A 52,341-nucleotide genomic window follows, 5' to 3' on the forward strand; every position below is an offset into this window, starting at 1 on the left:
ACCGGGGTCGCCGGGGGCACCGGGGCCGCTGCCCGTCCTGCCACCGCGCCGTCCGCACCGTCCGCTGAAGTCCCGCAGGCCGACGGTGAGCTGCCGCGCCGGCGGCGCCGCAGGCCGACGTCCGAGGAGCAGCCCGACCCGCACGACGACAGCACGATCAACCTGCGCTCCCCGGAGGAGACGGCGTCCCGCTGGGCAGCGCTCCAGCAAGGCACCGAGTCCGGTCGGGCCGCAGCCCAGTCAGACCCCCCTCGCCGTCCCGAAGGGAACACCGAGTCATGAACAGCCCCACCCGCCGCCGTGTCGCCGAGGACAAGTCCTGGGTGCTGGCTCCTCTGTTGGAGCTGCCGCACGTGGTCCACGCCGCCGTCATCTCCGGCGACGGCTTCATCGAGGGCGCCTCGCCGGGCCTTTCGCGGGAGGCCGCGGAGGGCGTGGCCGCGATGATGTCCGCGCTCCAGGGCGCGGGGCGCGCGGTGACCGCGGCGTTCGCCGAGAAGACCGACACCCGGCTGCGGCAGACGGTCATCGAGTCGGAGGAAGGTTTCGTCTTCGCGATTCCGGCGGGGGAGAACACCTGCCTCGCCGTGTTCGCCGGTCCGGAGGTGAACATGGGCGTCGTCGCGCACCACATGCAGATCCAGGTGACGACCCTGGGCAGCAAGGTCATGAACAGCCGCGCCCGGGACACCGGTACACCGGCATGACGCCCCGCCAGAGCGGCGGACGGCGCCTCGTACCGGCCTATCTGGCGACCGGCGGACGCGCCCAGCCGAGCCGCAACACGTTGGACCGGCTGACCGTGCTGCACGGCGTGGACATGCCGATCACCAGTGAGGTACGCCCCGAAGAGCACCGGATCCTGGAGCTGCTCCAGCCCGGGGCGCTGACTCTGGCCGAGGTGGCCGCCCATCTCCACCTGCCCGTCAGCGTGGTGAAGGTGCTGGTGGCCGACCTCGTCGATGCCGGGCGCCTGCACGCCCGAGTCCCCATACCCGAAGCCGAGCAATTCGACCGGCAGATCCTGGAGAGGGTTCTCGATGGACTCCGCTCTCTCAAGTCCTAGCACCGGTCCCGGAACCGGCGGCATGTACCTCGACGGCGACCGCCAGACGCTGGTGAAGCTGCTGGTCGCGGGCCCGTTCGGGGTCGGCAAGACCACGCTGATCCGTGCGCTCTCGGAAATCCAACCGCTGCACACCGAAGAGGTCATGACGCAGTCCGGCGCGATGGTCGACGACCTCGCCGGTGTCCGGGACAAGACCACCACCACGGTCGCCATCGACTTCGGGCGGCTGACGCTGCCCGGGGACCTGGTGCTGTACCTGTTCGGCACACCCGGGCAGAAACGCTTCCGCCCGCTGTGGCAGGACATCGCACGCGGCGCGCTGGGCGCCCTGGTCCTCGCGGACACCCGCCGGCTGGCGGACTCGTTCGAGGTGATGGACATCGTCGAGGAGGCCGGGCTGCGGTACGCGGTCGCGGTCAACACCTTCCCGGACGCCCCGCAGTACGACGTGGAAAAGCTCCGCGACGCACTCGATCTGCACCCGGACACACCGCTGGTGCTGTGCGACGCCCGCGACAAGGAGCAGTCCGTCGACGCGCTGATCGCACTCGTCCGCCATGTCCTGGACAACCTCCCCGAGGAGAACCCGAACCCGTGACTTCCCCGTACCAGCCGGGCGCCGCACCATCGCCGTCCTGCCCCGCGCAGGCCGTCCCCCCGCCGCAGGAGCAGGCGCCGCCGCCGGGCTGCCCGGCGCACGGGGCGCCGCAGCACCAGGCGCCGGCCCAGCCGGACGCGCACGCACCGGTGAAGCTGTACGGACCGGACTTCGCCGCCGACCCGCACCGCTTCTACCGGCATCTGCGCCAGTACGGGGCGTTGGCGCCGGTGGAGATCGCGCCCGATGTGACCGCGATGCTGGTGACCGACTACCGGGCCGCGCTCGACCTGCTGAACGACGACGCCACCTGGTCGAAGGACTCCCGGGAGTGGATGACCACCGTCCCGCAGGACACCCCGGTCATGCCGATGCTGATGTGGCGCCCCAACGTCTTCTACAGCGACGGGCCGGCGCACGTCCGCTACCGGGACGTCATCGTCGACAGCTTCAAGCTCGTCGAGCCGCATGAACTGCGCGCCCGCGTGCAGCATGCCGCGGACACCCTGATCCAGCGCTTCGGGGCCCGGGGCGAGGCCGACCTGATCGCCGACTACGCGCGGCTGATCCCGCTCCTGATGTTCAACAGCCTCTTCGGGCTGCCGGACTCCTACAGCGAACGGCTCATCGCGGCCATCGGGGGAATGCTGGAGGGCAATTCCCCCGAGGAGGCCGCCGCCGCCAACGAGGCGTTCACCACGTACATCATGGAGCTGGTCGGTTCGAAGAAGGGGCAGCGGGGGCCGGACCTGACGTCGTGGTTCATGGACCACCCCAACGCGCTCAACGACGAGGAACTGATCCACAACATCATCCTCGTGATGGGCGCCGGCAACGAGCCGCTCGCCAACCTCATCGGCAACGCCCTGTCGCGGATGCTGTCCGACGACCGCTACTACAACACCCTGTCCGGCGGCGCGCTGACCGTGCACGACGCGATCAACGAGGTGCTGTGGAACGACCCGCCGCTGACCAACTACTCCGCCCACTTCCCGGTCCGCGACGTCTTCTTCCACGGCACCTGGGTGCGCGCCGGGCAGCTGGTGATGGTCTCGTACGCGGCGGCCAACAGCCAGTTCGACACCACCGAGGCGCTGGCGCCCGGCTCGGGCAGCGGCTCGCACCTGTCGTGGGCGGCGGGCCCGCACGCCTGCCCCGTGAAGCGGCACGCGCTGCTGATCGCCACCACCGCGATCGAGCGGCTGACCGCCTGGCTCTCGGACATCGAACTTGCCGTCGACCACAGTGAGTTGGAGTGGCGGAACGGCGCCTTCCACCGGGCGCTGGCCGCCCTCCCGGCCCGCTTCACCCCCATCTCCCCGGACCAGGCAGGAGCTACGCCATGGCACAACAGCGATCGCAGCCCTATGTCATCGACCCGGCCGGAACCGACATCCACGGCGAGGCAGCCCGCCTCCGCGCACTAGGCCCGGCGGCCCGGATCGAGCTGCCCGGCGGCATAGCCGCCTGGGCGATCACCGGCCACGGCCTGCTGAAGGAGCTGCTGACCGACGACCGGGTGTCCAAGAACCCCCGGGACCACTGGCCGGAGTGGCAGCGCGAGGAGATCCGCGGCAGCTGGCTCCAGTCGTGGATCGGCGTGACGAACATGTTCACCGCGTACGGCGCCGACCACCGACGGCTGCGCAAGCTGATCGCCCCGGCGTTCACCGCCCGCCGCACCGACGCGATGGTGCCCCGGGTGGAGCAGATCACCCGCGCCTTACTGGACGGCCTCGCGGCGCGCCCCGCCGGCGAGGCCGTCGATCTGCGCGAGTCCTTCAACCACCCGCTGCCGATGCAGGTGATCTGCGAGCTGTTCGGCTACCCCGAGGGGCAGCCGCGGGTCGAACTGGCCCGTATCGTCGCGGAGATCATGGACACCACGGCCACGCCCGAGCAGGCGACGGCGACCTGGGTGTCGGTCGACGCGCTGCTCGGCGACCTGGTCGCCGCCAAGCGCGCACAGCCGGCCGACGACCTGACGAGCCTGCTGGTCGCCGCGCGGGACGACGAGGGCCAGGGAATGACGGAGCGGGAGCTGCTGGACACCCTGATCCTGGTCATCGGCGCCGGCCACGAGACCACCGTCGACCTGCTCGGCAACGCGGTGTACGCGCTGCTGACCCACCCCGAACAGCTCAGGCTGGTCCTCGACGGCACCGTCTCCTGGAACGACGTCATCGAGGAGACGCTCCGCTGGTCCCCCAGCATCGCCAGCCTCCCGCTGCGCTTCGCCGTGGAGGACATCGAGCTGCCGCACGGCGAGGTGATCCGCAAGGGCGAGGCGCTGCTCCCGATGTACGCGTCGGCGGGCCGCGACGCGGCGCAGCACGGCCCGGACGCGGCGGTCTTCGACGTCCGGAGGGCGAGCCAGGAGCATCTGGCGTTCGGGCACGGTGTCCACCGCTGCATCGGGGCGCCGCTGGCCCGTCTGGAGGCCCGGACCGCGCTCCCGGCCCTCTTCGACCGCTTCCCGGACATCCAACTGGCCGTGAAGCCCGGCGAGTTGGAGCCCGCGGGCGGTTTCATCGCGGGCGGGCTGCGCAGCCTGCCGGTACGGCTGACGGCCGGCTGACCCACCGCCGTTCCCGGAAGAGAGCCGACGGCCCCGCCACCTTCCCGGTGGCGGGGCCGTCGGCGTCGTCCCGGGGCTACCTCGGAGTGCGGGCCGCGGCGGCGAGGAGCCGGTCCACATCGGCCGGGCGGAGCGTCAGGGCGGCGCCGACCGTGCCGAGCACCTCGCGTTCGGCGGGGGTGTAGGAGCCGTCGGCGAGGGCGATCCGGGCGCCCTGGAGGAGCAGCGCCTCCCGCCCGGCCGGGGCCAGGTGGGGCGCCAGCGGCTCCAGCGCCTCGTGGAGCTCTATGGCCAGCGCCGTACCGCACGGGTCGAGGCCCTGCTGTCCGCAGTGCCCGCCGGTGACCGCGTCGTACGTGCCGGTGAGCCCGCCGGTGTCGGCGGCGAGTGCGGCGAGCAGGGTGAGCAGCTGGTCCTCGGAGCAGTCGGCGGACCCGGCCGCGCGGACCGTGTCGACGGCGGTGTCGCGGACCGTGCGGGAGGACGTGCCGCCGGCCGCCAGCAGCGCCAGGGTCAGGGTGTGCACGGCGTCCCGGAGCATCGCCGAGAAGCGGACGGTGGTGGGGTGGTCGAGGGCGTCCGGGCCGAAGTGGCCCTGGCAGGCGGAGCATTCGAGGACGGGTCCGGCGGCCCCCCGGGGCAGGACCGGGACCCCGAGGACGGCCAGGCGGCGGCGGCCGGTGCGGCGGAGGTAGTTGCGGTCGCCGCCGCAGTCGGGACAGAAGAACTCGCCGTCGGCGACGGTACGCCAGGACGTGCGCACTCCCATCACACACCAGTTGCGCATCACGTCTGCCTCCGTAACTCCCCCGCTGCCTCGACGACACGGGGAGGTACCCCACGGCCCCGTCGCCGTTCGGTACGTGATGTTAGCCACATACGTGATGCGCCGTCAGTACCCCGTATCGGACAACGCCCGGACACCTGGCCGGAATGCAGGGGCCCCGCCCCCTCCGCGAAGGAAGGAGCGGGGCCCGCCGGACGTGCCGGGGCGGGTGGTCAGCGGCCCGCGCGGTTGACGGCGGAGACGACCGCCTTGAGCGAGGCCCGGGTGGTGTTCGCGTCGATGCCGATGCCCCACAGCACCCGGCCGTCGATCGCGCACTCGATGTACGAGGCGGCCTGCGCGGAGGCGCCCTCGCTCATGGTGTGCTCCTGGTAGTCCAGCAGCCGCGCGTCCACGCCGACGCCCTGGAGCGCCTCGAAGAACGCGGAGATCGGGCCGTTGCCCGAGCCGACCAGCACCGTCTCGGCACCGTCCACCTCGGCCTCGACGGTGAGGGTGTCGACGCCGTCCTTGTCGGTGGTGGTCTGCCCGGTCTTGACCTGGATACGGCCCCACGGGTCGTGCGGGTTGGGCAGGTACTCGTCCTGGAAGACGGACCAGATGGCGGCCGGGGTGACCTCGCCACCCTCGGCGTCGGTCTTCTCCTGGATGATCCGGGAGAACTCGATCTGCATCCGGCGCGGCAGGTCCAGCTTGTGGTCGTTCTTCAGGACGTAGGCGATACCGCCCTTGCCGGACTGCGAGTTGACGCGGATGACCGCCTCGTAGGAGCGGCCGACGTCCTTGGGGTCGATGGGCAGGTACGGCACCGCCCACTCGATGTCGTCGACGGTCCCGCCCTGGGCCGCGGCGTCGGCCTCCATGGCGTCGAAGCCCTTCTTGATGGCGTCCTGGTGGGAGCCGGAGAAGGCGGTGTAGACCAGGTCGCCCGCGTAGGGGTGGCGCGGGTGGATCTCCATCTGGTTGCAGTACTCGCTGGTGCGGCGGATCTCGTCGATCTGCGAGAAGTCGATCTGCGGGTCGACGCCCTGGGAGAAGAGGTTCATGCCCAGGGTGACCAGGTCGACGTTGCCGGTGCGCTCGCCCTGCCCGAACAGGCAGCCCTCGATGCGGTCCGCGCCCGCCATGATCGCCAGCTCGGCGGCGGCGACGGCGGTGCCGCGGTCGTTGTGCGGGTGCACCGACAGGCATACGTGCGCGCGGCGGGAGAGGTTGCGGCTCATCCACTCGAAGCGGTCGGCGTGCGTGGACGGCGTCGAACGCTCCACGGTGGCGGGCAGGTTGAGGATGATCTCGCGGCCCTCCTCGGGCTGCCAGACGTCCATCACCCCCTCGCAGACCTCCAGCGCGAAGTCCAGCTCGGTGTCGGTGAAGATCTCCGGGCTGTACTGGTAGCCGAAGACCGTCTCGTCGCCGAGCAGCTTGTCGGCGTACTCCATCACCAGCCGGGTGCCGTCCACGGCGATCTGCTTGACCTGCTCCTTCGAGCCGCGGAAGACGACCCGGCGGAAGGTGGGCGCGGTGGCGTTGTAGAGGTGGACGGTGGCGCGCCGCGCACCGATCAGCGATTCGACGGTGCGCTCGATCAGTTCCTCGCGCGCCTGGGTCAGGACGGAGATGGTCACGTCCTCGGGGATCGCGCCCTCTTCGATGATGGAGCGGACGAAGGCGAAGTCGGTCTCACCGGACGACGGGAAGCCGACCTCGATCTCCTTGTAGCCCATGCGCACCAGCAGGTCGAACATCTCGCGCTTGCGGGCCGGCGACATCGGGTCGATCAGCGCCTGGTTGCCGTCGCGCAGGTCGGTGGAGAGCCAGCGGGGGGCCTCGGTGATACGCCGGTCCGGCCAGGTGCGGTCGGGGATGTCCACGGCCTCGTAGGGGCGGTACTTGTGGATCGGCATCCCGGACGGCTGCTGCGTCCGGGTGGCGTTGGTGATCGGGGTGGGGCGGCCGACAGGCTGCGACATTGCGTAGGGCTCCTCGGGAGATCCGTAAGGACGGCCGACGGTCGAACGCAGCACCAGATCCCGCGGGGAGGGGGTCGGCCTACGACTACAGGCCCTCGCCGCGGCAGCTAAGGAGAAGCAGCCCGAAACGCATGATGTGCAGCACCTTAGCCGAGGTCGGTGGGATCCGACGGACGCGTATCAGTATGCGGGACGGGATGGACGGAGCAGAGAAAATGCGACCAACCACACGTTTTCGGGAATTTCACCCAACGGCAGTGACAGGCGGATTACACAGTGCCACCGTTTGTCCATGGACCACAACGTGACCCGGAAGCGCACCGCCCCCACTGCCCCTGTCTTCTGCACGATCGTGCCGCCGCACATCCTCGGCAAGCTCGCCGAGTCCGACGACCCGGAGCGGCACGAACCCGCCCGCAGCACCCTGGAGCACGACGCCCTCCACCGCACCCGGCGCACCGACCTGGCCGGCCGCACGGTCACCCCCAAGGAGGCCCGCGCCGCCGCCGACAAGCCCGACCGCACCGTCTACGACGCCGGCCACCAGCAGAACCTCCCCGGCACCAAAGTCCACTCCGAGTCCGACGGCCCCTCCAAGGACGCCTCCGTCAACCGCGCCCAGTCGGGCCTCGGCGCCACCTTCGCGTTCTATCTGAAGGCCTACGGCCGCAAGTCCATCGACGGCAAGGGCCTGCCGCTGGACGCCACCGTCCACTACGGCGTGAAGTACGACAACGCCTTCTGGGACGGCGAGCGGATGGTCTTCGGCGACGGCGACGGACAGCTCTTCCGCGACTTCACCATCCCCGTCGACGTCATCGGCCACGAGCTGACCCACGGCGTCACCCAGTACACCGCCGCCCTCGACTACCAGGGCCAGTCCGGCGCCCTCAACGAGTCGATCTCCGATGTCTTCGGCTCGCTGATCAAGCAGTACGCGCTCGGCCAGACCGCCGAGCAGGCCGACTGGCTGATCGGCGCCGACCTGCTCGGCCCCGGCATCCACGGCAAGGGCCTGCGCTCCATGAAGGCGCCCGGGACCGCGTACGACGACCCGCACCTGGGCAAGGACCCGCAGCCCGCGACGATGGCCGGGTACGTCACGACCACCGACGACAACGGCGGGGTGCACCTCAATTCGGGCATCCCCAACCACGCCTTCTACATCGCCGCCAGCACCCTCGGCGGCAAGGCGTGGGAGCGGGCGGGCCAGGTCTGGTACGACGTGCTCACCGGCGGCCACCTGGCCAAGAACGCCCAGTTCGCGGACTTCGCCGCACTCACCGTGCAGGCCGCCCAGGCACGCTACGGCGCGGGCGCGGAGCACGACGCGATGGTCAAGGCGTGGTCGGAGGTCGGGGTGACCGGGAAGAAGTAGCCCGGCGCCCGCGGGGTGGGGCGGCCGAGTGCCGTTCCCGCCCCTCGGCACGTCTACACCCGCCCCGCGGGGTAGGAGCCCGGTATGCGTATCCACATCCGGCGCACCGGCGGCTTCGCGGGCATCGAGCGCCGCGCCGAGGTCGACACCGACGGCCGCCCCGACGCCGCCGACTGGCAGGCCCTCGCCCACCGGGCCGTCGCCGACGCCCACCCCGCTCCCCCGGCCGGGGTGCCGGACGGCTTCGGCTACGAGATCACCGTCGACGGGAAGACGGTGTACTGCGCCGACCCGCGGCTCACGGAGGACCAGCGGGAGCTGGTCACGAGAGTCCTGAAGGAAGGGGCGTAGCCATGGGCGGCCCCCGGGTGGAGCGGCCAACTCCCGTGCACTGCACAGACCTTGACAGGTGTTACCGGCGGTTACGAGGATCCCGCCCATGACCACCGTGCCGGCGTCGTCGCCCCTCCCCCGCTTCCCCGACGGCTTCCTCTGGGGAGTCTCCACCTCCGCCCCGCAGATCGAGGGCGCGGTGGACGAGGACGGGCGGGGGAGGTCCACCTGGGACGTGTTCGCGGCACAGGCCGGGCGCATCAAGGACGGCTCCGACGCCCGGGTGGCGACCGACCACTACCACCGCTTCCGCGAGGACGTGGCGCTGATCCAGGAGCTGGGCGTCGGCGCGTACCGCTTCTCGGTGGCCTGGCCGCGGGTGGTGCCGGACGGCGCCGGGGCGGTCAACGGGGCCGGGCTGGACTTCTACGACCGGCTGGTGGACGCGCTGCTGGAGGCCGGCGTCGCGCCGGTGCCGACGCTGTTCCACTGGGACACCCCGCAGGCCCTGGAGGAGGGCGGCGGCTGGCTCCGCCGGGACACCGCCGAGCACTTCGCGGCGTACGCGGACGCGGTGGCGGCCCGGCTCGGCGACCGCGTGGAGTGCTGGATCACCCTCAACGAACCGGCCGAACTGACCCTGCTGGGCTACGGGCTCGGACAGCACGCGCCCGGCCGCGCACTGCTCTTCGACGCGCTGCCGGCCGCCCATCACCTGCTGCTCGGCCACGGCCTGGCCGTCCAGGCGCTGCGCGCCCGCGGCGCCACCGGCATCGGCATCGCCAACTCGCACGGCCCGACCTGGCCGGCGTCCGACTCCGCCGCCGACACGGCCGCCGCCGACCTCTACGACCTGCTCCTCAACCGGCTCTTCGCGGACCCGCTGCTGCTCGGCCACTACCCGGACGACGGGCTCGCGGCCCTGCTGCCGGGCCCGGTCGCCGACGACCTGGCGACCATCTCCGCGCCCCTGGACTGGTACGGGATCAACTACTACCAGCCGACCCGGATCGGCGCCCCGCGCCCGGACGCGGCCGGCCCCACCGACTTCGCCGGGATCGCGCTGCCGCCCGAACTCCCCTTCGCCCCGCAGAAGATCGAGGGCTATCCGCGGACCGCCTTCGACTGGCCGGTGGTCCCCGAGGCGCTCACCGAACTGCTGCTGTCCTTCCGCGCACGGTACGGGGCGAGCCTGCCACCGGTGCTGATCACCGAGAACGGCTGCTCCTACGACGGCATCGACGACACCGAGCGGATCGCCTTCCTGGACGGACACCTGCGGGCACTGCACCGCGCCATCGAGGCCGGCGCCGACGTCCGCGGCTACTTCGTCTGGTCACTGCTGGACAACTTCGAATGGGCCGAGGGCTACGCCCAGCCGTTCGGCCTCGTACACGTCGACCGCACAACACTGGCCCGCACGCGGAAGGCGTCGTTCCACTGGTTGCGGGGGGCGCTTCGCCTTTAGCCTTCCCACGTTGTCGGCCGTCCCGCCGGTCCGCTGCGCTTTGCCTGCTTCCCACGTTGTTGGCTTTCCCGCCGTGCGCCTGCGGCGGGGCGGCTTCCCACGTTGCCGGGTGCGGCACCGTTGCGCCTGCGGCGGGCGGTGCCGCTGCGCGGGGCTGTTGGGGTGCGGTGACGGTCCTGCGGGGCTGGGTGTCCGGACTGCTTCGCTTTACGTCCGGACACCCTGCCCCTCCGGCCCGTCCCCTCCCGTGGGTGGGTGGAAAAACCAGTAGGGGTGCACGTAAGTGGGTCCGTGCGGGCTCATAGGTCGATGGAGACCGTCACCGGACCACTCTGCCCAGCCCCCACCCACCGCTTCTCCCCTCCCACCCACGGGAGGGGACGGGCCGGAGGGGGCGGTGTGCAGGACGTAAAGCGCAGCAGTCCTGCACACCGCCCCCGCAGGACCGTCACCGCACCCCGAAAGCCCCGCGCAGCGGACAACACCCCGCGCCGAAGGCGCAAAAGACAGCAACCCCCACGGCGGGAAAGCCGACAACGTGGGAAGCCTAAAAGCCCAGCTTGCGCAACTGCTTCGGGTCGCGCTGCCAGTCCTTGGCGACCTTGACGTGCAGGTCCAGGAAGACCGGCGTGCCCAGCAGCGCTTCGATGTGCTTGCGGGACTTCGTGCCGACCTCCTTCAGGCGCCGGCCCTTCGGGCCGATGATGATGCCCTTCTGGCTGGGGCGCTCGATGTAGATGTTGGCGTGGACGTCGAGCAGCGGCTTGTCGGCGGGGCGGTCCTCGCGCGGGATCATCTCCTCGACGACGACGGCGATGGAGTGTGGCAGCTCGTCGCGTACGCCTTCCAGGGCGGCCTCGCGGATCAGCTCGGCGACCATGACCTGCTCTGGCTCGTCGGTGAGATCGCCCTCGGGGTAGAGCGCCGGCCCTTCGGGGAGCAGCGGCACGAGCAGATCCGCCAGCAGCGAGACCTGGGTGTCGCCGACGGCGGAGACCGGGATGATCTCGGCCCACTCGATGCCCAGTTCCTTGCCGAGCTGGTCGACGGCGATCAGCTGGGCGGCGAGCGCCTTGGAGTCGACGAGGTCGGTCTTGGTGACGATGGCGACCTTGGGGGTCTTCTTGATGTCGGCCAGCTCACCGGCGATATAGCGGTCGCCGGGGCCGATCTTCTGGTCGGCGGGCAGGCAGAAGCCGATGACGTCGACCTCGGACCAGGTGGTGCGGACGACGTCGTTCAGGCGCTCGCCGAGCAGGGTGCGCGGCTTGTGCAGGCCCGGGGTGTCGACGAGGACCAGCTGGGCGTCGGGGCGGTGCACGATGCCGCGGACGGTGTGGCGGGTGGTCTGCGGCCGGTTGGAGGTGATGGCCACCTTCGTACCCACGAGAGCGTTCGTGAGGGTCGACTTGCCCGCGTTGGGGCGGCCGACGAAGCAGGCGAACCCGGCGCGGTGCGGGGTGGCGGAGTCTGTACGAGCGCTCATGGCGCCCATTCTCCCCGATCCCCACACCCGCTCCGACCATCCGCCGCTCCGGGACCGCCGGGGCTCAGTCGACGACGGCCGCCTTGCCCTCGAAGGCGGTGGCCTTCAGTGCGGTGTCGACCCGGGCGAGGGTGTCGGCGGAGAGGGCGATGCGGGCGGCGGCCAGGTTCTCCGCGATATGGGCGGGGGTGCGGCTGCCGGGGATGGGCACCACGTGCGCGTACTGGTGCAGCAGCCAGGAGAGGGCGAGCTGGCCGGAGGAGATGCCGAGGTCGTCGGCGATGGCCCGGACGGGGGCGAAGCGGTCCCGGTTGGCCTTGAGGTTGGCCGCGTCGAAGCGCGGCAGGTGGCGCCGGAGGTCGTTCTCGGCGACCTCTGCGACGGTGCCGGTGAGGAAGCCGGTGCCCAGCGGGCCCCAGGCGACGATGCCGACGCCCAGCTCACGGGCGACCGCGAGCAGCTCGGCGTCGACCGGCTGCCACATCGACCACTGCACCTGGACGGCGGCGACCGGGTGCACGGCGTGGGCGCGGCGCAGCTGGTCGGCGGTGACGTTGGAGAGGCCGAGGTGGCGCACCAGCCCGGGGCCGATCAGGTCGGCGACCGCGCCGACGGTGTCCTCGAAGGGGATCTGCGGGTCGGGGTAGTGGGGGTAGTAGAGGTCGATGCGGTCGGTGCGGAGGGTGCGCAGCGAGGCTTCGGCGTAGCCGCGGACGTGGCGGGGGTCGGCGTTGACGGCGAGTTCACCGAAGCCGTAGTTGACCGGGAAGGGGTGCGGCTCGACGCCGTCGGGGAGCCGGAAGCCGAACTTGGTGGCGATCACCACCTCGTCGCGGCGGCCCTTGAGTGCCGCGCCGATCAGCCGCTCGTTGTGGCCGTCGGGGCCGTAGCCGTCGGCGGTGTCGATATGGGTGGCGCCCTCGTCGAGGGCGGCGCGCAGGGCGGCGGTGGCGCGCCGCTCGTCGGTCTCGCCGTAGACGCCGGGTGAGAGGACCATGGCGCCGAAGGCGACGGCGGAGCTGGTCAGCGGTCCCAGGGTGCGGGTGGGCAGAGCGGTCACGGCGGCTCCTCGGGCGGATGCGGGCGGGGCCGGGGTCGGCGGGCCCCGGTTGCCACGATCATGGCCGGAACTGCCGGTGGGCGTCCAAGAGTTGCGGTGATAGCCGTTGGTTATGGGAGTGGGTGCGGGCGGGGCGCCGAGGGGCGCCCCGCCGGTGCCGGTCAGGCCGTCGGGCCGGCGGCCGGGACGGTGGTGCGCAGGGTGCCGTCGGGGGCGGCGACGAGCACGGGGGTGTCGGGGCCGCCGAGGTCGCGGACGGCCGCGCGGTCCGCGTCGGCGGCCTGTTCGGCGTCGGTGACCACGGCCGCGGCCTCCAGGGACGTGGCGCCGCTGGCGACGGCCATCGCGACCGCCGTCTGCAAGGCGCTGAGTTGCAGGGAGTCCAGGGCGACGGTGCCGGCGACATAGGTGCGGCCGGTCTCGTCGCGGACGGCGGCGCCCTCGGGCACGCCGTTACGGGCCCGCGCCGAGCGCGCGAGCGTGATGATCTTGCGGTCTTCGGGGTCCAGCGGTGCGGCTTCGGTCATACGGGCGAGCATATGCGGGACCGGTCCGGCGCGGTCGGCCGCTCCGGCTGCGCCGTGGGTGCCACACACCATGGCTGAAGAGTGCGGTTGCCCCGCTCCCCTGTGCCGGGGCACCCGACTCTCCAGCCAAGACTCTTCGCCGTGCGCGCATCGGGCGTCTGCCACGCGGATGCGGATCAGGGCGCGTCAGGCGTGCATCCGGGGATGCCGCCGCGGGAGCAGCACCGCCGGCAGCGGTGCCGCGGCGGCGCACTCCGCCGCGGCTTTCCGTGCACGCATTTCGCTTCAACTTCCCTGTACGGCAAATGAATCCGGCGCCTTTCCGGCACCGGCTCGACGATCTTTCCACGGCTTTGCCGGGGGAATCCAGATCTGCCGGAAATGGCATTCAGGAAATTTCCGGTGCACTGGAGATCAGTAGCCGGGTGCGCCGGAACAGCGGGAAGAGAGGGGAAGAGACGGGAGCGCGGTCAGCTTGCGGCCGGGCCGCCGCCCGCTTCGGAGCGGACCGGCTCGCACAGCACCGTGACGATCTTGTTGCGGCGACCGGCCGGCGACTCGGCGATCAGCCGCAGCGCCTTGAGGTCCGGGTCGGAGGCGTCACCGGAGAGGTCGACCTCGGCGGTCGCCCCGGCGATCGGAACCCGGCCCAGCAGCTTGGCGAGCAGCCCGCCGACCGTCTCCACGTCCTCGTCGTCCAGCTCCAGGCCGTAGAGCTCGCCCAGTGCGCCGATGTCCAGCCGGGCGGTGACCCGGTAGCGGCCGGCGCCCAGGTCCTGGACGGGCGGCAGCTCGCGGTCGTACTCGTCGGTGATCTCCCCGACGATCTCCTCCAGGATGTCCTCGATGGTGACGATGCCGGCCGTGCCGCCGTACTCGTCGATCACCACCGCGACGTGATTGCGGTCCCGCTGCATCTCGCGCAGCAGATCGCCGGCGTTCTTGGTGTCCGGTACGAACACCGCCGGACGCATCGCCGACGACACCAGCTCGCTCTCCGCGTCCCGGCTGATGTGCACCTTGCGGGCGAGGTCCTTGAGATAGACGACGCCCACGATGTCGTCCTCGTTCTCCCCCGTCACCGGAATCCGGGAGAACCCGGAGCGCAGTGCCAGGGTCAGCGCCTGCCGGATGGTCTTGAACCGCTCCACGGAGATCAGGTCCGTGCGCGGCACCATCACCTCGCGGACGAGGGTGTCGCCGAGCTGGAAGACGGAGTGCACCATCCGGCGCTCCTCGTCCTCGATCAGCGACTCCTTCTCCGCGAGGTCCACCAGCGACCGGAGTTCGGCCTCGGACGCGAACGGGCCCTTGCGGAAGCCCTTGCCGGGCGTCAGCGCGTTGCCGAGCAGGATCAGCAGCTGGGGCACCGGGCCCATCACACGGGCCAGCGGCAGCAGCACATACGCCGCGGCGGTGGCGGTGTTCAGCGGGTGCTGCCGGCCGATCGTGCGCGGCGACACCCCGACGGCGACGTACGACACCAGCACCATCACGGCGATGGCGACGGTCAGCGCCTGCCAGGTCTCGTCGAACGACCGCAGGCAGGCGTAGGTGACCAGCACCCCGGCCGCCATCTCGCAGCCGACCCGCACCAGCAGCGCGACGTTCAGATAGCGGGTGGGGTCGGCTGCCACCGCGGCGAGCCTGGCGCTGCCGCGGCGTCCGGAGCGGACGGCCTCCTCGGCGCGGAAGCTGGTGGTCCGCGCCAGCCCGGCCTCCGCGCACGCGGCGAGCCAGGCGATCACGACGAGGAGTACCGCGACGGCGATCAGCTGGGTGGTCATCGCGTGCCCCGTCAGGTCACGGTCGGCGCCGGCGAGGGCCCGGTGAGCCCGCGCTCGGCGCGCCAGCCGTCGATGATCGCCGCCTGGAGCCCGAACATCTCGGCCTTCTCGTCCGGCTCCTCGTGGTCGTAGCCGAGCAGGTGCAGCACGCCGTGGACGGTCAGCAGCTGGAGCTCCTCGTCCATGCTGTGCCCCGTCGGGGCCTCCGCACCCTGCTTCGCGGCGACCTCCGGGCACAGCACGATGTCACCGAGGAGCCCCTGCGGGGGCTCCTCGTCGTCCTTGGCCGGCGGGCGCAGCTCGTCCATCGGGAAGGACATGACATCGGTCGGGCCCGGGAGGTCCATCCACTGGATGTGGAGCTGCTCCATGGCCTCGGCGTCCACGACGATGACGGACAGCTCGGAGAGCGGATGGATGCGCATCCGGGCCACGGCATAGCGGGCGACGTCCAGGATCGCCTGCTCGTCGATGTCCGTACCGGACTCGTTGTTGACGTCGATCGACATGGGGAAGGTGCGTCTCACTTCTTGATCGCGCAGCGCGGCCTACCGGCCGTTGCGGCTGTCGTACTTCTCGTATGCGTCGACGATACGGCCGACCAGCTTGTGCCGGACGACGTCCTGGCTGGTGAGCAGGGAGAAGTGCACGTCGTCGACGCCGTCCAGGATCTCCCGGACCTGGCGCAGACCGCTCTTCGTGCCGCCCGGGAGGTCGACCTGGGTCACGTCACCGGTGATGACTATCTTCGAGTCGAACCCGAGCCGGGTCAGGAACATCTTCATCTGCTCGGGATTGGTGTTCTGCGCCTCGTCGAGAATGATGAAGGCGTCGTTCAGCGTCCGGCCGCGCATGTACGCCAGCGGCGCCACCTCGATCGTGCCCGCGGCCATCAGGCGCGGGATGGAGTCGGGGTCGAGCATGTCGTGCAGCGCGTCGTAGAGCGGGCGCAGATACGGGTCGATCTTCTCGTAGAGGGTGCCGGGCAGGAAGCCCAGCCGCTCGCCGGCCTCGACCGCGGGGCGGGTCAGGATGATCCGGTTGACCTGCTTGGCCTGGAGCGCCTGGACGGCCTTGGCCATGGCGAGATAGGTCTTGCCGGTGCCGGCCGGGCCGATGCCGAAGACGATGGTGTGCTTGTCGATGGCGTCGACGTAGCGCTTCTGGTTGAGCGTCTTGGGGCGGATCGTGCGCCCGCGGTTGGAGAGGATGTTCTGGGTGAGCACCTCGGCGGGCGTCTCGCTCACCGCTCCGTTGCCGTCCTCCGCCGCGCGCAGCATGGCGATCGAGCGTTCCACCGCGTCCTCCGTCATCGGTTGTCCGGTGCGGAGCACCAGCATCATCTCGTCGAACAGGCGCTGGACGAGGGCGACTTCACGGGCGTCGCCGACCGCGCTGATCTCGTTGCCCCGGACGTGGATGTCGGTGGCGGGGAAGGCTTCTTCGATCACGCGCAGCAGCGCGTCTCCGGATCCCAGGACCATGACCATGGGGTGCTTGGCCGGGACCGTGAACTGAGCGCTCGCCTGCGCTTGTGTCGGTGTCTGCGTCATGGGTAGGCCGTGCGGCCTGCTCAACCCCCATCCTTTGCTCATCGCGGGTACGGCCCTCGGCAGAGCTGCCCGCACCGGGCTCCTTGCGCTACCAGAGTACGACGGGGCACCGACAAGCCCCGCGGGATTTCCCGGCGGGGGGCCGGGCGGGCCGGACCGGCGGGCCCGCCGCCGCTCAGGCCGGGCGGCGGAAGCCGATCGTGGGGACCGCGCGGGCCAGCGGCGCCGGCCGGTACGCGGCGGGCAGCACGGCGTCCAGGAACCCGTACTGGCGGCTCAGCCCGGCCGCGGCCGGTGTCCCGCAGGCACGCACCCCGCGCCACCAGGCCGCGATCTCCGCCCAGCCGGGCGCGGACAGCGAGCCGCCGAATTCCTGCACGGACAGGGCGGCGCTAAGCCCCGCGAAGGCCAGCCGGTCGGCCAGCGGCCACTCGGCGAGGGTGCCGGTGACGAACCCGGCCACGAAGACGTCCCCGGCGCCGGTCGGGTCCAGTGCCTCGACCGCGATGCCGGCCACCTCGGCGCTCTCGCCGGTCCGCCCGTCCACCGCGTACGCGCCCTCCGGCCCGAGGGTGACCACCGCGAGCGGCACGAGGTCGGCGAGCTTGCGGGCGGCGGCCCGCGGGCAGCTGGTGCGGGTGTAGCGCATCGCCTCCTCGGCATTGGGGAGGAACGCCTCGCAGTGCTCCAGGTCGGCGAGGTCGGCCGGGTCCCAGCGACCGCTGTCGTCCCAGCCGACGTCCGCGAAGATCCGGCTGCCGCGGCCCGCCGCGCAGCCCAGCCAGCCCTCCCGGCGGCCCGGGACGAGCGAGGCGACGCAGGCGCGGGACGGCGGCGGGCAGCCCGGGGCGTGCTTGCCGTCGAAGGCGTGCTCCGGCGGCGGCGCCTCGTGGCCGTGCGAGACCATCGTGCGCTCGCCCTCGTAGGCCATGGAGACGGTGACCGGGGAGTGCCAGCCGGGGACCTTGCGGGACAGCTCCAGGTCGATGCCCTCGCCCTGTTCGAGCGCCTCCCAGCAGTACTCGCCGTACATGTCGTCGCCGAACGCGGCGGCAAGGGAGGTGCGCAGGCCGAGCCGGGCCAGGGCGGTGGCCATGTTGGCGACGCCGCCGGGGCTGGAGCCCATGCCGCGGGCCCAGGACTCGGTGCCGCGCACCGGGGCGGAGTCCAGGCCGGTGAAGATGATGTCGAGGAAGACCGTGCCGGTGAGATAGACGTCGGTGCGCGGATCGCCGTCCGCGCGCACCGCGGCCAGCGGATCGAGGCCCGGCGGCACGGCGGCCGGCCCCGCAGGCGGTTGGACATCGCGTCGGCCAGTGCTCACCGCGCTCGCCCCTCTCGTACTCAACTCGTGCCGCCAGTGTGCCTGATGCTGCGGTACGTTCCGCCCCATGAGGCTCTCCATTCTCGGCGGGGGCGGCTTCCGGGTGCCGCTGGTCTACCGTGCGCTGCTGGACGACCCGGCACGCTCCGTCTCCGGGCTGACGCTGTACGACACCGATCCGCGCCGGGTCGCGGTGATCTCCGAGGTGCTGGCGCGGCTGGCCGCGGGCCGCCGCGGAGCGGTACCCGTACGAGTGGCGGACTCCCTGGACGCCGCGCTGACCGGAGCCGACTTCGTCTTCTCCGCGATACGGGTCGGCGGCACGGCCGGCCGGATCCGCGACGAGCGGATCCCGCTGTCGGAGGGCGTGCTCGGACAGGAGACGGTCGGCGCGGGCGGGGTGCTCTACGGCCTGCGGACGATCCCGGCGGCGCTGCACATCGCCGAGCGGGTGGCGGCGCTCGCCCCGGACGCGTGGGTCATCAACTTCACCAACCCCGCGGGCATGGTCACCGAGGCGATGTCCCAGGTGCTGGGTGACCGGGTCATCGGGATCTGCGACTCCCCCGTGGGGCTGGTGCGGCGCGCGGCCCGCGCAGCCGGCGCGGACCCGGCGGCGCTGACGGATCCGGCGCGGTCCGGCTTCGACTACGTGGGGCTCAACCACCTCGGCTGGCTGCGGTCGTTGACCCTCGACGGCACCGATCTGCTGCCCGGCCTGCTGGCCGACGACGCGGCCCTGGGCTCCTTCGAGGAGGGCAGGCTGTTCGGCACCGACTGGCTGCGCACCCTGGGGTCGCTGCCCAACGAGTACCTGCACTACTACTACTTCCGCCGCGAGACCCTGCACTCCCTGCGGGACACCGCCGAGACCCGCGGCGAATTCCTCGACCAGCAGCAGGGCGGCTTCTTCGAGCGGGCCGCGGCGGCCGACTCCCCGGACGCGGTCTACGAGCTGTGGGAGCGGACCCGGCTGGAGCGCGAGGAGACGTACATGGCGCACAGCCGGGAGGCGAGCGGCGGCTGGCAGCGCGACAGCCACGACCTGGAGGGCGGCGGCTACGACCGGGTGGCGCTGGACCTGATGCACGCCATCGCCCACGACACCGGCCGGCGGCTGATCCTCAACGTCCGCAACCGCACGACGGTGCCGCAGCTGGCGCCGGACGCGGTCGTGGAGACGGTGTGCGAGGTGGACGCCCGAGGGGCCCGTCCGCTGCCCTGCGCGCCGCTGCGCGAGGACCAATTGGGGCTGATGCTCCAGGTCAAGGGGGTGGAGCGGGCGACGGTGGAGGCCGCGGTGTTCAAGGATCGCTCGGCGGCGCTGCGAGCGCTGGCGCTGCACCCGCTGGTGGACTCGCCGGCGGTGGCCGCCCGCATCCTGGAGCGGGCGGCCGAGGAGGCGTGGCACCGCGGAGGCGTGACACCACAGCGGTAGGGCACGCGGGGGCGTGACGCCGCGGACGCCCCCGCGTGCCGCACCCCCGGGAATCCCCGCCGCCTCCGCCGCGTTGTGGCCCAGCAGGGGGTGCCCGTTCCCCCTAGGGGATCTGTTCGCCCGCCCCCTGGTGGCCCCGGGCCCGCGGCGCAGCCGCTAGCGGCTCAGCCACTCCGGCAGGTGCGGGGCCTCCTCCCCGATGGTGGTCGCCTCGCCGTGCCCGGTCCGTACGACGGTGTCCGGGGGCAGCGTCAGCAGCCGGTCCCGGATCGAGGCGATGATGGTCGGGAAGTCGGAGAACGACCGGCCGGTGGCGCCGGGGCCGCCCCGGAAGAGGGTGTCCCCGGTGAAGACGGTGCCCAGGTCGGGGGCGTACAGGCAGACCGCGCCGGGGGCGTGGCCGGGGGTGTGCAGCACCGTCAGGTCGACCCCGGCGATGGTCAGCACCTGACCGTCCATCAATTCCACGTCCGGCGGGGTGTCCGGGTGCGTCTGCTTCCACAGCGGCAGGTCGTCGGGGTGCAGATGGATCCGGGCGCCGGTGCGGCTCGCCAGCGCCGGCGCCGCGTCGATGTGGTCGTTGTGGGCGTGGGTGCAGATGATCGCCCGCAGCGTCCGCCCGTCGAGGGCTTCGTAGATGGCGTCGGCGTCATGGGCGGCGTCGATGACCACCGCCTCCGCGCCGTCGCCCACGATCCACACGTTGTTGTCGACGTCCCAGGTGCCGCCGTCCAGGGAGAACGTCCCCGACGTCACGAGGTGATCGATGCGGGCGGTCATCACAGCACCACCACCGAACGCAGCACATCACCCGCGTGCATCCGCGTGAACGCCTGCTCCACGTCGCCGATCCCGATGGTCTCGGTGACGAACGCGCCGAGGTCGATCCGGCCCTGCTGGTGCAGGTCGATCAGCATCGGGAAGTCCCGGGACGGCAGGCAGTCGCCGTACCAGGAGGACTTGAGGGCGCCGCCGCGGCCGAAGACGTCCAGGAGGGGGAGCTCCAGCGTCATCTCCGGGGTGGGCACGCCCACCAGGACGACGGTCCCGGCCAGGTCGCGGGCGTAGAACGCCTGCCGGTAGGTCTCCGGCCTGCCGACCGCCTCGATGACGACATCGGCGCCGAAGCCGCCGGTCAGCTCGCGGATCACCTCGACGGGGTCGGTGGTGCGGGAGTTGACGGTGTGGGTGGCGCCCATCGACTTCGCGGTGTCCAGCTTGCGGTCGTCGATGTCCACCGCGACGATCCGCGACGCCCCGGCCAGCCGCGCCCCGACGACCGCCGCGTTGCCGACCCCGCCGCAGCCGATCACCGCGACCGAGTCCCCGCGCCCGACGCCGCCCGTGTTGATCGCGGCGCCGATGCCGGCCATCACGCCGCATCCCAGGAGCCCCGCGACGGCCGGCGAGACCTCCGGGTCCACCTTGGTGCACTGGCCCGACGCGACCAGCGTCTTGTCCGCGAACGCCCCGATGCCGAGCGCCGGCGTCAGCTCCGTACCGTCCTTGAGCGTCATCTTCTGCCGGGCGTTGTGGGTGTCGAAGCAGTACTGCGGCCGGCCGCGCAGACACGCCCGGCAGGCGCCGCACACCGCACGCCAGTTGAGGATGACGAAGTCCCCCGGGGCGACGTCGGTGACGCCGTCGCCGACCGACTCCACCACGCCGGCCGCCTCGTGCCCGAGCAGGAACGGGAACTCATCGGTGATCCCGCCCTGCTTGTAGTGCAGATCGGTGTGGCACACCCCGCACGCCTGGATCTTCACCACGGCCTCGCCGGGCCCCGGATCCGGCACCAGGATCGTCTCCAGCCGCACCGGTTCGTTCTTCCCCGGCGCAACGACGCCGCGCACTTCCTGTGCCATCGGTACCGCCCCTCTTCGAAGATGAAGATCACGTACGGGACCACTGTGGCGTACCGCCACCGCGTCGTGCCACACCGCGCGCGGGCGCATCAGGGGGCGCGGCGTCAGCCGCTCCGGTGGAGCCGGTGCTTGCGCCGGGGGCGCACCGGATCACAGCCGCGCACGGGTCACCAGCGCGGCACCGCGGGGGCGGTCCAGCCGGGATCGGCGCGGCGCATCGCGGCGGCGTCGTCGCGGGAGCGGTGGGTGCCGTCGTCGGCCAGCCAGCGGCGGTGCAGGGCGGCGAGCCGGTCGCGGTCGAGGGTGACGCCGAGGCCGGGGGCGTCGCCGACGTCCAGGTGGCCGTCGCGGAAGGTGAGGCGCTCGGTGAGGACGTCCTCGGTCTGCCAGGGGTAGTGGGTGTCGCAGGCGAAGTCCAGGTTGGGCACGGTGGCCGCCACCTGGGTCATCGCGGCCAGGCTGATGCCCAGGTGGGTGTTGGAGTGCATGGACAGGCCGACGCCGAAGGTGCGGCACAGGGCGGCGAGTTCCCGGGTGCTGCGCAGCCCGCCCCAGTAGTGGTGGTCGGAGAGGACGACCTGCACGGCGCCGCGGGCGAAGGCTTCGGGGATCTCCTCGAAGGCGGTGACGCACATGTTGGTGGCCAGCGGCACCGGCGCACGGGCCGCCACCCGGGCCATCCGGTCGGTACCGCTCGCCGGGTCCTCCAGGTATTCCAGGACGTCGCGCAGCTCATCGGCGACCCGCAGCGAGGTCTCCACCGTCCAGGCGCCGTTGGGGTCGAGGCGCAGCGGCTGCCCGGGGAACGCCGCGGCCAGCGCCCGGATCGCCGCGATCTCCCGGTCCGGCGGGAAGACGCCGCCCTTGAGCTTGAAGGACGTGAAGCCGTGGCGGTCGGCGAACCGGCGGGCCTGGGCGACGATCCCGGCCGGGTCGAGGGCCGCGCCCCAGTCGTCGGGCTCGCCGCGGTCGCCGGGGTGGGCGGCCCAGCGGTAGAAGAGGTAGGCGCTGTATTCCACGCGGTCGCGCACCCGGCCGCCGAGGAGTGCGTGCACCGGCAGGCCGGTGGCGCGGCCCCAGGCGTCGAGGCAGGCGACCTCGAAGCCGGAGAGCACCGAGCGCCGCAGCTTGCCGGCGGTCCGGGCACCGCGCAGCCCGGCGGCGTCGACGGTGGCGACGGCGTCGACGGTGCCGGAGGTGGCGACTGCGTGGACGGTGCCTGCATCGGTCGCGTCCGGGGAGTCCCCGCACACCCGGTCGGCGAGCGCGGGCAGCCCGTTCAGGTCCGTGACCCTCCGACCGACCAGCGCATCGGCCAACAGGCGTGCCGGGCCGAGGTATTCGGTGTCGCCGTAGGTCTCCCCGAGCCCGGTGGCACCGCCCGCGGTGACCACCTCGATGATCAGCCGCGGGGTGTACGGCTGGTGGACGCCCTGGATGTTGAGCAGCGGCGGGTCGGCGACCAGGACCGGGGTGAGCCGGACCTCGGCGACGGTCAGGTCCTCGGGGGCGGCGGCCATCGGCGCTCGTCTCCATATGTAGATGACGTCCATGGACGGAAATGGAGCGTAGGGAGCACGCTCCAGCAGCGTCAATACCCCCGGCGGGAAGGGGCAGTTGGGCGGCACGCTGCCGCCACCCTTTACCAACGCTTTAATCTTCGCGCGTAGATATACCGATTGAGGCTCTGTTAGACCTACCCGGGACCACCCCCACCTCCCTAAGGAGCCGCGCATGCCCCGCCCCCTCCTCTCCCGCCGCACCCGCCCTGCGCTCTCCCCCCGCACCCGCCTCGCCGGTGCGGTGGTCGCCGCCCTCGCCGCCGGCACCGCGGTGTTCGGCGCCGGCCAGGCGACCGCCGAGCACTCCGTGCCGCGCACCGACAAGGAGATCCCCAACCTCACCCAGGTGCAGGACAAGATCAAGGCGTACTACGGCGACACGGTGACGGCCGACGGCGAGCACTACGCCTCCCCCACCAGCAACTACGCCCGCCAGGTCCGCGGCATAGAGGCCAAGGCGCGCACCTACCTGGCCGGCGCGCTCGCCGAGAAGGGCACGGGGAAGGCCAAGCCGGCCATCGTCCTGGACATGGACGACACCACGCTGCTGACCTACAACTACGAGCTCAAGGTCGGCTTCAACTTCACCCCGAAGACCCAGGACGACTACCTGGCGCACACCGACATGGCCCCGGTCTTCGGCATGAACCAGCTCGTCAACTGGGCGCACAAGAAGGGCGCCGAGGTCTTCTTCATCACCGGCCGCAAGGAGGCGCAGCGCGACTGGAGCGTGCGCAACCTCAAGCACGTCGGCTACGACGTGCCGCTGGACCCGGCGCACGTCTTCCTGCGGGACAAGGAGCACCCGCCGGCCTACCTCCCGTGCGGCGCGACCTGCTCGACCATCGGCTTCAAGTCCGGCACCCGCAAGCACATCGCGTCGCTCGGCTACCGCATCGTGGCCAACTTCGGCGACCAGTACAGCGACCTGCTGGGCGGCTCCGCGGACCGCGGCTTCAAGCTGCCGAACCCGATGTACTACCTCCCGTAGGCCCCGTAGGGCTGTCGTGGGCCCCGTAGGGCAGCAGGCACCGAGGGCGCTCAGCGCCTCTTGGGGAGCGGCACGCGCAGCAGGTCCCGGGCGATGGTGAGTTCACCGGCGAAGCCCGCTGCGCGTGCCTGGCGCGCGAACTCGTCCGGGTCGGTGTAGCGCTGCGAGAAGTGCGTCAGCACCAGATGCCGCACGTTCGCCTCCGCGGCCACGCGGGCGGCCTGCCCTGCCGTCAGATGGCCGTGGTCCGTGGCCAGTTGGACGTCCTCGTCGAGGAACGTCGACTCGATGACCAGCATGTCCACCCCCTCCGCGAGCGCGTGCACGCCGTCGCACAGCCGGGTGTCCATGACGAACGCGAACCGCTGGCCGGGCCGGAGCTCGCTGACCTCGTCGAGGGTCACACCGTTCAGCTCGCCGGCCCGCTGGAGGCGGCCGATGTCGGGCCCGGCGATGCCGCGGGCGGCCAGCAGGTCCGGGAGCATCCGCCGGGCGTCCGGCTCGACGAGGCGGTAGCCGTACGACTCGACCGGGTGCGAGAGCTTGCGCGCCTCCAGGAGGTACGACGTCGAGCGGTCCAGCTCACCGTCCTCGACGACCGGCCGCTGGGCGATGCGGACCGTCTCCCGGTAGGCGGTGGCGTAGCGCAGCCGGTCGAAGAACCGCTCCCCACTGGCCGGGTAGTGGGCGGTGACCGGATGCGGCACCCGGTCCAGGTTGATCCGCTGGATCACCCCGGCCAGGCCCAGCGAGTGGTCGCCGTGGAAGTGCGTGATGCAGATCCGGTTGATGTCGTGGGCGGCGACCCCGGCCCGCAGCATCTGGCGCTGGGTGCCCTCACCGGGGTCGAAGAGCAGCCCCTGGCCGTCCCACCGCAGCAGATAGCCGTTGTGGTTGCGGTGCCGGGTGGGGACCTGGCTCGCGGTCCCGAGGACCACCAGTTCGCGTACGGACACGGCTCGTTACCCGGGGGGCCACTGGAGGCCGCGGCCACCGAGGACGTGCAGATGGGCGTGGAAGACGGTCTGGCCCGCGCCGGAGCCGGTGTTGAAGACGACCCGGTAGCCCCCGTCCTCGACCTCCTCCGCGGCGGCGACCTCGCGGGACTCGCACAGTATGTCGGCGATGACCTGCGGCTCGGCGGCGGCGAGCGCCGCGGCGTCCGGGTAGTGGACCTTGGGGATCACCAGGATGTGGGTCGGCGCCTGGGGGTTGATGTCGCGGAACGCGACGGTGGTCCCGGTCTCCCGGACGATGGTCGCCGGCACCTCCCCGGCAACGATCTTGCAGAACAGGCAGTCGGCCTGCGGTTCTCCCGCCACCGGTGGCTCCTCCCGGGTCGCGCGGCGTGCGCACCGTGCGTACGCCCCTGGGATGCTAGCGGATCACTAAGCTGGCCCTTCAGACCGCATTGGCCCCACAACCGGGAGTTATGCACCATGGCAACCACCCGCACCGCCACCACCCACTGGGAAGGCAACCTCCTGGAGGGCAAGGGCACCGTCGCCCTGAACTCCTCCAACGTCGGCACCTACGACGTGAACTGGCCGGCCCGCGCCGAGCAGCCGAACGGCGTCACCAGCCCCGAGGAGCTGATCGCGGCGGCCCACTCCTCCTGCTACTCCATGGCCTTCTCGCACGGCCTGGCCGGCAAGGGCCACACCGTCGCCTCCCTCGACACCCGCGCCGACGTCACCTTCCAGCCGGGCGAGGGCATCACCGGCATCGTGCTGACCGTCAAGGCCAGCGTCCCCGGCCTGTCCGAGGCGGACTTCCAGGCCGCGGCCGAGGACGCCAAGAAGAACTGCCCGGTGAGCCAGGCACTCGCGGGCGTCAAGAACATCACGCTCAACGCCGAGCTGATCTGAGCTGACCTGATCTGACGGAGCGCCGGGGCGGCCGTCCGCCCCGCGCGCGGTCAACGGCGGTGCGCCGGCGGGCCCTTGGGCCGGGCCGGCGCACCCCGGGTCCGACCGGTGGTCAGGGCCGGGCCCTAGCTCCAGCGCCCGGTGCGCCCCAGCAGCAGCGCGGTCGCCGCCGTGCCGGCCGTGGAGGTGCGCAGCACGGTAACACCCAGGCGGTACGGCTTGGCACCCGCCTCGGCGAAGGCGGCCAGCTCCTCCGGGGAGACGCCGCCCTCCGGGCCGACGACCAGCACGATCGAGCCCTGGGCGGGGAGTTCGGCGGTGGCGAGCGGGGCGCTGCCCTCCTCATGGAGGACGGCGGCGAAGTCGGCGTCGGCGAGCAGCGCGGCGACCTGCTTGGTCGTCAGCGGGTCGGCGACCCGCGGGAAGGTCAGCCGGCGCGACTGCTTGCCCGCCTCGCGCGCCGTGGCACGCCACTTCGCCAGCGACTTGGCGGCACGCTCGCCCTTCCACTGGGTGACGCAACGCGCCGCCGCCCAGGGGACGATGGCGTCCACGCCGGTCTCGGTCATGGTCTCCACGGCCAGCTCCCCGCGGTCGCCCTTGGGAAGCGCCTGCACGACCGTGATCGTGGGCGCCGGAGGGGCCTCGGTGCGCAGCTCCGCCACGGCGACGGTGAGCCGGTCCTTGCCCTCGACGGCGGCGACCGTGCCCTGGGCGCCGGCGCCCGCGCCGTCCGTCAGCACGACCTCCTCGCCGACCCGCAGCCGCCGTACCGACACCGCGTGCCGGCCCTCGGGACCGTCCAGGGTGAGGGTGCCCCCGGCCCGTACGCCCGCCAGCGACTCGACGAGGAAGACCGGCGCGGTCATGCGGCACCGCCGGTGACGTCCGGCTCCGCGGCGCCGCGGTCCTGGCCCAACGCGGCGCGTGCCGCGTCCAGTTCGGCCATCAGCACCTCCACCAGCCGCCCGGCGGGCATCTCCCGCGCCAGCCGGTGCCCCTGCCCCGCCCACAGGTTCATGCCCTGCGCGTCGCCGGCCTTGGCGGCGGCCTTGCGGACGGTGGAGGTGAGGTAGTGCACGGCGGGGTAGGCGGCCGGCGCGTACGGGCCGTGCTCGCGAAGGAAACGGTTCACCAGCCCGCGGGCCGGCCGGCCGGAGAACGCCCGGGTCAACTCCGTGTGCGTGAAAAGGGGGTTGGTCAGCGCCTGCTTGTGCAGCGGGTTGGCGCCGGACTCGGGCGTGACCAGGAAGGCGGTGCCCAGCTGCGCCATCGACGCCCCGGCGGCCAGCACCGCCGCGATCTGCGCCCCGCGCATCAGCCCGCCCGCGGCGATGACCGGGATCTGCACGGTCTCCCGGACCTGCGCGAGCAGCGCCAGCAGCCCCAGCCCCGCGCCGGTGCCGTCCGCGTGCGGATCGTCCCGGTGGGTGCTCTGGTGGCCGCCCGCCTCCACACCCTGCACACAGACCACGTCCGCGCCGGACCACTGCGCGGCCTGCGCCTCGGCGGCCGTGGTGACCGTGACGACGGTGTACGTGCCGACCTTGGCGAAGGCGTCGAAGACCGCCCGCGAGGGGCAGCCGAAGGTGAACGAGACCACCGGCACCGGGTCGTCGCGCAGGATCGCGAGCTTGGCCTCGTACCCGTCGTCCGAGGGGCCGTCGATGTCGCCGAGCTCGGTCTCGTACCAGGCGGCCTCGCCCGCGAGTTGCTCACGGTAGACCTCGACGGCGGACGTGTCGGCCAGCGAGGGCTGCGGCATGAAGAGATTGACGCCGAAGGGGCGGTCGGTCAGCGCCCGCAGCTGTTTGATCTCCTGGTACATGCCGTCGGCGGTCTTGTATCCGGCGGCGAGGAAACCGAACCCGCCGGCCTGGCAGACGGCCGCTGCCAGCTCGGGCCCGGAGGCGCCGCCCGCCATCGGGGCCTGCACGATGGGGTGGCGGCAGAGATCGGTGAGCGCGGTGGGCATGACCACATCGTGTCACGCCCACCGCCCTGCCCCGAACCGGGGCGCCACCTCGAAGTAAGGGACGGCCTACCGTCCGTCGCGGTGCCTCACGGGGACCCGGGGGAGCGCCCCCGGACCCCCGGACGGTACGCCTAGCGCCCGTTGAAGGCGTCCTTCAGGCGGGAGAAGAGCCCCTGCTGGCCGGGCTGGAACTGTCCGGTGGGACGCTCCTCGCCGCGGAGCTTGGACAGGCGGCGGAGCAGCTCCTCCTGCTCGGGGTCGAGCTTGGTCGGGGTCTGGACCTCGACGTGGACGATCAGATCGCCCCGGCCGCCGCCGCGCAGATGCGTCACGCCCCGCTGGTGCAGCGGGATCGACTGGCCGGACTGGGTGCCGGGCCGGACGTCGACCTCCTCCATCCCGTCCAGCGTCTCCAGCGGGCACTTCGTGCCCAGCGCCGCCGCCGTCATCGGGATGGTCACCGTGCAGTGCAGATCGTCGCCGCGCCGCTGGAAGACCGGGTGGGACACCTCGTGGATCTCGACGTAGAGGTCACCGGCGGGGCCGCCGCCGGGGCCGACCTCGCCCTCGCCGGCCAGCTGGATGCGGGTGCCGTTGTCGACACCGGCCGGGATCTTGACCGTGAGCGTACGGCGCGAGCGGATCCGGCCGTCGCCCGCGCACTCGGGGCACGGGGTCGGCACGACCGTGCCGAAGCCCTGGCACTGCGGGCACGGCCGGGAGGTCATGACCTGGCCCAGGAAGGACCGGGTGACCTGCGAGACCTCGCCACGACCGCGGCACATGTCGCAGGTCTGCGCCGACGTACCGGGCGCCGCGCCCTCGCCGCTGCACGTCGTGCAGACCACGGCGGTGTCGACCTGGATGTCCTTGGTCGTACCGAACGCTGCTTCGCTGAGCTCGATGTCGAGGCGGATCATCGCGTCCTGGCCGCGGCGGGTCCGCGAGCGCGGTCCGCGCTGCGACGCCGTGCCGAAGAACGCGTCCATGATGTCGGAGAAGTTGCCGAAGCCCGCGCCGAAGCCGCCCGCGCCGCCGCCGGCACCGCCGGACTGCGAGAGGGGGTCGCCGCCGAGGTCGTAGACCTGCTTCTTCTGCGGGTCGGAGAGGACCTCGTAAGCGGCGTTGATCTCCTTGAACCGCTCCTGGGTCTTGGGGTCCGGGTTGACGTCCGGGTGCAGCTCGCGCGCCAGCCGCCGGAATGCCTTCTTGATCTCGTCCTGCGAGGCATCGCGCCGTACGCCCAGGACCGCGTAGTAATCCGTGGCCACTTACGACTCCGCCAGGATCTGTCCGACGTAACGTGCCACTGCGCGTACCGCTCCCATCGTTCCGGGGTAGTCCATGCGGGTCGGTCCGACCACGCCCATTTTTGCGACGGCCTCGTCGCCCGAACCGTAGCCGACGGCGACGACCGAGGTGGACGTCAGGCCCTCATGGGCATTCTCATGCCCGATACGTACGGTCATGCCCGAGTCCTTGGCCTCCCCGAGCAGCTTGAGCAGCACCACATGCTCCTCAAGGGCTTCCAGCACCGGCCGGATGGTCAGTGGGAAATCATGCCCGAAGCGCGTGAGATTGGCGGTACCGCCGATCATCAGCCGCTCTTCGGTCTCCTCCACCAGAGTCTCCAGCAACACCGACAGTACTGTCGAGACCGTGCCGCGGTCGTCCTGCTCGAACGACTCCGGGAGATCCTGCACCAGCTGCGGCACGTCCGTGAACCGCCGCCCGACGACCCGGCTGTTGAGCCGGGCCCGCAGGTCCGCCAGGGACATCTCGCCGAACGGCGACTGACAGTCGATCAGCCGCTGCTCGACCCGTCCGGTGTCCGTGATCAGCACCAGCATCAGCCGCGCCGGGGCCAGCGCCAGCAGCTCGACGTGCCGGACCGTGGACCGCGTCAGGGACGGGTACTGCACGACCGCGACCTGCCGGGTCAGCTGCGCCAGCAGCCGGACCGTGCGGCCGACCACGTCGTCGAGGTCGACGGCGCCGTCCAGGAAATTCTGGATGGCCCGCCGCTCCGGGCTGGACAGCGGCTTGACGCCGGCCAGCTTGTCGACGAAGAGGCGGTATCCCTTGTCGGTCGGGATCCGCCCGGCGCTGGTGTGCGGCTGGGCGATGAAACCCTCGTCCTCCAGGGCGGCCATGTCGTTGCGCACGGTGGCCGGGGAGACCCCGAGCTTGTGGCGCTCGGTGAGCGCCTTGGAGCCGACCGGTTCCTCCGTGCCGACGTAGTCCTGGACGATGGCGCGCAGCACCTCGAGCCTGCGTTCACTGAGCATCCTGCACACCTCCAGTCCGGCCGTTCCGCCGTGTCTCGATCTCTCCTGGCACTCACCTGAGCCGAGTGCCAGACCCAGTAAGTGTACGGCCGGGTAGCACGGATGCGGCAAGGGCAGGCGTGGTGGGGACTTACCCGGGACCGCGGACTCCGACCCCCGGCCGGTCCCCGAGCGACCCCCGAGCGCCCCCTGCCCCACCCCCTGTCCGGGACCCCGGACAGGACCGCCGGACCGGCCGACCGTCGCGCAACGCTATCGCGATGGCGCTAGCGTCTCGGTATGCGTACTGCATGGGAAGAGGCAGGCTGGGAGCAGCTCGGTGACGGTGTCGCCCGGCGCCGGATGCCCGGCTGGGACGAAACGATCGGGGTGGTCGCCGGCACCGCCGGGGTCATGATCATCGACACCGGCGCCACCCTCCGCGACGGCGCCGAACTGCGCCGCACCGTCCGCGGCGTGCTGGGCCGGGACGTGACACACATCGCACTGACCCACGCGCACTTCGACCATGTGCTGGGCACCGCCGCCTTCGCGGGTGTCGAGGTGTTCGGCGCGGCCGGACTGGGCGAGCTGCTGCGGCGGAGCAAGGACGAGCTCCGGCACTCCGCGATCCGGCACGGCGTCGACCGGGACGCCGCCGCGGAGGCCGCCGACCTGCTGGTCGCGCCGCACCACCACGTCCACGGCGAGCTGACCGTCGACCTCGGCGACCGGCAGGTGCTGCTGGCCGACGTCGGCCCCGGCCACACCGCGCACGACCTGGCCGTCCTGGTGCCCGGCCGGCACGGCTCCCCGGAGATCGTCTTCTGCGGCGACCTGGTCGAGGAGTCGGGCGAGCCGCAGGCCGGGCGGGACGCGCTCCCCCAGCAGTGGCCCGCCGCCCTGGACCGCCTGCTGGCCCTGGGCGGTGCGGACGCGGTGTACGTGCCCGGCCACGGCGCCGTCGTCGACGCCCGCTTCGTCCGCGCCCAACGCGACGCCCTCGCCGCCCGGTTCGGCCCCCCGTCGTCCTGAGCCGCCGCCCCGCGCCGCCCCTTCGCTTCCGCCGCTCCCCCTCCTTCTCCTCCCGGCCGCCCGGTCCGAGTCCGACCGGTCCGAGTCCGACCGGTCCGACCGGTCCGACCGGTCCGCCCAGAGAAGTCCGTCGACAGAACAGGCCCTCATGCAGAGCAAGCGCTACAGCCCCGACCTCACTCCCCCGTGGAAGAAGCAGCAGCCGGCACCCGAAGTGCCCGCCGACCCCGATCTGGTCGTCGAGGAGGTCACCACGGGCTACTGCGGCGCCGTGATCCGCTGCGAGAAGACCGCCGAGGGTCCGACGGTCACGCTGGAGGACCGGTTCGGCAGGCAGCGGGTCTTCCCGATGGCGCCGCGCGGCTTCCTCCTGGAGGGCAGGGTCGTCACGCTCGTACGCCCCCGGAGCCGCCCCGCGCCGACCGGTCCGGCGCGGACCGCCTCCGGGTCGCTCGCGGTCCCCGGCGCCCGCGCCCGGGTCGCGCGGGCCGGCCGCATCTACGTGGAGGGGCGGCACGACGCCGAACTGGTCGAGCGCGTCTGGGGCGACGACCTGCGCATCGAGGGCGTGGTCGTGGAATATCTGGAGGGCATCGACGACCTCCCGGCGATCGTCCGCGCCTTCTCTCCCGGCCCGGACGCCCGGCTCGGCGTCCTGGTCGACCATCTCGTCCCCGGCTCGAAGGAGTCCCGGATCGCGGCCGAGGTGACCGGCGACCACGCGCTGGTCGTCGGGCACCCGTACATCGACGTCTGGGAGGCCGTGAAGCCGTCCTCGGTGGGCATTCCGGCGTGGCCGTCCGTGCCGCGCGGCCAGGACTGGAAGACCGGGGTGTGCCGGGCGCTGGGCTGGCCGGAGAACACCGGCGCCGCCTGGCAGCGGATCCTCTCCCGCGTGCGGTCGTACAAGGACCTGGAGCCGGCTCTGCTGGGGCGCGTCGAGGAGCTGATCGACTTCGTGACGGCCCCGGAGGGGGCTTAGGCCCGGGCCGGGCCATGTGGTGCGGGGGCGGTGGCGAGCGCACTCTGGTAGCAGCGATTCCGGAGGTGACCGTCATGTTGAAGACCGCTGTCGGATGGCATGTCGAGCTGGAATTCGAGGAGGACACCCATCGCACCCGGGCCGCGGCGCTGGTGCGGCTGCCCGACGGGACCGAGGTGCGGTCCCACGGTTATGCCAGCCGCCACCCCGCCGACGGGAACCAGCCACGGGTCGGCGAGGAGGTCGCGGGCGCGCGGGCGCTCAACGATCTGGCGATGCAGCTGCTGACCAAGGCCCATGACGAGATCGACACGGCCTCGGGGCGGCAGTCACGCCCGCTGACCCACTGACCCGCCGTGACCCACGAGCCTGCCGTACTCCGCTGAAGTGCCGTGATCCGCCGACCCGTTGCCCCGGCAGCCGTCCCGTGGCCCGGCGGCCGGGCGGTCGGGCTGCGCCGGTCCGGGGTGGGCCCGCCGGTCGGTCCGCTCAGTCGACCAGGTCGCGCACCACCGCGTCCGCCAGCAGCCGCCCGCGCAGCGTCAGCACCGCGCGTCCCGCCTCGTACGGGCCGGGCTCCAGGAGCCCGTCGGCCAGCGCGCGGGCGGCGGCGCGGGCGCCCGCGGGGGCGAGGAGGGACAGCGGGCAGCCGGCGGCGAGGCGGAGCTCCAGGAGGATGCGCTCGACGCGGCGGTCCTCGGCCGGGAGGACCTCGCGGCCGGCGCCCGGGGAGCGGCCCTCGCCGAGGGCCTGGGCGTAGGCGCCGGGGTGCTTGACGTTCCACCAGCGGACGCCGCCGACGTGGCTGTGGGCGCCGGGGCCGGCGCCCCACCAGTCGGCGCCGGTCCAGTACAGCTCGTTGTGGCGGCAGCGGGCGGCCTGCGACGTGGCCCAGTTGGAGACCTCGTACCAGGTGAAGCCGGCGGCGGTGAGCCGGTCCTCGGCGATCAGATAGCGGTCGGCGTGCACATCGTCGTCGGTCATCGGGATCTCGCCGCGGCGGATCCGGCGGGCCAGCTGGGTGCCCTCCTCGACGATCAGCGCGTACGCCGAGATGTGGTCGGGGCCGGCGCCGGTGGCCGCGTCCAGGGAGGCCCGCCAGTCGTCGTCGGTCTCGCCCGGGGTGCCGTAGATCAGGTCGAGGTTGACGTGGTCGAAGCCGGCCGCGCGGGCCTCGGCGACGCAGGCTTCCGGGCGGCCCGGGGTGTGGGTGCGGTCGAGGATCTTCAGGACGTGCTGCCGGGCGCTCTGCATGCCGAAGGAGACCCGGTTGTAGCCGGCCGCCCGCAGCTCGGCGAGATAGCGGGGGTCGACGGACTCCGGGTTGGCCTCGGTGGTGATCTCGGCGCCGGGGGCCAGGCCGAACTCGTCGCGGAGGGCGGCCAGCATCCGGCCGAGGTCGGCGGCCGGCAGCAGGGTCGGGGTGCCGCCGCCGACGAAGACCGTCTGCACGGGGCGGGGGTCGTCGCCCAGCACCTTGCGGGCGAGGCGGATCTCCTCGACGACCGTGTCGGCGTAGTTGTCGCGGGAGGCCAGGGCGCCGCCGGAGCCGCGCAGCTCGGTCGCGGTGTAGGTGTTGAAGTCGCAGTAGCCGCAGCGGGTCGCGCAGTACGGCACGTGCAGGTAGAAGCCGAGGGGCCGGTCGGCGGCGCCGGTCAGTGCATGGCGGGGCAGTGCCCCGTCCTGGGGCATCGGCTCACCGTCGGGCAGTGCGGAAGGCATGGAGTCCATTGTCCGTCATGCGGCGGCGGTGCCGGCTGCGCTCCGGCGGCGGCCCTCGTCACACCGCCCGGCCCGCCCTTACGGCACCCCGTTCGCCGCCCCGCGGGCCGCGGCCTGGAGGACCAGCAGCGCCAGGTCGTCGTCGGGCGGCGTCGGCCCGAAGGCGTGGACCGTGCGCCGGATGTGCTCCGCGATGTCCTCGGCGCCCTGCCCGGCCGCCGCGGCGAGGGCCTGGGCCAGCCCGTCCTCGTCGTCGAACAGCTGCTGTCCCGAGCGGCGCTCGGTCACCCCGTCGGTGACGCACAGCAGCGTCTCCCCGGGCCGCAGGTCGAACGACTCGCTGACGTACGCGGCGTCCTCGACGACCCCCAGCAGCATCTGCGGCGCCGCCACGACCCGGACCGCGCCGTCCGTGCCCAGCACCAGCGGCAGCGGGTGGCCGGCGCTGGCCAGGGTGCAGCGGGCGCCGCCGGAGCCGCCCCGGTACGGCACGATCTCGCCGTAGAGGAGGGACAGGAAGCGGGCCTGCTCGCCCTCCTCGCGGATCTCGACGGGCGCCTCGGCCCCGGCGCCGGCCGCCGCCACCGCCGCCGCGACCGCCGCGACCGAGTCCGCGGCCTCCCGCGCCATGGTCTTGTTGAGCCGGTCGAGCACCTCCGCGACCCCGAAGCCGTCCCGGGCCAGCAGCCGCAGCACCGGCCGGGCGAGGCCGGTGACCGCGGCGGCCTCGGGGCCGCTGCCGCAGACGTCGCCGAGGGCGAAGCACCAGCGGCCGTCGCCGGCCTCGAAGAGGTCCCAGAAGTCGCCGCCCGCCCAGGCGCCCTCGCGCGGCTCGTAGACCACCGCGGACCGCACGCCGGGCACCTGGGCCCGGCCGCGGGGCAGCAGCCGCCGCTGGAGGACCTGGCTGATGCGCTCCTGGCGGCTGTAGGCGCGGGCGGTGGCCACCGCGCGGGCGGCCCGGCGGCACAGGTCCTCGATCAGCGCGACCACCTCGTCGGGGAAGCGCAGCAGCCCGGCCCGGCCGAGCAGCACGGTGCCGAGCCGGCGGCCACCGGCGACCAGCGGGCAGGCCAGGGCCGCGCCGCCGGGATCGTAGTCGGCCGGTTCGTGCGGCCAGGGCCAGGTCGCCGCGGTGGGCCGGCCGCCGAGGGCCTCCCCGGCGGCGGCGCCCGGCGGCTGCTTCTCCAGGGCGGTGCGCAGCGCGTCGATCCGGCCCTCGCACATGTGCCAGACGCGGGCCAGCCGCGGCGCGTCGCCGCTCGCCGCCAGGCCACGTCCGGGGGCGCCGCCGTCGCCGTCGTGGAGCCACACCGCGCACCAGTCGGCGAGCCGCGGCACGATCAACTGGGCGGCCAGGGAGGCGACTTGGTCGGCGTCGAGCTGTCCGGAGAGCAGATCGGACGCCTCGGCGAGGAAGGACAGCGCCCCGCTGTCGACGCCGCCCCGGCCCCGGGCCCGGCCGGCGGTGCCGTCGGGGCCATCGGGGCCGTCGGGCGGGGCGGTGCGGCGGGGCACCGGGGCGAGGAGTTCGGCGGCCCGCAGCCCGCGGCGCAGCAGCGCGTCGTCGACCGCGCCGTACTCGCTGTACTCGCCGTACGTCCCGAACTCCTCGGCCACCCCTTCGGGCTCCGGCCGTACGCCCTCCGGGACGCCCACGGGCAGCCGGAACCACACGGTCTTCATCGCCCGCCGGTAGGTCACGCCCCACGCCTCGGCCACCGCGCTGATCAGCTGGAGCCCGTGGCCGCCGCCCTCGTGGGCGCCGGTGTCCTCGCGGGCGCGGACCGGCTGGGTGGGGTGCCGGTCGGAGACCTCGACGACCAGGCCGGCGCGCGGCGGCTCCTCGGGGTCCACGCCCGGCGGGGCGTCCGGGAAGGGCCCCGGCTCCGCGTCCGGGTCGAGCCGGCAGCGCAGTTCGACGGTGGTCCCGGCGTGCACCACCGCGTTTGTCACCAGCTCGCTGACCAGCAGCACCGCCTCGTCCGCCAGCCGGTCGGTGAGCCCCTCGGCGCCGGGCAGCCGCTGGGCGGCCCAGTCGGCGAACGCGCCCCGGACGAACTGCCGCGCGGCGGCTGCGGCCCGCGGGTCGCCGGGCAGACTGGCCCGCAGGGACCGCGTGGCGGCTCCCGCAAGGTCGTTCCGTTCAGACGAAGTTGTCGTCCTCATTGAGCAACTCCCGAGCAGCTCCCCTACAGCGCCGGATGCGCCAACGCCAGGGTGACAGAACGAGCGCACCCATAAGCGGTGAGTCACGGAAGTGCGTGGTCAGCGCCGTCAATTCGGCTGACGCGGCACGGTAGTTGACCGACACGCGAAGATACGTGCGAATCAACCTGTATGGACAACTTCACCGGCACCGCCCGCCCGTCCGGACACGGCGGTGCGGGGCGGACCCACCCGGCCCGCCCCGCACCCGCGGCCGTTACGCCTCCCGCGACCCGGCGTACATCTCGTCCAGCAGGTCCTTGAACGCCCGCTCGACCGCCGGCCGCTTGACCTTGAGGCTGGGCGTGACCTCGCCGTGCTCTATGTCCAGATCGCGCGGCAGCAGCCGGAACTTGCGGATCTGCTGCCAGCGCTGGAGCCCTTCGTTGACCCGCTCCACGTAGCCGTCGATCAGCTCGCGGACCTGGTCGGTGGCGACGACCTCGGCGTACGTCCGGCCGGCCAGCCCGTGCTCCTCGGCCCAGCCCAGGATCGTCGGCTCGTCGAGCGCGATCAGCGCGGTGCAGAAGTTGCGGTTGGCGCCGTGCACCAGGACGTTGGAGACGAACGGGCAGACCGCCTTGAACTGGCCCTCCACCTCCGCCGGCGCGATGTACTTGCCGCCGGACGTCTTGATGAGGTCCTTCTTGCGGTCGGTGATCCGCAGATAGCCGTCCGGGGAGAGCTCGCCGATGTCGCCGGTGTGGAACCAGCCGTCCTCCTCCAGGACCTCGGCGGTCTTCTCGGGCAGGCCGTGGTAGCCCTGCATGATGCCGGGGCCGCGCAGCAGGATCTCGCCGTCCTCGGCGATCCGCACCTCGGTGCCGGGCAGCGGCTTGCCGACCGTGCCGGTGCGGTACGCCTCGCCGGGGTTGACGAAGCTGGCGGCGCTGGACTCCGTCAGGCCGTAGCCCTCCAGGATGTGGATGCCGGCGCCGGCGAAGAAGTAGCCGATCTCCGGGGCGAGCGCGGCCGAGCCGGAGACCGCGGCGCGCAGCCGCCCGCCGAACGCCTCGCGCAGCTTGGCGTACACGAGCGCGTCGGCGACCTTGTGCTTGGCGGCGAGCGCGAACGGCACCGAGGCGTTGCCCGTGCGCTTGAAGTTGTCCTGGGAGAGCTTGGCGTACTCGCGGGCCACCCCCGCCGCCCACTGGAAGATCTTGTACTTGGCGGCGCCGCCCGCCCGGGCCTTGGCCGCGACGCCGTTGTAGACCTTCTCGAAGATCCGCGGGACGGCCGCCATGTAGGTCGGCCGCACCGTCGGCAGGTTCTCGATGATCTTGTCGACCCGGCCGTCCACCGCGATCACCTGGCCGGTGGCGATCTGCCCCGCGGTGAGCACCTTGCCGAAGACGTGCGCGAGCGGCAGCCAGAGGTACTGCACGTCCTCCGCGGTGACCATCCCGGTCGCCTGGATCGCGCGCGCCATGTACGCCCAGCAGTCGTGCGGCAGCCGCACGCCCTTGGGGCGGCCGGTGGTGCCCGAGGTGTAGATCAGCGTCGCCAGCTGGTCGGCGCGCAGCGCACCGACCCGCTCCTTGACGCACTCCGGGTGCTCCTCCAGGTAGGCGGTGCCGCGCTTCTCCAGTTCGGCGAGAGAGACCACCCAGCCCTCGGGGTCGCCCTCGGCGGGCTGTGCGTCGCTCTCGTCGATGACCACGACGTGCGCCAGCTCGGGCAGCTCGGCGCGCTTCTCGCGGGCCTTGGCGAGCTGGCCGGCGTCCTCCGCGATCAGCACCCGGCTGCCGGAGTCGGCCAGGATGTACGCGGTCTCCTCGGCGTTGGTGCTGGGGTAGACGGTGGTGGTGGCGGCACCGGAGCAGAGCACCCCGAGGTCGGCGAGGATCCACTCGACCCGGGTGTTGGACGCCAGCGCCACCCGCTCCTCGGGGCGCACCCCGAGGACGATCAGCCCGGCGGCCATGGCGTAGACCCGCTCGGCGGCAGCGGCCCAGGTCAGCGTCTTCCAGTCGTCCGGGCCGGCGGAGGAGGACGGCACCGGATAGCGGTACGCCTCGTTGCCGGGCGTGGCCGCGACCCGTTCCAGGAACAGGGTCGCCACCGAAGGCGGCCGGTTTTCGATCAGCGTGTGGGTGTCCGTCACGGCATCCTCCGGGGCCCGCTTCATTGCTGGTGACTCGCGAGTAACCTTTGAGCAGTGATCAGAGTAGAACGCGTGACGCCGCCACGTAAGGGGCTGCGGCCGAATGGTTCGCGATGTGACCACCGCGATAGGTGTACGTAGCAATCGCATTACCCGGCGGAGAGCGGCGGCCCGCACCGCAACCGGCACGGCAAAGGGCGCCGGCTCCCGGAGGAACCGACGCCCCGCAGCCGTCCACCGGCCGGCTGCTTCTTCCTGCTTCTTCCTGCTTCTTCCTGCCTCTTCCTACTTCTTCGCCTTGCCGTCGCCCTCGGAGTCCGACGACAGCACCGCGATGAAGGCATCCTGCGGCACCTCCACGCTGCCGACCATCTTCATCCGCTTCTTGCCTTCCTTCTGCTTCTCCAGCAGCTTCCGCTTACGGGAGATGTCACCGCCGTAGCACTTGGCGAGGACGTCCTTGCGGATGGCGCGGACCGTCTCACGGGCGATGACCCGGCTGCCGATGGCGGCCTGGATCGGCACCTCGAAGTTCTGCCGCGGGATCAGCTCGCGCAGCTTGGCCACCAGCCGGACGCCGTACGCGTACGCCTTGTCCTTGTGCGTGATCGCGGAGAACGCGTCGACCTTGTCGCCGTGCAGCAGGATGTCGACCTTCACCAGGTCCGAGGTCTGCTCGCCGGTGGGCTCGTAGTCCAGCGAGGCGTAGCCGCGGGTCTTGGACTTGAGCTGGTCGAAGAAGTCGAAGACGACCTCGGCGAGCGGGAGGGTGTAGCGGATCTCGACCCGGTCCTCGGAGAGGTAGTCCATGCCGAGCAGGGTGCCGCGGCGGGTCTGGCACAGCTCCATGATCGCGCCGATGAACTCGCTGGGCGCCAGGATCGTGGCCCGTACGACCGGCTCGTGGACCTTGTCGATCTTGCCGGTCGGGAACTCGCTCGGGTTGGTGACGACGTGCTCGGTGCCGTCCTCCATGTCCACGCGGTAGACCACGTTGGGCGCGGTGGCGATCAGGTCGAGGCCGAACTCGCGCTCCAGCCGCTCACGGATGACCTCCAGGTGCAGCAGGCCCAGGAAGCCGACGCGGAAACCGAAGCCCAGCGCGGCCGAGGTCTCCGGCTCGTAGACCAGCGCGGCGTCGTTGAGCTGGAGCTTGTCCAGCGCTTCGCGCAGCTCCGGGTAGTCCGAGCCGTCGAGCGGGTACAGCCCCGAGAACACCATCGGCTTGGGGTCCTTGTAGCCGCCCAGCGGCTCCTCGGCGCCCTTGGCGAGCTGGGTGATGGTGTCGCCGACCTTCGACTGCCGGACGTCCTTCACGCCGGTGATGAGGTACCCCACCTCACCGACCGACAGACCGTCCGCCGGCGTCATCTCCGGCGAGTTCGTCCCGATCTCCAGCAGCTCGTGCGCGGCGCCGGTGGACATCATCTTGATCCGCTCGCGCTTGCCGAGCGTGCCGTCGACGACCTTCACGTACGTCACGACGCCGCGGTACGCGTCATAGACCGAGTCGAAGATCATCGCGCGCGCGGGGGCGTCCTTGACCCCGACCGGAGCCGGGACGTCGCGCACCACGCGGTCCAGCAGCTCGGGCACCCCGACGCCGGTCTTGGCGGAGACCTTCAGCACGTCCTCGGGCTCGCAGCCGACCAGGTTGGCCAGCTCGGCGGCGAACTTCTCGGGCTGCGCGGCCGGCAGGTCGATCTTGTTGAGGACGGGGATGATCGTGAGGTCGTTCTCCATCGCCAGGTAGAGGTTGGCGAGGGTCTGCGCCTCGATGCCCTGGGCGGCGTCGACGAGGAGGATGCAGCCCTCGCACGCGGCGAGGGAGCGCGACACCTCGTAGGTGAAGTCGACGTGGCCCGGGGTGTCGATCATGTTGAGGATGTGGGTCGCCCCACTCCCCTCCTCGCCCTCGGACGGCGCCCAGGGAAGCCGGACCGCCTGGGACTTGATCGTGATGCCGCGCTCGCGCTCGATGTCCATCCGGTCCAGATACTGCGCGCGCATCTGCCGCTGGTCGACGACACCGGTGAGCTGGAGCATCCGGTCGGCGAGCGTCGACTTGCCGTGGTCGATGTGCGCGATGATGCAGAAGTTACGGAGGAGCGCCGGGTCGGTACGGCTCGGCTCCGGCACGTTCGTAGGGGTCGCGGGCACGCAGGATCCATTCAGTGAACGCGGTAGGCGGAACGGGGGTGTGTCATCTCGTGTCAGACGACGTCTCCCCCATCGTCCCATGAGCGACGGGGGTGGGGCGGTTTGGGCGTCCGCGGGGCGGACGGCCGGTCCACCCGGACGCTCCGGCGACGGGCCGGGCCGGACACTCCGCGACGGGCGGGCCGGAACCCCCGTGCAGCGGATTCGGCGATCCCAGCCGGTACGGGGCGGGCGGTACGGTCCGCCCAGGGCGCCTATGGTCCGCACCGGGGGCCGGTACAGGGCGGGCGGGGCTGGTACGGGGCGGCAGCGGGCCGCATCCGAGGGCGGTGCCTGGTGTGGCGGCGGTCCCTGGGCGGGAAGCGGTGCCCGGTCGGTGCCCGGTACGAAGGCGATACCTGGTCGGGAGGCGATCCCCTGATCGGGAGGCCGCTCCTAGGTGGGGAAGCGGCTCCTGCTCCGGGGGCGGCTGCGCTGCTCCGGGGGCGGTCCCCGGCCCGGTTTGGGTGCCCGTAAACCCTGCTGGTAGCCTGGTCCACTGCGCTTCGTGCCCTCTCTCGTGCGCGGCGCAAATCGAAACTCCAACGAACCTGAAAAGGCTCTTTCGTGGCGAACATCAAGTCCCAGATGAAGCGGATCAAGACCAACGAGAAGGCTCGTCAGCGCAACAAGGCTGTCAAGTCCGCTCTGAAGACCTCGATCCGTCGTACCCGTGAGGCCGTGGAGGCCGGTGACCTCCAGCAGGCCACCGCCGCCGTCGCCGTCGCTTCCAAGAAGCTCGACAAGGCCGTCAGCAAGGGTGTCATCCACAAGAACGCCGCCGCCAACAAGAAGTCGGCGCTGGCCAAGAAGGTCAACGCCCTCAAGGGCTGACCTTCGTTCCCGACCGCACCAGCTGCGGTCACCCTGCCGCCAGGGACCCAGCGGCCCCTCTCACCGCTCCCTGACCGGTGCACCACCGCGCCGCACACGGCCTGCGTTCGCCACGCGGGTGCGGCGCACCCGGCTCGTACGGCGGAATCCGCCGAAGCAGCCGACCATGCTGCATACGAAAAGCCCCACCTCCGCCCCCTCCCCGGGGCGAGGGCGGGGCTTTTCGCTTACGTGCGGGGGGATGGGTGGCGCGGACCCGGGCCGGGACCGTGCACGGGTGGCGCGGGCGGCGTACAGGTCGTGCGGGCGGCGAGCTCGGAGGGGAACGGCGTACGCCAGGGGGCCGGGCAAACCGGCTGTCAGGGGTCGGGCGACATGGCCCTTGATATACGCCCCAGTCTCGGATATCTGGATAGCTCCGGACAGGGTTGACTGTCGGCGATGTCCGCTACGCTGCGGCCATGTCCAATACGGGGGACCAGAACAGCCCTTACAACTCCCAGCCGCAGCCGAGTCCTTACGGCCCGGCACCCGCACCGCCGAACCCGCTGCCCGCCCAGCAGAATCCGTACGGGCCACCGAACCCACCGGCCGGGGCACCGCCCCAGGGGCCGGGCGGTTACGGCTATCCCGCGGTCGGCGCCGCCGGAGCACCCGGACCGCCGGGAATGCCAGGAATGCCCGGGATACCCGGGATATCCGGGGCGCCGGGGGCACCGACAGGCGCTGCGGGAGTGCCCGGCATACCCGCATGGGCCCCGCCCGGCGGCGTTCCCGGCGGCACGGGCCGCGGCGTCTCCGGCTGGCTGTGGGCCATCGGCGGCGCGGTCGCAGCCACCGCCATCGGGGCGTCCGTGATGTTCGCCACCGGCGGCTTCTCCTCGGCCCCCGACCCCGACCTCAAGGGCTACGCATACAAGAACGACCTCTGCGCCGCCACATCCATGACCCCCTTCGAGAACGCCCACTTCCAGACGAAGCCGAGCACCGGAAGCGCCGGCTCGGCCTCGTCGGGCTCGTCCACGGAGAACCCCCAGCACAGCGGCGTCCAGCAGCCGTCGATGGACTCGATGTGGTGCAACGTCACGCTGACACCGGACGGCGCCGGCAGCACCGGCTACTCCTCGACCTGGCTCAACAACGCCGTCACGCTGCACAAGAAGTCCGACCCGACGCCGGAATTCGCGGACACCTACCGCTCCTGGGAGAAGCAGCAGGCGTCGGTCCACTACAAGGTCGAGTCCGTCTCGGACCTCGGCGACGAGGCGTATCTGGTCACCCGCGACGACGCCTCCAACAACAACGGCTCGTACGTCGTCCTCGCCGTCCGCGACGGCTGGATGACCTACCAGTCGACCTGGTCCAGCTATACGTCGAGCGCCGGCACCAGCAAGCCGCCGACCACCGCCGAGATCACCACGATGCTCGAAACCAGCGCCAAGGAAACGCTGCGCCGGCTGAAGGAATAGACGGGGAAGGAACAGACGGGGACGGGGTAGGCGGGGAAGGCGTAGACGGGGAAAGGCTCGGACCGGGGCAAAGCGGCTGTGAGCGTTGGCAGGTGGGCCCCAGTCGCGAGGACCGTCACGGCGCCTGTCCCGGGGGGCGTCAGGGCCCGTCGAGGGCGCCTGTGCCGGGGTCGGGTCCCGTCGAGGGCGCCTGGCGTGAGTGGCCCCGCCCTGAGTGCCCGTCGTGAACCCCTCGCGAGCCCGTCGCGAGCCCGTCGCGAGCCCGTCGCGAGCCCGTCGCGAGCCCGTCGCGAGCCCGTCGCGAGCCCGTCGCGAGCCCGTCGCGAGCGACGCTGCGGTGGAGGCCCATGGGCGACTGTGGTGGAGGCCCTTCGGAGGCGCCTGCGGTTGGGGCGGCTCGGCACCGCCCGACCGCTCCCGCACCCGGGGCCACCGCCCCGCAAACCCGCAAGCCCGCAAGCCCGCAAGCCCGCAAGCCCGCCAAAGGCCTACCGCGCCACGCCGCCGACGACACGTGTGCTGCCCACCTGCCCTGACGGCGGGACCGGGCTGCATGCCTGATGCCGGGGCCGAGCTGCTTCCCTAACGCCGGGACCGGGCTGCCCGGGCAATCGCCACCACGGCCTTCTCCAGGGCGTATTCGGGATCGTCCCCGCCGCCCTTCACCCCCGCGTCGGCTGCGGCCACCGCACGCAGTGCCGTCGCGACACCGTCCGCCGACCAGCCGCGCATCTGCTGCCGTACCCGGTCGATCTTCCACGGCGGCATCCCCAGATCGCGGGCGAGGTCACCGGGGCGGGCGCCGCGCGGGGCGGAGGCGAGCTTGCCGATGGCCCGGACCCCCTGGGCCAGCGCGCTGGTGATCATGACCGGGGCGACACCGGTCGCGATCGCCCAGCGCAGCGCCTCCAGTGCCTCGGCGGCCCGGCCCTCCACCGCCCGGTCGGCGACCGTGAAGCTCGACGCCTCGGCCCGGCCCGTGTAATAGCGCGCCACGACCGCGTCATCGATCGTGCCCTCGACATCGGCGGCCAGCTGCGAGCACGCCGACGCCAGCTCCCGCAGATCGCTGCCGATCGCATCGACCAGTGCCTGGCACGCCTCCGGCGTCGCCGACCGCCCGGTGGCACGGAACTCACCGCGGACGAACGCGAGCCGGTCGGCCGGCTTGGTCATCTTCGGGCAGGCCACCTCGCGCGCCCCGGCCTTACGGGCCGCGTCCAGCAGGCCCTTGCCCTTGGCCCCGCCGGCATGCAGCAGCACCAGAGTGATCTCCTCGGCGGGCGAGCCGAGATACGCCTTCACGTCCTTGATCGTGTCCGCGGACAGGTCCTGGGAGTTCCGCACCACCACGACCTTGCGCTCGGAGAAGAGCGAGGGGCTCGTCAGCTCGGCGAGGGTGCCGGGCTGGAGCTGGTCCGAGCTGAGGTCGCGCACATCGGTGTCCGCGTCGGCCGCCCGGGCAGCCGCCACCACCTGCTGTACCTCACGTTCGAGCAGCAGGTCTTCCTGGCCCACCGCGATCGTGACGGGGGCGAGCGGATCGTCGTTAGCTGTCTTCCTGGCCATCGCGTTCCAGCATCCCACGCCCCACTGACACCGCCGTCCGCGCCGCAGCCCGGCCGCGCTCCGGCCCACTTCCCGGAACGCCCTACCGCTCCCCGACAATGGTCCGGTGAACGACACCCATCACCGGCGCCACGTACTCGTCCTCCCCGATCGCGACGCCGCGGAGCAGGTCGCCGAGGCACTGACCGAGCGCTTCGGCGTCGCCGAGGAACCCCAGCTCGTACGGGACGCACTGGCCGGCGAGGACGACGCCGAGGACGCGCAGTGGCTGGTGGTCGTAGAGGACCCCGAGGCCGCCTACGACGCGGCCCGGCTGGACGACCTCGCCGCCGAGTACGAGGGCTGGCGCGAGGAGGAGTAACGACCAGCGGCAGCCCGGGCAACCGTCGATCGCCGAGCGGGGACTCGGGCTCCCCTCTCCCGTCTCCCGTCTCCCGTCTCCCGTCTCCCGTCTCCCGTCTCCCGTCTCCCGTCTCCCGTCTCCGACCGTCGACGGGGGCTTCCCCTGGGGGCTCCCCTCCCTCCCTCCCTCCCCTCCCTCCCTCCCCCTCCCTCCCCCTCCTTGCTCTTCCTGCCTCCTTTCCCCTTACCTCTTCTGCTCGTTAGCGTTTCTCCTCGTTACCGGTGAATGGCGTGACGACCGGCTCCCTGTCCAGCGTGATGCCGAAGTGACTGCGATAGGCGGGCAGGACCTCGGCCCCGCCCAGTTCACGTTCCTCGCGAGCGCCATCGGCCCCGGTGATCAGCAGCGTACGGCCGGAGAGCGTGACCCGGCCGGTCCCCGTCAGCCGCGAGCAGACCAGCGACCGCGTGAAGTGGGACCGGGGCGAGGTGCAGTTCCACCAGCACCCGACCTCGAAGTCCGCGAGCGTCCGCGGGCGTTGCTCGACCCTGTACTGCGGAACCCCGACCCGCAGAACATCCAGATCCCCCTCGGTGGTCTCCTCTATACGGAAGACACCCCCGGGGTCGGCCTGGTCCTCGCGGCTGTCCAGCAGCAGCGGATAGTGGCTGTGCCGGCCGAATCCGACATCCGCGAGCCACGGCCCGGTGGGCGTCTGCACTCTCAACGCCAGGTGGTCATAAGGAATCCCGATCCCATCGGGCCCGAACACCCGCGCCGACAGCAGCGCGACCTCGTACCCGAGCGCCCGGAGCAGTACCGCGAAGGCGCCGTTGAGCTCGTAACAGAACCCGCCCCGCCGCGCCCCGACGATCTTCTCCAGCAGCGGCCCCTCCGCAAGCACGATCTCCTCACCGAGATGGATCGAGAGGTTCTCGAACGGCACGGCCCGAAGATGGCTCAGATGCAGCCGCCGCAGTGCTTCGGCATCCGGGACGACAGGCCGTTCGGCACCTATCCGCCGGAGATACCGGAGACAGGCGCCGGCCTCGTCGCTCATGCCTTTCCTCCTCACACCCGTCGCGTCGCTCACACCCGCCATGTTGTTCACACCCGTCGCGTTGCTCACGCCTGTCACGTCGGTCGCGCCCGCTGCGTCGGTTATGCCGGTGGCGTCGGGCGCGCCTGTCACACCCGTGCTCTCGGGCGCATTGGAGACGCCCGTCGCATCCGTGGGGTTTATGGGGTCGATGGGGGCGGCGTCCATCAGAAGTGTGTCCTCTCCCTCGGATATGCGTCTCCGCCATGATGCGGATATGCGTCCCCTCCATGAGGAATCGGGCGTCGAGGCGGGGTCGGCGGCCGGCTCCTCCCCCGGCCGGTGGTCCGGGCGGCGACGCCGGGCGGAACCGGACCGGCCCCGGGAACGGCGTCCGCTGACCACCGCGGACAGCTTGGCGGGCGTGCCCAGGACCGCGAGGGCGCCATCGGTGTCGGTGCGCAGCACCCGGGCACCCTGGGCGCGCAGCGCCGCGATCGTACGGGACGCCGGATGGCCGTACGGGTTCCCGGCACCGCAGGAAATCAGCGCCAGCCGGGGCGCAAGGCGTTGTATCAACTGAGGGTCCTGGTAGGCGGAGCCGTGGTGCGCCACCTTGAGGACGTCGACCGCGGCCAGCTCCGGATGCGCCTCCAACAGGGCCTGCTGGGCGCCCGGTTCGAGATCACCGAGCAGCAGCACGGTCAGTCCGCCCGTACGGACGAGCAGGGTGACGCTGGCGTCGTTGGGGCCGGTGAGCCCACTGGTGCCGGGCGCCGCGTCGGTGACGCGCGATGCCGTCGGTGCCATTGCGGGCACCGGCAGTAGGGGCTTCGGCCATAGGGGCGCCGGCCCTCTGGGCACTGGCCCTCGGGGCGACGGAGGTGGGGGTGGGGGTGGGGGTGTCGACGGGGCGAACGGCGCGGGTGGCCAGAGCACTTCCCAGGTGAGGGCGCCCAGGCGGCGCCGCTCCCCCGGTACGGCGGGGGCGACCGGGACGTGAGCGTCCGCTGCCTCTCGGCGCACGGACCGGACCTGCCCGTACGGCTCCTGGAGCGACGTGGTCTCGATCGCGCCGACCGAACGGCCTTGCAACACCCCTGGAAGTCCGTCCACATGGTCGGCATGAAAGTGCGTCAGCACGAGGAGGGGAATGCGCCGGACGCCGAGTTCGCTCAGGCAGCGGTCGATGGCGCGCGGGTCGGGGCCGGTGTCCACCACCAGTGCCGTACCGTCGCCGGCGGCCAGCACCAGGCCGTCGCCCTGCCCGACGTCACAGGCCACCATCAGCCAGCCCGGCGGCGGCCAGCCGGTCAGGATGCGGGTCAGCGGCACCGGACGGCACACCGCCAGAACGAGGGCCAGCGCGCACAGCACACAGAGCCAGGGCCGGCGCAGCGCCCGCCGGCCGACCACCAGCAGCGCCACGGAGGCAGCGGCGAGCGACAGCCCGCCCGCCCAGCCGCCCGGCCAGTCGAACTCCGCCCCCGGCAGCGCCGCTCCCGTACGCGCGACCCCGGCGATCCACCCGGCCGGCCAGCCCGCACACCACGCCAGCCCCCGAGCGAGCGGCAGGGCGACGGGGGCGGCGGCGAGGGCCGCGAAGCCGAGGATCGTCGCGGGAGCCACGGCCAGCTCGGCGAGCAGGTTGCAGGGCACCGAAATCAGCCCCACCCGCGCCGAGAGGACCACGATCACCGGGGCGCAGACCACCTGGGCGGCAGCCGCGGCGGCGATCACCTCGGCGAGCCGTGGCGGCACCCGGCGCCGCTGGAGGGCGGCGCTCCACCGCGGGGCGATCAGCAGCAGCGCGCCGGTCGCCAGGACGGAGAGCAGAAAGCCGTAACTCCGGGCGAGCCGGGGATCGTAGAGGACCAGCAACAGGACGGCGGCGGCCAGTGCGGGGAGCAGCGAACGGCGGCGGCCGGTGCCGATCGCCAGCAGCGTGATCAGCCCGCAGGCGGCGGCCCGCAGCACGCTCGGATCCGGGCGGCACACGACCACGAACATCAGGGCGAGCCCGCCGCCGACGAAGGCGGTAGCGCGCAGCGAGAGCCCCAAGCGCCGTGCCAGGCCGCGGCGTTCGGCCCGGGTCGCCAGATGCGGTGGGCCGATGAGCAGAGTGAGCACGATCGTCAGATTGCTGCCGGAGACGGCCAGCAGATGCGTCAGATCGGTGGCGCGGAAGGCGTCGTCGAGGTCCTGCGACACACGGGAGGTGTCGCCCACGACGAGACCGGGCAGCAGCGCCCTGGCATCCGGACGCAGGCCCTCGGTGGCTTCTCTGAGCCCGGCGCGCAGACTTCCGGCCAGCCGCTGGAGGGCGGATGGCGGCTCGACCGTGAGCGGCGGCCCGTAGGCCGTGATCCGCAGCACCGCGGCGACCTGCTCGGCGGACGACAGCGGCGGTACGGCACGGGCCGCCACCCGAATCCGCGTCGACGGCAGCAGCCCACGCCACTCCGGCGACAACCCGCCGGTCCCCTCGGCCCGGCCTCCCGCCCCCGGCACGTCCGGCCCACCGGCCGGACTCCCCGCAGACTTCCGGCGCCCCGCCCCCCGTTCCCCCGAGCCGTCCCCCGTCCCCTTCCCTGAACCGTGCCCCGAGCCTGGCCCCGCCTCTTGCCCCGAGCCCTTCCCGGCATCGTGCTGCTGGACGACGGCGAGCACCGGCGTCCGGACGGCGGTGACCGACCCGTCCGGCGCCATGACCCGGACGGCATCGGCGGTGAACAGCAGCGACGGCGGCGTCCGTTGCGACCCGCGCACCTTGGGCCGGGTCACCCGTGGATCGCCGGTCACCTCTAGCTCGACCGTGAGCCGCGCGTACCGCCGTGCCCAGCCGGTCAGCGGACCACTCCGTGCCTCTGCCGCATGCAGCGCCGCGGACGTCGCCCCCGCCGCGGCGCACAGCAGCACCGCCGCCACGGCGACGAGCGCCCCCGCGAACCGGACGCGAGACGGGCGGGCGCGGCCCGTCGTCCGGACCTCGGCAACGGCGGACGGGCCTTCCCCGGCCTTCGCCCTCCACAGGGCGCAGGCCGCGAGCACCACCGCCACCGCACAGGCCACGGCCACACCGCCGCCCGGCGCACCCAGGCCGATCGCGGCAGCCGCCCATGCGGCCAGCGCCGGAGCAACCAGCCGGAGGTCGGCCGGGCCGTCCTGCCGCGGCCCCGAAGCATCCGTCGAGTCGCGATCGGCAGGCACGGAGCCCGGAGGGGCGTCCACGCGGCCGTCTGGAACACGGGTGGCCGTCATGGCTCCACCAGAGTGCGCAGGTCGGCAAGCCGCCGTTCACCGATACCGGGCACCTGACGGAGCTGGTCCACAGAGGTGAACCCGCCGTGCTGGGTGCGGAATTCGATGATGTGGCGGGCGAGGACAGGCCCCACCCCGGGAAGGCCGTCGAGCTGCTGCTGCGTGGCCGTGCTGAGACTCACCGGCCCGCCCGCACCACCCTGCGGTCCGCCCCCGGCGCCGCCACCCATGTCACCGGCTCCACCACCGGCCGGCCCGCCGGCGCCGGCGGCGCCTTCCTCACCGACAACGATCTGTTCGCCGTCGGCCAGCAACCGCGCCCGGTTCAGCCCGCGGATGCTCGCCCCGTGCAGCACCCCGCCCGCGGCCTCCAGGGCATCGGTCACCCGCGAGCCCGCCGGCAGCCGGTGAATCCCCGGATGCCGCACCTTCCCCACGACGTCGACGACCACCATCCGGCCGGCCCCACCCGGCAACCCGCCCGCGACGGAACCGGCGGACGATCCGTTCGCTGCCGATGGCGGCAGAGGCGACGAACGGCCACCGGGGCCACGCGGCGGCGCCGTCACTGCCCGGTCGGCGGTCGGAGCACGCACCGGCTCGGGTCGCGCGGCCCAGAAGTGCTGAACGGCGAAGCCCACCGCCACCACGAGCACCAGCACGAGCGCGGCAAGCGCCTTCGGGTCCGTACCGCACCGTAACTGCACCCACAGCGGCAGCCGTTCACGTACGGCGGGCCACACCCGCCCCGCACGCCGCACACCCGGCGGATCGTGTTCACGCGACGGCGGCGCACGATGGGCGTGCGACGGACCCACCCCGGCGCCACCGCCGGCCGGTCTTCCCACCCCGGCGCCCGGCCCCGGCTGCGTATCCGCATCGGTGGGCGCATCGGTACCGACGGCCGGATCCGCGTCCCTGTCCGGGCCCGTGCCCGTCTCCGTCCCTGTCTCCGTACCGAAGATCGCGGCGGCCCGGACCCGCATGCGCTCCCGCCTCCATTCCCTCAGCCGCTCCCGCTCCCGCCGCCCCCTCATGGACGGAACGACGGGGAAGGAGGACGTCGAGGCGGGTGGGAGAGGGGGAGGGACGGAGGAAGGGATCGCGGAAGGGATCGCGGAAGGAAAGGAAGCCGACGACGAAACCGGCGAGGGAACCGACGGCGAAGCCAACGAAGGAACAGCCGAAGGAACAGTCGAAGGAACGGTCGAAGGAACTGACGAAGAAGCGGGTCGAAAAGTGCTCATAGCTCTCGACGGTAAGCACCCCGCACGCATCTCGCCGAGCCGCGTCAAATACCGTGGATAACCATCGAGTTGTGGATAACTCCGTCACTCTTACGTGCAAGCGCAGCCGGCACCGGCCGCACCTGCTGCGCGCTTCACCGCGGTGACACCACGGCCCCCAGCAACCCGGGCCCCGTGTGTGCGCCGATCACCGCGCCGACCTCGCTCACATGGAGCTCGTTCAGCCCCGGCACCCGCTCCTGCAACCGCTGGGCCAGGGCGTCCGCGCGCTCCGCCGCCGCGAGATGGTGGACGGCGATGTCGACCTGGCCCTCCCCTGCCCGCTCCACGGCGATCTCCTCCAGCCGCGCGATGGCCTTGGAGGCCGTACGGACCTTCTCCAGCAGTTCGATCCGCCCCTCGGCGAGTTGGAGGATCGGCTTCACGGCGAGCGCCGAGCCGAGCAGCGCCTGCGCCGCGCCGATCCGGCCGCCGCGCCGCAGATAGTCGAGGGTGTCGACGTAGAAGTAGGCGGAGGTACCCGCGGCACGCTTCTCGGCGGCGGCCACCGCGTCGTCCACGTCCCCGCCGCCCTCCACCACCTCGGCGGCGGCCAGGGCGCAGAACCCGAGGGCCATCGCCACCATCCCGGTGTCCACGACCCGTACCGGCACGGGGGCGTCCTTCGCCGCCAGCACCGCCGCGTCGTAGGTACCGGAGAACTCCGAGGAGAGATGGAGCGAAACGATGCTGCTCGCCCCCTCCGCCGCGATCGCGCGGTAGGTTTCCGCGAACACCGTGGGGCTCGGCCGCGAGGTCGTCACGGGCCGGCGCTTCTGGAGCGCCTGGGCGACGGATCTCGCGGAGATCTCGGTGCCCTCCTCCAAGGCCTGGTCCCCCAGGACAACGGTCAGCGGTACGGCCGTGATGTGGTGGCGCTCGACAGCCGTCCGCGGCAAGTAGGCCGTGGAATCGGTGACGATCGCGACATGGCGGGACATGACTGGGAGATTATCCGGGGATCCGAACGCCCGACAGTGCGGGCCCCTCCCCAAGATCTTCCAGGTTTTACCAAGGCTCTGCCAAGACCCCACAGCTCACCGGCCGTCGGGCCGGCGTCCACCGGCAACGGACCGGCGGAACGGTGTTGTGCGGCCCCCGCTTTCCACGCTTCGCGCTCTTCTTCTCCCCCTCCCCCCCGGCCCACCCACCCCCGCCCCACTTCGCCCCGCTCCCGCCCCACCAGAGCTTCGGAGCCGCAGAGCCTCGAAGTCCGAGACCCCGCATGCCCGGAGCGTCAACGGCCCAAGCCCAAGCTCAGGCCCCGGGGCCCGGAACGCAGGCGCCCGTGCCCCGCCGTCCCTGGGCCTGCCGTCCCTGGGCCCGTCAGGTCTTCTCGCGCTGGGTCTTCTCCCACGGATACGACCGCTGGGTGCGCGGGTCCCGGGCGGTGATCGCCGGAGCCTCCTCCCCCGCAGGCCCCCACGAAAAGCCCCCGCCTGCCGCGCCGGCATCCGAACCGGACGCCGCACCGGGGGTGGTACCCGAGCCGGAACTCGCACCGGAATTCGCTATGGAGCCGACACCTGATCCCGTCCGCGCGGGTCCGCTCTCCGGGGCGTCCGCCGTCCAGTGCCGCAGTGCGCCCGCCTCCACGTCGATCTGGTCGCTCAGCGCCGCCAGGTCGTCGTCGGCGAACTTGCGGGCGCGGTCGCGGGCGGCCCAGCGCAGCGACTCCGCGGAGTGGGTGATCCGCTCCATGCGCTCCCGGAGGTCGGGGAGTCGGGCCGCGATCATGGCCTTGTCGGGCTCCCGTTCCAGTCGGCGGAGCTCGTCGTCCAGTTCGTGGCCGTGGGCGCTGAGCCGCTCGAAGAGGCCGACCGCCTCGCTGAGCGAGGCGTCGTCCGAGGAGCCGGTGCGCAGCACCTCCTGGGTGGCCCGCATGGACGTCCGCAGCGACAGCCGCAGCTGGGCCAGCTCGCCGACCACACCGGGCTGGGTGAACTGCCGGGCCCGCAGGGTGGTGTCCTCGACCGTTCTGCGGGCCTGGGCGACTTTGCGGTCCACCCCGCGCTTGGCCGCCTGCATCGCCTTGACCGTGAGGAACACCCCGGCTGCCACGAACAGCACGAAGAGCAACCCGATGATGGCGAAGGCGGCTTCCATGGACACTCCCCAAGGTGTCGGCGGCGCCGACTCCGCGTCGGCGCCCGTACCTCAACGGTAAACGCCAGGGGCAGGTCGAGGGTTCCGAACGAACCCCCAACCTGCCCGTAGGGGAAAGCCCCTAGACCGATGGTGGCGCACCCTGACACGGGGCCGTTGCGGACGGCATTCCCGCAGGTCAGCCGCCGGTCGAGACCCGGAGGACCGGAGCCCCGGAGAGCCGCCGGCCATGCCCTGGTCGAGCGGCGGCCGGTCATCGGCCGGTCACCGGTCAGCCGCCGCCCGGACCATGGCCGCCCG

The 52,341-nt window shown here is 72.4% G+C and carries 45 protein-coding genes and 2 pseudogenes; 19 read left to right on the top strand and 28 right to left on the bottom strand.

Going from position 1 to position 52,341, the window contains the following annotated elements:
- The 6 genes and pseudogenes from IEZ17_RS42255 to IEZ17_RS11530 all read left to right on the top strand — a co-directional run.
- Window positions 1–282, top strand: a pseudogene (locus tag IEZ17_RS42255) (ATP-binding protein); the annotation flags it as partial.
- The gene (locus tag IEZ17_RS11510; protein WP_159503845.1) at window positions 279–707 is read left to right on the top strand and encodes a roadblock/LC7 domain-containing protein; all 429 of its coding nucleotides are present in this window, start codon (window positions 279–281) and stop codon (window positions 705–707) included. The pseudogene IEZ17_RS42255 and the gene IEZ17_RS11510, both read left to right, overlap by 4 nt.
- Window positions 704–1,066, top strand: a complete 363-nt coding sequence (locus tag IEZ17_RS11515) for a DUF742 domain-containing protein (protein WP_159503844.1) — start codon at window positions 704–706, stop codon at window positions 1,064–1,066. The genes IEZ17_RS11510 and IEZ17_RS11515 overlap by 4 nt, the downstream gene beginning before the upstream one ends.
- 22 nt (window positions 1,067–1,088) lie before the next feature.
- Entirely contained in the window at window positions 1,089–1,667 is a 579-nt protein-coding gene (locus IEZ17_RS11520) for a GTP-binding protein (protein ID WP_159503843.1), read from the top strand.
- The gene (locus IEZ17_RS11525; protein ID WP_189299146.1) at window positions 1,664–3,094 is read left to right on the top strand and encodes a cytochrome P450; all 1,431 of its coding nucleotides are present in this window, start codon (window positions 1,664–1,666) and stop codon (window positions 3,092–3,094) included. The genes IEZ17_RS11520 and IEZ17_RS11525 overlap by 4 nt, the downstream gene beginning before the upstream one ends.
- On the top strand, window positions 3,010–4,245 hold the full coding sequence (locus IEZ17_RS11530) for a cytochrome P450 family protein (protein WP_189299147.1): 1,236 nt from the start codon (window positions 3,010–3,012) through the stop codon (window positions 4,243–4,245). Before IEZ17_RS11525 ends, IEZ17_RS11530 begins: the two co-directional genes overlap by 85 nt.
- Window positions 4,246–4,321: 76 nt before the next feature.
- Here IEZ17_RS11530 and IEZ17_RS11535 read toward each other — a convergent pair whose 3' ends face one another.
- Both IEZ17_RS11535 and leuA read right to left on the bottom strand, forming a co-directional pair.
- Entirely contained in the window at window positions 4,322–5,032 is a 711-nt protein-coding gene (locus tag IEZ17_RS11535) for a TerB family tellurite resistance protein (RefSeq protein ID WP_189299148.1), read from the bottom strand.
- A gap of 212 nt (window positions 5,033–5,244) precedes the next feature.
- Window positions 5,245–7,002 carry a 2-isopropylmalate synthase gene (gene leuA / locus IEZ17_RS11540; RefSeq protein WP_189299149.1) on the bottom strand — a complete coding sequence of 586 codons (1,758 nt, stop codon included), beginning with the start codon at window positions 7,000–7,002 and terminating at the stop codon, window positions 5,245–5,247.
- A 292-nt stretch (window positions 7,003–7,294) separates the two neighbouring features.
- Between leuA and IEZ17_RS11545 the strand changes: the two genes are divergently transcribed.
- From IEZ17_RS11545 to IEZ17_RS11555, 3 genes are all read left to right on the top strand, one after another.
- Window positions 7,295–8,380 carry a M4 family metallopeptidase gene (locus IEZ17_RS11545; RefSeq protein ID WP_189299150.1) on the top strand — a complete coding sequence of 362 codons (1,086 nt, stop codon included), beginning with the start codon at window positions 7,295–7,297 and terminating at the stop codon, window positions 8,378–8,380.
- 84 nt (window positions 8,381–8,464) lie between these two features.
- A complete protein-coding gene (locus IEZ17_RS11550; protein WP_189299151.1) occupies window positions 8,465–8,731 on the top strand; it encodes a protealysin inhibitor emfourin in 267 nt (88 codons plus the stop codon).
- 88 nt (window positions 8,732–8,819) lie between these two features.
- On the top strand, window positions 8,820–10,181 hold the full coding sequence (locus IEZ17_RS11555; protein ID WP_189299152.1) for a GH1 family beta-glucosidase: 1,362 nt from the start codon (window positions 8,820–8,822) through the stop codon (window positions 10,179–10,181).
- 547 nt (window positions 10,182–10,728) lie between these two features.
- Here the strand turns inward: IEZ17_RS11555 and era are convergent.
- The 7 genes from era to IEZ17_RS11590 all read right to left on the bottom strand — a co-directional run bounded on the left by era (window position 10,729) and on the right by IEZ17_RS11590 (window position 17,918).
- Entirely contained in the window at window positions 10,729–11,667 is a 939-nt protein-coding gene (era, locus tag IEZ17_RS11560; protein ID WP_189299154.1) for a GTPase Era, read from the bottom strand.
- 64 nt (window positions 11,668–11,731) lie between these two features.
- Entirely contained in the window at window positions 11,732–12,727 is a 996-nt protein-coding gene (locus IEZ17_RS11565; protein ID WP_229852162.1) for an aldo/keto reductase, read from the bottom strand.
- Window positions 12,728–12,888: 161 nt separating this feature from the next.
- Window positions 12,889–13,254 (bottom strand): cytidine deaminase-like protein, encoded by a 366-nt coding sequence (locus IEZ17_RS11570; RefSeq protein WP_043269681.1) that lies wholly within the window; start codon window positions 13,252–13,254, stop codon window positions 12,889–12,891.
- Window positions 13,255–13,724: 470 nt separating this feature from the next.
- Window positions 13,725–15,041, bottom strand: a complete 1,317-nt coding sequence (locus IEZ17_RS11575; RefSeq protein ID WP_189299156.1) for a hemolysin family protein — start codon at window positions 15,039–15,041, stop codon at window positions 13,725–13,727.
- Window positions 15,042–15,052: 11 nt separating this feature from the next.
- The gene (gene ybeY, locus IEZ17_RS11580) at window positions 15,053–15,550 is read right to left on the bottom strand and encodes an rRNA maturation RNase YbeY (RefSeq protein ID WP_189299278.1); all 498 of its coding nucleotides are present in this window, start codon (window positions 15,548–15,550) and stop codon (window positions 15,053–15,055) included.
- A gap of 39 nt (window positions 15,551–15,589) precedes the next feature.
- On the bottom strand, window positions 15,590–16,594 hold the full coding sequence (locus tag IEZ17_RS11585; protein ID WP_189299158.1) for a PhoH family protein: 1,005 nt from the start codon (window positions 16,592–16,594) through the stop codon (window positions 15,590–15,592).
- A gap of 175 nt (window positions 16,595–16,769) precedes the next feature.
- Complete coding sequence (locus IEZ17_RS11590; protein WP_189299160.1) at window positions 16,770–17,918, bottom strand: carbohydrate kinase family protein; 1,149 nt, start codon at window positions 17,916–17,918, stop codon at window positions 16,770–16,772.
- Between the two features lie 67 nt (window positions 17,919–17,985).
- Here IEZ17_RS11590 and IEZ17_RS11595 point away from each other — a divergent pair, with 67 nt between their 5' ends.
- Window positions 17,986–19,356, top strand: coding sequence for a 6-phospho-beta-glucosidase (locus tag IEZ17_RS11595; protein WP_189299162.1), 1,371 nt, complete (start codon window positions 17,986–17,988; stop codon window positions 19,354–19,356).
- A gap of 156 nt (window positions 19,357–19,512) precedes the next feature.
- On the opposite strand, the gene IEZ17_RS11600 is transcribed toward IEZ17_RS11595, so the two are convergent.
- The 3 genes from IEZ17_RS11600 to IEZ17_RS11610 form a co-directional block, all read right to left on the bottom strand.
- The gene (locus IEZ17_RS11600) at window positions 19,513–20,136 is read right to left on the bottom strand and encodes an MBL fold metallo-hydrolase (protein ID WP_189299164.1); all 624 of its coding nucleotides are present in this window, start codon (window positions 20,134–20,136) and stop codon (window positions 19,513–19,515) included.
- Entirely contained in the window at window positions 20,136–21,221 is a 1,086-nt protein-coding gene (locus tag IEZ17_RS11605) for an S-(hydroxymethyl)mycothiol dehydrogenase (RefSeq protein ID WP_189299166.1), read from the bottom strand. Before IEZ17_RS11605 ends, IEZ17_RS11600 begins: the two co-directional genes overlap by 1 nt.
- 167 nt (window positions 21,222–21,388) lie before the next feature.
- Window positions 21,389–22,774, bottom strand: a complete 1,386-nt coding sequence (locus IEZ17_RS11610) for an enolase C-terminal domain-like protein (RefSeq protein WP_373299791.1) — start codon at window positions 22,772–22,774, stop codon at window positions 21,389–21,391.
- Between the two features lie 181 nt (window positions 22,775–22,955).
- Between IEZ17_RS11610 and IEZ17_RS11615 the strand changes: the two genes are divergently transcribed.
- Window positions 22,956–23,774, top strand: a complete 819-nt coding sequence (locus IEZ17_RS11615; RefSeq protein WP_189299168.1) for an HAD family acid phosphatase — start codon at window positions 22,956–22,958, stop codon at window positions 23,772–23,774.
- Between the two features lie 50 nt (window positions 23,775–23,824).
- On the opposite strand, the gene IEZ17_RS11620 is transcribed toward IEZ17_RS11615, so the two are convergent.
- A complete protein-coding gene (locus IEZ17_RS11620) occupies window positions 23,825–24,730 on the bottom strand; it encodes a ribonuclease Z (protein WP_189299170.1) in 906 nt (301 codons plus the stop codon).
- Window positions 24,731–24,736: 6 nt separating this feature from the next.
- Entirely contained in the window at window positions 24,737–25,096 is a 360-nt protein-coding gene (locus tag IEZ17_RS11625) for a histidine triad nucleotide-binding protein (protein WP_189299172.1), read from the bottom strand.
- A 117-nt stretch (window positions 25,097–25,213) separates the two neighbouring features.
- Between IEZ17_RS11625 and IEZ17_RS11630 the strand changes: the two genes are divergently transcribed.
- Entirely contained in the window at window positions 25,214–25,642 is a 429-nt protein-coding gene (locus IEZ17_RS11630; protein WP_189299174.1) for an OsmC family protein, read from the top strand.
- Window positions 25,643–25,767: 125 nt separating this feature from the next.
- Here the strand turns inward: IEZ17_RS11630 and IEZ17_RS11635 are convergent, their stop codons facing one another.
- The 4 genes from IEZ17_RS11635 to hrcA all read right to left on the bottom strand — a co-directional run bounded on the left by IEZ17_RS11635 (window position 25,768) and on the right by hrcA (window position 29,905).
- Window positions 25,768–26,511, bottom strand: coding sequence for a 16S rRNA (uracil(1498)-N(3))-methyltransferase (locus IEZ17_RS11635; RefSeq protein ID WP_189299176.1), 744 nt, complete (start codon window positions 26,509–26,511; stop codon window positions 25,768–25,770).
- Window positions 26,508–27,617: a nitronate monooxygenase gene (locus IEZ17_RS11640; RefSeq protein ID WP_189299178.1), complete on the bottom strand. Its 1,110-nt coding sequence runs from the start codon at window positions 27,615–27,617 to the stop codon at window positions 26,508–26,510. Before IEZ17_RS11640 ends, IEZ17_RS11635 begins: the two co-directional genes overlap by 4 nt.
- 131 nt (window positions 27,618–27,748) lie before the next feature.
- Window positions 27,749–28,888: a molecular chaperone DnaJ gene (dnaJ, locus tag IEZ17_RS11645; RefSeq protein ID WP_189299180.1), complete on the bottom strand. Its 1,140-nt coding sequence runs from the start codon at window positions 28,886–28,888 to the stop codon at window positions 27,749–27,751.
- Window positions 28,889–29,905: a heat-inducible transcriptional repressor HrcA gene (gene hrcA / locus IEZ17_RS11650; RefSeq protein ID WP_189299182.1), complete on the bottom strand. Its 1,017-nt coding sequence runs from the start codon at window positions 29,903–29,905 to the stop codon at window positions 28,889–28,891. It abuts the gene before it with no gap.
- A gap of 279 nt (window positions 29,906–30,184) precedes the next feature.
- Between hrcA and IEZ17_RS11655 the strand changes: the two genes are divergently transcribed.
- The 3 genes from IEZ17_RS11655 to IEZ17_RS11665 all read left to right on the top strand — a co-directional run bounded on the left by IEZ17_RS11655 (window position 30,185) and on the right by IEZ17_RS11665 (window position 32,251).
- Window positions 30,185–30,919, top strand: a complete 735-nt coding sequence (locus tag IEZ17_RS11655; protein WP_189299184.1) for an MBL fold metallo-hydrolase — start codon at window positions 30,185–30,187, stop codon at window positions 30,917–30,919.
- Window positions 30,920–31,067: 148 nt separating this feature from the next.
- The gene (locus tag IEZ17_RS11660; RefSeq protein ID WP_189299186.1) at window positions 31,068–31,901 is read left to right on the top strand and encodes a DUF3097 domain-containing protein; all 834 of its coding nucleotides are present in this window, start codon (window positions 31,068–31,070) and stop codon (window positions 31,899–31,901) included.
- A gap of 74 nt (window positions 31,902–31,975) precedes the next feature.
- On the top strand, window positions 31,976–32,251 hold the full coding sequence (locus tag IEZ17_RS11665; RefSeq protein ID WP_043264297.1) for a DUF1876 domain-containing protein: 276 nt from the start codon (window positions 31,976–31,978) through the stop codon (window positions 32,249–32,251).
- Window positions 32,252–32,390: 139 nt separating this feature from the next.
- Here IEZ17_RS11665 and hemW read toward each other — a convergent pair whose 3' ends face one another.
- The 4 genes from hemW to lepA all read right to left on the bottom strand — a co-directional run bounded on the left by hemW (window position 32,391) and on the right by lepA (window position 40,095).
- Window positions 32,391–33,623 carry a radical SAM family heme chaperone HemW gene (gene hemW, locus IEZ17_RS11670; RefSeq protein ID WP_189299187.1) on the bottom strand — a complete coding sequence of 411 codons (1,233 nt, stop codon included), beginning with the start codon at window positions 33,621–33,623 and terminating at the stop codon, window positions 32,391–32,393.
- A 78-nt stretch (window positions 33,624–33,701) separates the two neighbouring features.
- A complete protein-coding gene (locus IEZ17_RS11675) occupies window positions 33,702–35,792 on the bottom strand; it encodes a SpoIIE family protein phosphatase (protein ID WP_189299189.1) in 2,091 nt (696 codons plus the stop codon).
- Window positions 35,793–36,048: 256 nt separating this feature from the next.
- The gene (locus IEZ17_RS11680) at window positions 36,049–37,935 is read right to left on the bottom strand and encodes an AMP-dependent synthetase/ligase (RefSeq protein WP_189299191.1); all 1,887 of its coding nucleotides are present in this window, start codon (window positions 37,933–37,935) and stop codon (window positions 36,049–36,051) included.
- A gap of 285 nt (window positions 37,936–38,220) precedes the next feature.
- Window positions 38,221–40,095, bottom strand: a complete 1,875-nt coding sequence (gene lepA / locus IEZ17_RS11685) for a translation elongation factor 4 (RefSeq protein ID WP_189299193.1) — start codon at window positions 40,093–40,095, stop codon at window positions 38,221–38,223.
- Between the two features lie 606 nt (window positions 40,096–40,701).
- Between lepA and rpsT the strand changes: the two genes are divergently transcribed.
- Both rpsT and IEZ17_RS11695 read left to right on the top strand, forming a co-directional pair.
- Window positions 40,702–40,968: a 30S ribosomal protein S20 gene (rpsT, locus tag IEZ17_RS11690; RefSeq protein ID WP_189299195.1), complete on the top strand. Its 267-nt coding sequence runs from the start codon at window positions 40,702–40,704 to the stop codon at window positions 40,966–40,968.
- A 734-nt stretch (window positions 40,969–41,702) separates the two neighbouring features.
- Window positions 41,703–42,437 carry a hypothetical protein gene (locus IEZ17_RS11695; RefSeq protein ID WP_229852163.1) on the top strand — a complete coding sequence of 245 codons (735 nt, stop codon included), beginning with the start codon at window positions 41,703–41,705 and terminating at the stop codon, window positions 42,435–42,437.
- A 582-nt stretch (window positions 42,438–43,019) separates the two neighbouring features.
- Here the strand turns inward: IEZ17_RS11695 and holA are convergent.
- Window positions 43,020–44,006 carry a DNA polymerase III subunit delta gene (gene holA, locus IEZ17_RS11700; protein WP_189299197.1) on the bottom strand — a complete coding sequence of 329 codons (987 nt, stop codon included), beginning with the start codon at window positions 44,004–44,006 and terminating at the stop codon, window positions 43,020–43,022.
- 106 nt (window positions 44,007–44,112) lie between these two features.
- Here holA and IEZ17_RS11705 point away from each other — a divergent pair, with 106 nt between their 5' ends.
- A complete protein-coding gene (locus IEZ17_RS11705; RefSeq protein WP_189299199.1) occupies window positions 44,113–44,367 on the top strand; it encodes a hypothetical protein in 255 nt (84 codons plus the stop codon).
- A gap of 241 nt (window positions 44,368–44,608) precedes the next feature.
- Here IEZ17_RS11705 and IEZ17_RS42260 read toward each other — a convergent pair whose 3' ends face one another.
- The 3 genes and pseudogenes from IEZ17_RS42260 to IEZ17_RS11715 form a co-directional block, all read right to left on the bottom strand.
- Entirely contained in the window at window positions 44,609–45,616 is a 1,008-nt protein-coding gene (locus IEZ17_RS42260; RefSeq protein ID WP_308427632.1) for an arylamine N-acetyltransferase family protein, read from the bottom strand.
- Between the two features lie 177 nt (window positions 45,617–45,793).
- Window positions 45,794–48,316 (bottom strand): annotated as a pseudogene (locus tag IEZ17_RS42265) (ComEC/Rec2 family competence protein); the annotation flags it as partial.
- Window positions 48,317–48,645: 329 nt separating this feature from the next.
- A complete protein-coding gene (locus IEZ17_RS11715) occupies window positions 48,646–49,410 on the bottom strand; it encodes a ComEA family DNA-binding protein (protein WP_308427631.1) in 765 nt (254 codons plus the stop codon).
- Between the two features lie 274 nt (window positions 49,411–49,684).
- Between IEZ17_RS11715 and IEZ17_RS11720 the strand changes: the two genes are divergently transcribed.
- A complete protein-coding gene (locus IEZ17_RS11720) occupies window positions 49,685–49,957 on the top strand; it encodes a hypothetical protein (protein WP_189299204.1) in 273 nt (90 codons plus the stop codon).
- A 73-nt stretch (window positions 49,958–50,030) separates the two neighbouring features.
- Here the strand turns inward: IEZ17_RS11720 and IEZ17_RS11725 are convergent, their stop codons facing one another.
- The gene (locus tag IEZ17_RS11725; protein WP_189299206.1) at window positions 50,031–50,876 is read right to left on the bottom strand and encodes a DegV family protein; all 846 of its coding nucleotides are present in this window, start codon (window positions 50,874–50,876) and stop codon (window positions 50,031–50,033) included.
- 385 nt (window positions 50,877–51,261) lie between these two features.
- The gene (locus tag IEZ17_RS11730) at window positions 51,262–52,041 is read right to left on the bottom strand and encodes a hypothetical protein (RefSeq protein ID WP_189299208.1); all 780 of its coding nucleotides are present in this window, start codon (window positions 52,039–52,041) and stop codon (window positions 51,262–51,264) included.
- Window positions 52,042–52,341 lie beyond the last annotated feature (300 nt).

It is taken from the genome of Streptomyces albospinus (assembly GCF_014648695.1).
GTDB classification, from domain to species: domain Bacteria; phylum Actinomycetota; class Actinomycetes; order Streptomycetales; family Streptomycetaceae; genus Streptomyces; species Streptomyces albospinus.

Excerpts from the sequence above, each read along its gene's own strand:
- IEZ17_RS11675 (WP_189299189.1), bottom strand. The coding sequence starts at position 35,792 with ATGAGGACGACAACTTCGTCTGAACGGAACGACCTTGCGGGAGCCGCC.
- IEZ17_RS11640 (WP_189299178.1), bottom strand. The coding sequence starts at position 27,617 with ATGCCCACCGCGCTCACCGATCTCTGCCGCCACCCCATCGTGCAGGCC.
- IEZ17_RS11575 (WP_189299156.1), bottom strand. The coding sequence starts at position 15,041 with ATGACCACCCAGCTGATCGCCGTCGCGGTACTCCTCGTCGTGATCGCC.
- hemW (WP_189299187.1), bottom strand. The coding sequence starts at position 33,623 with ATGCCTTCCGCACTGCCCGACGGTGAGCCGATGCCCCAGGACGGGGCA.
- era (WP_189299154.1), bottom strand. The coding sequence starts at position 11,667 with ATGAGCGCTCGTACAGACTCCGCCACCCCGCACCGCGCCGGGTTCGCC.
- IEZ17_RS11550 (WP_189299151.1), top strand. The coding sequence starts at position 8,465 with ATGCGTATCCACATCCGGCGCACCGGCGGCTTCGCGGGCATCGAGCGC.
- IEZ17_RS11600 (WP_189299164.1), bottom strand. The coding sequence starts at position 20,136 with ATGACCGCCCGCATCGATCACCTCGTGACGTCGGGGACGTTCTCCCTG.
- IEZ17_RS11665 (WP_043264297.1), top strand. The coding sequence starts at position 31,976 with ATGTTGAAGACCGCTGTCGGATGGCATGTCGAGCTGGAATTCGAGGAG.
- IEZ17_RS11595 (WP_189299162.1), top strand. The coding sequence starts at position 17,986 with ATGAGGCTCTCCATTCTCGGCGGGGGCGGCTTCCGGGTGCCGCTGGTC.
- IEZ17_RS11535 (WP_189299148.1), bottom strand. The coding sequence starts at position 5,032 with ATGCGCAACTGGTGTGTGATGGGAGTGCGCACGTCCTGGCGTACCGTC.
- IEZ17_RS11510 (WP_159503845.1), top strand. The coding sequence starts at position 279 with ATGAACAGCCCCACCCGCCGCCGTGTCGCCGAGGACAAGTCCTGGGTG.
- IEZ17_RS11545 (WP_189299150.1), top strand. The coding sequence starts at position 7,295 with ATGGACCACAACGTGACCCGGAAGCGCACCGCCCCCACTGCCCCTGTC.
- IEZ17_RS11615 (WP_189299168.1), top strand. The coding sequence starts at position 22,956 with ATGCCCCGCCCCCTCCTCTCCCGCCGCACCCGCCCTGCGCTCTCCCCC.
- IEZ17_RS11630 (WP_189299174.1), top strand. The coding sequence starts at position 25,214 with ATGGCAACCACCCGCACCGCCACCACCCACTGGGAAGGCAACCTCCTG.
- IEZ17_RS11520 (WP_159503843.1), top strand. The coding sequence starts at position 1,089 with ATGTACCTCGACGGCGACCGCCAGACGCTGGTGAAGCTGCTGGTCGCG.
- ybeY (WP_189299278.1), bottom strand. The coding sequence starts at position 15,550 with ATGTCGATCGACGTCAACAACGAGTCCGGTACGGACATCGACGAGCAG.
- IEZ17_RS11610 (WP_373299791.1), bottom strand. The coding sequence starts at position 22,774 with ATGGACGTCATCTACATATGGAGACGAGCGCCGATGGCCGCCGCCCCC.
- IEZ17_RS11635 (WP_189299176.1), bottom strand. The coding sequence starts at position 26,511 with ATGACCGCGCCGGTCTTCCTCGTCGAGTCGCTGGCGGGCGTACGGGCC.
- IEZ17_RS11530 (WP_189299147.1), top strand. The coding sequence starts at position 3,010 with ATGGCACAACAGCGATCGCAGCCCTATGTCATCGACCCGGCCGGAACC.
- IEZ17_RS11720 (WP_189299204.1), top strand. The coding sequence starts at position 49,685 with ATGGACGGAACGACGGGGAAGGAGGACGTCGAGGCGGGTGGGAGAGGG.
- IEZ17_RS11660 (WP_189299186.1), top strand. The coding sequence starts at position 31,068 with ATGCAGAGCAAGCGCTACAGCCCCGACCTCACTCCCCCGTGGAAGAAG.
- IEZ17_RS11730 (WP_189299208.1), bottom strand. The coding sequence starts at position 52,041 with ATGGAAGCCGCCTTCGCCATCATCGGGTTGCTCTTCGTGCTGTTCGTG.
- holA (WP_189299197.1), bottom strand. The coding sequence starts at position 44,006 with ATGGCCAGGAAGACAGCTAACGACGATCCGCTCGCCCCCGTCACGATC.
- IEZ17_RS11655 (WP_189299184.1), top strand. The coding sequence starts at position 30,185 with ATGCGTACTGCATGGGAAGAGGCAGGCTGGGAGCAGCTCGGTGACGGT.
- IEZ17_RS11515 (WP_159503844.1), top strand. The coding sequence starts at position 704 with ATGACGCCCCGCCAGAGCGGCGGACGGCGCCTCGTACCGGCCTATCTG.
- IEZ17_RS11725 (WP_189299206.1), bottom strand. The coding sequence starts at position 50,876 with ATGTCCCGCCATGTCGCGATCGTCACCGATTCCACGGCCTACTTGCCG.
- IEZ17_RS11585 (WP_189299158.1), bottom strand. The coding sequence starts at position 16,594 with ATGACGCAGACACCGACACAAGCGCAGGCGAGCGCTCAGTTCACGGTC.
- IEZ17_RS42260 (WP_308427632.1), bottom strand. The coding sequence starts at position 45,616 with ATGGACGCCGCCCCCATCGACCCCATAAACCCCACGGATGCGACGGGC.
- IEZ17_RS11570 (WP_043269681.1), bottom strand. The coding sequence starts at position 13,254 with ATGACCGAAGCCGCACCGCTGGACCCCGAAGACCGCAAGATCATCACG.
- IEZ17_RS11605 (WP_189299166.1), bottom strand. The coding sequence starts at position 21,221 with ATGGCACAGGAAGTGCGCGGCGTCGTTGCGCCGGGGAAGAACGAACCG.
- leuA (WP_189299149.1), bottom strand. The coding sequence starts at position 7,002 with ATGTCGCAGCCTGTCGGCCGCCCCACCCCGATCACCAACGCCACCCGG.
- hrcA (WP_189299182.1), bottom strand. The coding sequence starts at position 29,905 with ATGCTCAGTGAACGCAGGCTCGAGGTGCTGCGCGCCATCGTCCAGGAC.
- IEZ17_RS11555 (WP_189299152.1), top strand. The coding sequence starts at position 8,820 with ATGACCACCGTGCCGGCGTCGTCGCCCCTCCCCCGCTTCCCCGACGGC.